The organism is Methylobacterium sp. A49B, assembly GCF_053346215.1.
Map to the genome: position 1 here is coordinate 1 of NZ_JBKFBO010000128.1, position 55,120 is coordinate 55,120.

Genomic DNA, 55,120 nt, shown 5'->3' on the forward strand with positions numbered 1-55,120 from the left:
ATGGGCAAGGAAAAGTTCTCCCGCACCAAGCCGCACTGCAACATCGGCACGATTGGGCACGTTGACCACGGCAAGACGTCGCTGACGGCGGCGATCACGAAGGTTCTGGCGGAGACGGGCGGGGCGACGTTCACGGCCTACGACCAGATCGACAAGGCGCCGGAGGAGAAGGCGCGCGGGATCACGATCTCGACGGCGCACGTGGAGTACGAGACCTCGAACCGGCACTACGCGCACGTGGACTGCCCCGGCCACGCCGACTACGTGAAGAACATGATCACGGGCGCGGCGCAGATGGACGGCGCGATCCTGGTGGTGTCGGCGGCCGACGGCCCGATGCCGCAGACGCGCGAGCACATCCTGCTGGCGCGTCAGGTCGGCGTTCCGGCTCTGGTGGTGTTCCTCAACAAGGTCGACATGGTCGACGACGAGGAGCTGCTGGAGCTGGTGGAGCTTGAGGTGCGCGAGCTTCTCTCGAAGTACGACTTCCCGGGCGACGACATCCCGATCACCAAGGGCTCGGCGCTGATGGCGCTGGAGGACAAGGAGCCCAAGATCGGCAAGGAGGCGGTGCTGGCGCTGATGGCGACGGTGGACAGCTACATCCCGCAGCCGGAGCGCCCGATCGACATGCCGTTCCTGATGCCGATCGAGGACGTGTTCTCGATCTCGGGCCGCGGCACGGTGGTGACGGGCCGCGTCGAGCGCGGCATCGTGAAGGTGGGCGAGGAAGTCGAGATCGTCGGCATCCGGGCGACCACGAAGACGACGGTCACGGGCGTGGAGATGTTCCGCAAGCTGCTCGACCAGGGCCAGGCGGGCGACAACGTCGGCGTTCTCCTGCGCGGCACGAAGCGCGAGGACGTGGAGCGCGGCCAGGTGGTGTGCAAGCCGGGTTCGGTGAAGCCGCACGCGAAGTTCAAGGCCGAGGCGTACATCCTGACCAAGGAGGAGGGCGGGCGCCACACGCCGTTCTTCACGAACTACCGGCCGCAGTTCTACTTCCGCACGACGGACGTGACCGGGATCTGCACGCTGCCGGAGGGCACCGAGATGGTGATGCCGGGCGACAACGTGACCATGGACGTGGCGCTGATCGTGCCGGTGGCCATGGAGGAGAAGCTGCGCTTCGCCATCCGCGAGGGCGGCCGCACCGTCGGCGCCGGCGTCGTCGCCGCCATCAACGACTGAGCTCGAGCAAGCATCCTTAGCAGGGCGCGGCGGGGCGAGAGCCTCGCGTACCCCGCCGTCCCTCTCAAGGTTCCAGGATCATGAACGGTCAGAACATCCGTATCCGCCTGAAGGCGTTCGATCACCGCATCCTCGATGCGTCGACCAAGGAGATCGTCTCCACGGCCCGGCGCACCGGCGCGACCATCCGGGGTCCGATCCCGCTCCCGACGCATATTGAGAAGTTCACCGTGAACCGCTCGCCGCACATCGACAAGAAGTCGCGCGAGCAGTTCGAGATGCGCACGCACAAGCGGGTGCTCGATATCGTCGATCCGACGCCGCAGACCGTGGACGCGCTGATGAAGCTCGACCTCGCCGCGGGCGTGGACGTGGAGATCAAGCTCTGAGTCCGCTGAGGACTTAGGGCTTACCGTTTCATCGCGCGAGGGAGAGAACCTATGCGCTCAGGCGTCATCGCACAGAAGGTCGGCATGACCCGCGTCTTTACGGACGCGGGGGAGCATGTCCCCGTCACGGTGCTCAAGATCGATCAGTGCCAGGTGGTGGCCCACCGCACCGTCGAGAAGAACGGCTACGTCGCGCTGCAGGTCGGCGTCGGCAAGGCCAAGGTCAAGAACGTCTCGGCCGCCGAGCGGGGCCGCTTCGCGGTCGCCAAGGTCGAGCCGAAGAAGAAGCTCGCCGAGTTCCGCGTGTCCGAGGACGCGCTGATCCCGGTCGGCGCCGAGATCACCGCGGATCACTTCATCCCCGGCCAGTTCGTGGATGTCACCGGCACCACGACCGGTAAGGGTTTCGCCGGCGGCATCAAGCGCTGGAACTTCGGCGGCCTGCGCGCCACGCACGGCGTGTCGATCTCGCACCGTTCGATCGGTTCGACCGGCGGCCGTCAGGACCCGGGCAAGACCTTCAAGAACAAGAAGATGCCGGGTCACCTCGGCGTCGAGCGGGTCACCACTCAGAACCTGCGCGTCGTGCGCACCGATCCCGAGCGCGGCCTGATCCTGGTCGAGGGCGCGGTGCCGGGCGTTGCCGGCGGCTGGATCCAGATCCGCGACGCGGTGAAGCGCAAGCTCCCCGCCGATGTTCCGCTGCCGGGCAAGTTCCGCGAGAACGGCGCCTCCGCTCCGGCGACCGAGGCCCCTGCGGCTGAGGAGACCGCGTGATGAAGCTCGATGTGAGAACCCTCGACGGCGCCGGTGCCGGCTCTGTCGAACTGAACGAAGAGATCTTCGGCCTGGAGCCCCGCGCTGACCTGCTGCAGCGCATGGTCCGCTGGCAACTCGCCAAGCGCCGCGCCGGCACCCATGCCGTGCAGAACCGCTCGGACGTGAACCGGACCCGCAAGAAGCTCTACAAGCAGAAGGGCACCGGTAACGCCCGCCACGGCGCGGCCTCGGCGCCGCAGTTCCGCGGCGGCGGACGCGCCTTCGGCCCCGTGCCGCGCGACCACAGCCACGACCTGCCCAAGAAGGTCCGTGCGCTGGCCCTGCGCCACGCCCTGTCGGCCAAGGCCAAGGCCTCGACCCTGATCGTCGTCGACGACATCAAGATCGAGGATCACAAGACCAAGGGTCTCGTCGAGCGCTTCGGCAAGATGGGCCTCTCGAACGCGCTGATCATCGGCGGTGCCGAGGTCGACGTGAATTTCGGCCGGGCCGCCCGCGCCATCCCGCAGATCGACGTGCTGCCCGTGCAGGGCATCAACGTCTACGACATCCTGCGCCGCGACACGCTCGTCCTGACGAAGGCTGCCGTCGACGCGCTGGAGGAGCGTTTCAAATGAGTGCCGATCCGCGCCACTACGACATCGTCGTCTCCCCGGTGATCACCGAGAAGGCGACGAACCTGACCGAACAGAACAAGGTCGTCTTCCGCGTCGCCCCCAAGGCGACCAAGCCTCAGATCAAGGAGGCCGTCGAGAAGCTGTTCGACGTGAAGGTCACGGCCGTGAACACCCTTGTCACCAAGGGTAAGAAGAAGATTTTCCGCGGTCTCCGCGGACAGCGCTCCGACGTGAAGAAGGCGATCGTGACCCTGGCCGAGGGCCACTCGATCGACGTCACGACCGGGCTCTGAGGACGGGATTTAGGGATCCAAGCCGATGGCCTTGAAGACATTCAAACCGGTCACGCCGAGCCTGCGCCAGCTCGTGCTCGTCGACCGCCGTGAGCTCTACAAGGGCAAGCCGGTGAAGGCGCTGACGGAGGGCAAGTCGTCCTCCGGCGGCCGGAACAACCTCGGCCGCATCACCGTCCGCTTCCGCGGCGGCGGCCACAAGCGCGTGCTGCGCAACGTCGACTTCAAGCGTCGCGAGCAGCTCGGCGTCGCCGCCACGGTGGAGCGGATCGAGTACGATCCGAACCGCACGGCGTTCATCGCGCTGATCAACTTCCCCGACGGGAAGCAGAGCTACATCCTGGCCCCCCAGCGCCTGCAGCCGGGCGACAAGGTGGTGGCCGGCGAGAGCGTCGACATCAAGCCGGGCAACGCCGCTCCGGTCGGCTCGATGCCGGTGGGCACGATCGTCCACAATGTCGAGCTGAAGATCGGCAAGGGCGGCGCGATCGCCCGCTCGGCCGGCAACTACGCGCAGATCGTCGGCCGCGACCAGGGCTACGTGACGCTGCGCCTCAACTCGGGCGAGCAGCGCCTGGTCCACGGCCAGTGCTTCGCCAGCGTCGGCGCGGTCTCGAACCCGGACCACATGAACATCTCGCTCGGCAAGGCCGGGCGCAACCGTTGGCTCGGCAAGCGCCCGCACAACCGCGGCGTGGCGATGAACCCGGTCGACCATCCGCACGGCGGCGGCGAGGGTCGCACCTCGGGCGGCCGCAACCCGGTCACGCCCTGGGGCGTGCCCACCAAGGGGAAGAAGACCCGGTCCAACAAGCGGACCGACGTGTTCATCCTGTCCAGCCGCCACAACCGCAAGAAGTAATCGCTATGGCACGCTCTCTCTGGAAGGGGCCGTTCGTCGACGGCTACCTCTTCAAGAAGGCCGAGGCGGCGCGGGGCTCCTCGCGCTCCGAGGTCATCAAGATCTGGAGCCGCCGCTCCACGATCCTCCCGCAGTTCGTCGGGCTCACCTTCGGTGTGCACAACGGGCAGAAGCACATCCCGGTCTACGTCACCGAGGAGATGGTCGGGCACAAGTTCGGCGAGTTCTCGCCGACCCGCACCTTCCCCGGCCACGCGGCCGACAAGAAGGCGAAGAGGCGCTGAGATGGGCAAGCAAGCCACCCCCCGCGCGCTCCCCGAGAACGAGGCCAAGGCCGTCGCGCGCATGCTGCGCGTCAGCCCGCAGAAGCTCAACCTCGTGGCGCAGATGATCCGCGGCAAGAAGGTCGACACGGCGCTCGCCGAGCTGCAGTTCTCGCGCAAGCGGATCTCCACCGAGGTCAAGAAGTGCCTCGAGAGCGCCATCGCCAACGCCGAGAACAACCACGACCTGGACGTCGACGACCTCGTCGTCTCCCAGGCCTTCGTGGGCAAGGCGCTGGTTCTCAAGCGTTTCCACGCCCGCGCCCGCGGCCGCGGCGCGCGCATCCTGAAGCCCTTCTCGAACCTCACCATCGTGGTTCGCGAAGTCCGCCAAGCCGAAGCGGCTTGAGGAGGATCTGATGGGTCAGAAAGTCAACCCGATCGGTCTCCGGCTCGGCATCAACCGGACCTGGGATTCCCGCTGGTTCGCCAACAAGGGCGACTACGCGAAGCTCATGCACGAGGACGTCGCGATCCGCGCCGCCCTCATGAAGCAGCTCAAGCAGGCGGCGGTCTCCAAGATCGTCATCGAGCGCCCGCACCGGAAGTGCCGCGTCACCATCCACTCGGGCCGTCCGGGCGTGGTGATCGGCAAGAAGGGCGCGGACATCGAGAAGCTGCGCAAGCTCGTCGGCACGATGACCAAGGCCGACGTGACCATCAACATCGTCGAGGTGCGCAAGCCCGAGATCGACGCCACCCTGGTGGCCGACTCGATCGCCCAGCAGCTCGAGCGCCGCGTCGCCTTCCGGCGCGCCATGAAGCGGGCCGTGCAGTCGGCCATGCGTCTGGGCGCCGAGGGCATCCGGATCAACTGCTCGGGCCGCCTCGGCGGCGCCGAGATCGCCCGGCAGGAATGGTACCGCGAGGGGCGCGTCCCGCTGCACACGCTGCGCGCCGACGTCGACTACGGCACCGCGACGGCGTTCACGACCTATGGCACCTGCGGCATCAAGGTGTGGGTGTTCAAGGGCGAGATCCTTGAGCACGACCCGATGGCCCAGGACAAGAAGGCCCAGGAAGAGGGCGGCCGTTCCGGCGGACGCCGTGAGCGCGATGGCGAGGGCGGCCGCGAGCGCGGACGCCGCGAGCGCGAGCACGCATAAGGTAGGACGCCATGCTGCAACCGAAAAAGACCCGCTTCCGCAAGCAGTTCAAGGGCCGCATCCACGGTGCGGCCAAGGGCGGCTTCGAGCTGAACTTCGGCCAGTTCGGCCTGAAGGCGGTGGAGCCTGAGCGCGTCACCGCCCGCCAGATCGAGGCGGCCCGCCGCGCGATCACCCGCGAGATGAAGCGCCAGGGCCGCGTCTGGATCCGGGTGTTCCCGGACGTGCCGGTTTCGTCGAAGCCGACCGAGGTCCGCATGGGCTCCGGTAAGGGCGCCCCGGATTACTGGGCGGCCCGGGTCCATCCCGGCCGGATCATGTTCGAGGTCGACGGCGTTGCCGACAACATCGCCAAGGAGGCGCTCCGCCTCGGCGCCGCGAAGCTCCCGATCCGCACGCGGGTCGTCCAGCGCATCGCCGACTGAACGGAGGATATCGTGAAGTCGACCCAACGAGTGTCTGATCTGAAGGCGCTGTCGCCGGATCAGCTGAATGACGAGTTGATCAACCTCAAGAAGGAGCAGTTCAACCTGCGCTTCCAGGGGGCCACCGGCCAGCTCGAGAACGTCGCCCGCGTCCGCGAGGTCCGTCGCGACATCGCCCGTGTCCGGACTCTGCAGCGTGCCAAGACGCTGCAGCAGGCCAAGGGCTGAGGCGGGTTTTAGGAGACAACCATGCCGAAGCGCATCCTGCAGGGCACCGTCGTCAGCGACAAGGGTGAGAAGACCATCGTGGTGAAGGTGGAGCGCCGCTTCACGCACCCGGTGATGAAGAAGACCGTCCGCCGCTCCAAGAACTACCACGCGCACGACGAGGCGAATGTCGCCAAGGTCGGGCAGACGGTGTTCATCGAGGAGTGCCGGCCGTACTCGAAGACCAAGACCTGGAAGCTGGTCGAGGGCGAGGTTGCCCAGGCCGAGGCTGGCGAAGCCGCCTGATCCCGACCCGGCGGCGCAGCGGGATGGTGCCTGAAGCGGCGTCCATCCCGGGGGCGCCGTCTGAGCGGAACGACGAACGCCCGGACGCAATTCGACTCGCAAGAGCCGGATTCGTGCCGGGCGTCGTCGTTTTCGGTGCCTGCGGCCGGTGGGGTCCGGACGAGGGCCTGCGGCACGGTCCAGGATCGTACGCTGCGGTGCGTGATCGGGTGATCCCGTCCTCGACCTCATCCCGAGATGCCCGCGTGCGAGGGCGGCCGTCGAAAGCTCTAGGGATCTCGGGGCGATCTGGAGGGCGTCTTCGAGGCCTGCGCGGCCCCTCGCCGCTCCTCAGTATGAGTGCGTGGCTTGGATCGCCGATCTGAGGCTGTCCGATCTCGTGTCGCGTACCGTGCGCCCGCGAATCGCGCCCTCCCCGGCTGAGCCTCCGGACGGGTTGCTGTCGTCGCTGCTTTATCCGAGACGCACGCAGAATTTCGCGGCCAGCCGGCGGCCGAGCAGCCCTACAGCCCTTGCCGATAGAGAACAAAACAGGTACATAGAGGCCGTGGCGACGCGCGTTGTGAACTGCGTCCAACCCCTTCATAAGGAGCCCGCCAGATGGCCCAGCCCGCATTGAAAGTGGTCGACATGCCCCCGGTGGACAAGGACAAGTCCAAGGCCATTGACGCCGCCCTGTCTCAGATCGAGCGCGCCTTCGGCAAGGGCTCGATCATGCGGCTCGGGAAGTCCGACAAGGTGCAGGAGGTCGAGACTGTCTCGACCGGCTCTCTGGGTCTCGACATCGCGCTCGGCGTCGGTGGCCTGCCGCGCGGCCGCGTCATCGAGATCTACGGCCCCGAATCGTCCGGCAAGACGACGCTGGCGCTGCACACCATTGCGGAGGCCCAGAAGAAGGGCGGCGTCTGCGCCTTCGTGGATGCCGAGCACGCCCTCGACCCGGTCTATGCCCGCAAGCTCGGCGTCAATCTCGATGACCTGCTGATCTCCCAGCCTGACACGGGCGAGCAGGCCCTCGAAATCACCGACACGCTGGTGCGCTCCGGCGCCATCGACGTGCTGGTGGTCGACTCGGTGGCCGCGCTGACACCGCGGGCCGAGATCGAGGGCGAGATGGGCGAGAGCCAGCCCGGTCTCCAGGCCCGCCTGATGAGTCAGGCCCTGCGCAAGCTGACCGGCTCGATCTCGCGCTCGAACTGCATGGTCATCTTCATCAACCAGATCCGGATGAAGATCGGTGTCATGTACGGCAGCCCCGAGACGACCACGGGCGGCAACGCCCTGAAGTTCTACGCCTCGGTGCGCCTGGATATCCGCCGTATCTCGACCCTCAAGGACCGGGACGAGGCGATCGGCAATCAGGTTCGCGTCAAGGTGGTGAAGAACAAGGTCGCGCCGCCCTTCAAGCAGGTCGAATTCGACATCATGTTCGGCGAGGGCGTGTCGAAGGTCGGCGAGCTGATCGACCTCGGCGTGAAGGCCGGGATCGTCGAGAAGTCCGGCGCCTGGTTCTCGTATAACAGCCAGCGCCTCGGCCAGGGCCGCGAGAACTCGAAGGGCTTCCTGCGCGACAACCCGAAGATCGCCGCGGAGATCGAGGGCTCGATCCGGCAGAATTCCGGTCTGGTCGCCGAGAAGATCCTGGAGAACGCCGCCCCGACGGCGGACGACCTCGACGAGGGCGAGGCGTAAGACGCGCCGCCGCGGGCCTGAGAGGGCGCGCGGCGCATTGATCGACGCTTGAGTTTTGGCGGCCTCGGAGTCTCTCCGGGGCCGCTTCCCGTTCCGGGGTAGGACACGGCCGCGTCGCGGCTGCGCGCGTGCTGTGCGCCGTCATCACGAGCGCAGCGAAGGTGAACCCAGGGCGGCGCGAGGCTGGCCGTCGTTGTGCGGCCGGATCGCTTCGCTCCGCTCGCAAAGACGCCGGCGCTCGCCATGGAACGGACACGGCGAGAACCCGGGCATGCCGCCCGGGAGAGCCCGGGCGCTGGCGCGCGGCCCCGCCTCAATCCACCATCGTCTTCTTCACGGTCTCCACGAGCTGCTTCAGGCTGAAGGGCTTGGGCAGGAAGTTGAAGGTCTCGCCCTCCGGCAGGTTCTTGCGGAAGGCGTCCTCGGCGTAGCCGGAGACGAAGATCACCTTCAGGTCGGGCTGGTGCTTGCGCACCTCTCGGAGCAGGGTCGGGCCGTCCATCTCGGGCATGACGACGTCGGAGACCACGAGGTCGATGGGCTGCAGGCCCTCGCGGACGATGGCCAGGGCCTCAAGGCCCGAGGCGGCCTCCAGCACCGTGTAGCCGCGGGCCGAGAGCGCCCGGCTGTTGACCGCGCGCACCGGATCTTCGTCCTCCACGAGCAGGATGGTGCCCTGCCCCGTATGGTCGGCCGCGGGCTTGCGCGGCGCCGGCACCCCGGCCTTGCCCGGTGCGGCCTCGCCGGGCGGGGCGGGCTCGGACGGCTTGAGATCCGGCTTCGCGCCCTCCGCGGCATCCGGCTTCGGGAGCGCGCCCGGCTCCGCGCGCGGCAGGGCCGGCGTCGGCACCTCCTCCGGCTCGGCGACCGGCACGTGCCGCGGCAGGTAGATGCGGAAGGCCGTGCCCTCGCCCATCGTCGACTGGACGTCGATGGTGCCGCCGGACTGCTTGACGATGCCGAACACCGTCGAGAGGCCGAGGCCGGTGCCCTTGCCGATCTCCTTGGTGGTGAAGAACGGCTCGAAGATCTTCTCCATCAGCTCGGACGGGATGCCCTGGCCGGTGTCGCGGACCTCGATCAGCACGTGGTCGCCCGCCGGAGCTCCGCCTCGCCCTTCGGCGCCGGCGGTGGTCCCCGGATCGGTGACGTTCTCGGTGCGGATCATCAGCTTGCCGCCGTCCGGCATGGCGTCGCGGGCATTGACCGCGAGATTGACGATCACCTGCTCGAACTGGTTCACGTCCGCCTTCACGGGCCACACCTCGCGGCCGTGCTTCAGCTCCAGGGCGACGCGCTCGCCGAGGAGCCGCTTGAGGAGGAGCGTGAGTTCGGAGAGGGCCTCCCCGACATTCATCACCTCCGGCCGCAGGGTCTGCCGGCGGGAGAACGCCAGGAGCTGGCGGACGAGGCCCGCCGCCCGGTTGGCGTTCTGCTTGATCTGCATGATGTCCTGGAAGGCCGGATCGGTCGGCCGGTGGCTCGCCAGCAGAAGGTCCGAGTAGCCGATGATCGCCTGCAGCACGTTGTTGAAGTCGTGCGCGATGCCGCCCGCGAGCTGGCCGACGGCGTTCATCTTCTGGGCCTGGGCGACCTGCTGCTCCAGCTGCCGCTGGGCCGTGGTGTCGAGGGCGTAGAGGATGACGCGCTCGGCCTCGTCGGTCTGCTGCCCCGGATCGCCGCCGTCGGCCGGGCTGAGCCAGACCCGCGCCGAGCGGCCGCCCGGACCGTTCAGCTGCACCTCGATGGGCTCTGGGTCGGTGAGCCCGCTCGCCGCCCGGGCGAGCCCGGCCTCGAGGCTGGTGCGGTCGGCCACCGAATCGGCGACGTTGGGCTCGACCCGCGGGGCGGCCTCGCCGTCGATCTCGCCGTCATCCGCCTGGCGCGGCACCGTGCCGAACAGTCGGGTGAAGGAGGCGTTCGCCCGGGCGATCCGGCCGGCCCGGTCCAGCGTCGCGATGGCGATGGGCGAGTTGTTGAGGAAGCGGGCGAGGCGCACCTCGGCGGCGCGCTGGGGCTCGTCGGTCTCGGCCCCGGCGGAGCGATTGATCACGAAGGTCCGCGAGGAGCCGGGCTTGCCGTCCTTGCCGAAGGCGACCCGGTGGTAGAGCCGAACCGGCAGGGTGTGGCCGTTGCGCCGCCGCAGGTCGAGGTCGAACCGGTCGGTGCGCACCTCCCCCGGCAGGCCGGCCGTGCGCACGAGGACGTCCGCCTCCGGGGCGATCTCGGTCAGGTGCGGGCCGCCGGGGCCGACGCTGGCGAGGTCGTAGCCGAGCCACGCCGCGAGCGTCGCGTTCATGTAGACGATGGCGCCGGCGGGATCGATCGACAGGAACCCCGCCGGGGCGTGGTCGAGATAGTCGATCGCGTGCTGGAGCTCCTGGAAGACGTTCTCCTGCCGCTCGCGCTCGGCGGTGATGTCGGCCACGGTCCAGAGCGAGGCCGCCCGGCGCGGGCGCGCGAGCGGGCGCACCGAGACCCGGTACCAGCCGAAGCCGCGCTCGCCGGCCACGGGGCCGAGCGGCGGCGACATCCGGACCTCCTCGGTGTGCGCCCTGGCATCCCGCGAGGCCTGCGACAGGCGGTAGACCGCCTCCGACACCTCCGGCGAGCCGACCAGGATGCGCTCCACCGGCACGAGGTTGGAGAAGGTGTCGCCGCTGGCGATCCGCAGGTAGGCCTCGTTGGCGTAGATCAGCCGGCCGCCCTCCTCGACCACCAGCTGCCCGTCGGGCGAGGCGTCGACGATGCCCTTCGTGATGTCGTCGCGGGCGGCGCTGCCGCTGAGCTGGAGCGCTCCGATCGCCAGGGCGAACAGGAAGAACACGCCCGCCATGGCCAGCAGGGCGAGCAGCCAGACGATCAGCGACTGGGCCTGCTCGTTGGCCACGAAGGACAGACCGATCGCGGCGCCGACCAGGAGCCCGGCGAGCACGAGCAGCAGCCCGACCCGGCCCGGCTGCTCCGAGCGGTCGATCGAGCCCGTCCCCTGCGGGGCGGCCGACGACGCGGCCGACGAACCGACCGGCGGCGCGACCGGCACCTGCGCACCGGAGACCGGCAGCGCCGCATTCGGCGGGCCCTCGGCGGGCGCCGGAGGTCCAGTGACGTCGGCCATCAGCTTCATTCCAGAACAGTCACCCGGTTGGGCCCATCGGCCATATCAGTACACGGGCAGGCCGGCACTACGCGCGTCGCGCCAAGCCTCGACACAGCCTCGCGAAAAAAGGTGGAGGAAGCGTGGCTTTCCCACGTCCCGCGCTCGGCGAGGCCCGGCATGGCGGGCCTACGCGGCCCTTCGGCGCAGGCGCAGCACGAACCCGATGACCTCCGCCACGGCGCGGTAATGCTCGGCCGGGATCTCGCGGTCGATCTCCACGGTGGCGTGGAGCGCCCGGGCGAGGGGCGGGTTCTCGATCACCGCGACGCCGTGCTCGGCCGCCACCGCGCGGATCCGCAGGGCGAGCGCATCGACGCCCTTGGCGACGCAGATCGGCGCGGCCATGCCGGCCTCGTAGCGGAGCGCCACCGCGTAGTGGGTCGGATTCGTCACCACCACGGTGGCCTTGGGCACGGCGGCCATCATGCGCTTCTTCACCCGCGCCATGCGCAGCTGCTTCAGGCGGCCCTTCACCTCCGGGTTGCCGTCCGACTCCTTCATCTCCTGCTTCAGCTCTTCCTTCGACATGCGGTGTCGCTTGCGCCAGCGGAACCGCGCGTAGAGCGCATCGCCCAGCGTGATCGCGAGGTGCATGCACAGCATGCCGGCGAGCAGCCGCAGGCAGAGGGACAGGATCGCCGGCAGGGACGCGACGGGATCGAGCTGGGCGAACACTTCCAGCCGGTCGCGGTCGTTCCACAGGAGCACGCCGCCGACGACGCCCACGGTGATGATCTTGGCGAGCCCCTTGCCGAACTGGAACCAGGCCTCGATCCCGACGAGCCGCTTCACGCCGGCCATCGGCGAGAGGCGCTCGAACTTCGGCATCAGCGCGTCGGGGCTGAACACCAGCGGGTGCTGCAGGAGCCCTGCCGCGAGGCCCGCGGCCGCCGCCAGCCCCACCGGGACGGCCACCGCCTGCACCCATAGCCAGAGGCCGTGGGTCAAAGCCTGCCGCATGGCGGTGGCGTCGTCCGGCAGGGTGTGGGCGTTCGCCAGATAGGCCTTGAGCCCCAGGACGAGGTTCTGGGCGATGCTCGGGCTCGCGAGCATCAGCGCGAGGGTGAAGGCGCCCAGGATCGCGAAGGTGTTGACCTCCGTGCTGGTCGCGACGTCGCCGCGCTCGATCGCCTGATCGAGCCGCCTCTGCGACGGCTCCTCGGTCTTGTCCTCGTCGTCCACGCCCTCGGCCATCGCTCACCGGCCTCGGCGCGCGCTGGGATGCGGGACCGCGGTCGGCCCGCTCAGGGGCCGACCGGTTCGGCGAGATACCGGCCGATATCGTCCAGGAAGACGCCCATCATGACGCCGAGGCAGCCGATCAGGATCAGCATGCCCACCAGCACCGAGGCCGGCACCGCCAGGAAGAACACCTGAAGCTGCGGCATCAGCCGCGACAGCACGCCGAGCCCGAGGTTGAACAGGATCCCGAAGGCGATGAACGGCCCGGAGATCTGCACCGCCAGCGTGAAGCCGCGGGCAAGCGCCCGGGTCGCCAGCATCAGCGCGTCCGAGAAGGCCGGGACGCCGTCGGGCGGCAGCACCTCGTAGCTCCGGGCCAGGCCCCGGATGGCGAGATGGTGCAGGTCGGCGGCGAAGATCAGCGTGATCCCGAGGAGCGACAGGAAGTTGCCGACCGCGACCTGCTGGCCGCCCTGGCTCGGATCCACCGTCATGGCGTAGGACAGGCCGAGCTGCGCCGAGATGATCATCCCGGCGGTCTGCAGGGCGGCCAGAACCATCCGCACCGTCAGGCCGAGGACCAGCCCGATGATCGTCTCGCCGAACAGGAGCCCGATCAGCCGGGGACCGGCCAGCCCGTCGGTGCCGCCGAGCAGCGGGCGCACGGTGGGGAACAGCACCAGGCTCACGAGCAGCGCGAAGGCCAGCCGCAGGCGCGGCGCCACCGTCTGCTCGCCGATCCCCGGCATCAGCATGATCAGCGTGCCGACGCGGGCGAAGACGATCAGGTAGGCCGAGGCGATCCCGGGCAGGAGCAGGTTCATCGCCGCCCCTATGACACGCGGATCGTGCCCCTGTCGTGGCCGGACCGGGCATCACCCGCCCGCCGCGATGCGGGCGGCGATCCGGGTCATGTAGCCGGCCATGGCGTCGCCGATGAAGGGCAGCATCAGCAGGAGCGCGGCGAACACCGACACGATCTTGGGCACGTAGATCAGGGTCTGCTCCTGGACCTGGGTCAGGGCCTGGACCAGCGAGACGGCGAGACCCACCGCGAGGGAGACGAGCATCAGCGGTCCGGCGATCTTCAGGAACACGAAGATGCCGTCGCGGGCGACGTCGAGGATGGCGAGGCCGGTCATTGGGGGTGCCGTTGTGTGCCAGGATTGCGGAACGGGACGGCTGGAGCGCTGTCCGTGCCGGTGGAAGGTCTGTCCAACCCTAACCCCTCATCCTGAGGTGACCGCGAAGCGGGCCTCGAAGGAGGGCCCCAGGGATCGCGCGGCTGCCTGGAGGGCTCCTTCGAGGCCTGCGCCGCGCTCCGGCACCCCAGGGTGAGGAGGGTGGATGGGATGATCCGGCTGCTGATCGCGAGCGGTGGACGACCCATCGTCAGATCTGCATCCGCATGATCTCCTCGTAGGCGGAGATCATGCGGTCGCGCACCGCGACCATCGTCTGGAGGGCGGTCTCGCTCTCGGCCACCGCGGTGACCACGTCGACCACGTTGGCCTTGCCGGCGGCGGCCGAGACGGCCTGCGCGTCGGCCCGGCGCCCGGCGTCGCCGACGCTGTCGAGTGTCTGCCCGAGGAACTGCATGAAGTCGCCGCCCGCTCCGGCGGCCGGCTGCACCCGGGGGGTGGGCTGGCCGGAGGCGAGGCCCTGGACGGCGGCGTAGGCGCCCGCCGCGAAGTTGCTCGAAGCCATGGCTATGCGTCCCCGGCCGTCACTTCAGGATCGCCAGCGTCTGCGCCAGCATCTTGCGCGTGGCGGTGACCATGTTGAGGTTCGCCTCGTAGGAGCGCTGGGCCTCGCGCAGGTCCATGTTCTCGATCAGCGCGTTGACGTTGGGCATCTGCACCTCGCCCCGCGCGTTGGCCGCGGGGTTGCCGGGCTCGAACTTCGTGCGGAAGGCCGATTGGTCGCGCCGGACGCGCCCCGCCTCGACGAGCCGGGCGCCGGTCTCGTCGTCGAGGTGGCTCGTGAAGGTCGGGATCTTGCGCCGGTAGGGCTGGGTCCCCGCCGAGGCCGGCGCGGAATCAGCGTTGGCGATGTTCTCGGCGATGATCCGCATCCGGCCCGACTGGGCCTTGAGACCGGCGGCTGCCACCGCGAGCGATTTGGTGAATTCCATGGCTCAGGGCCCTCCTGCCGCGACGGATGTCCGGCCTGCCGCCTCGTCGACGCCCGATCAGCTCCTGATCAGCTCTTGCCGACGGCGATCTTCAGGGTGGTCAGGCTGTGCTGGTAGAGCGAGGCGGCGAGCTGGTAGTCCGACTGGTTCTCGCCGGCCTTCATCATCTCGTCCTCAAGATTGACGCCGTTGCCGCTCGGGCGGATCTCGAACCCCTTGGCGCGCTTGGAATCGGTCCCGACGCCCTGCCCGGCCGGCGCGATGTGCGCCGGACTCGTCAGCGCCAGCGTGGTGGAGGCATTGACGGCCGCACCGGTCGCCCGGTCGAACCGCGGCGCGACGAGGTCGCGGGGCCTGAAGCCCGGCATGTCGGCATTGGCGACGTTCTCGGCGATCAGGCCCTGGCGCGCCTGGGCCCATTGCATCCGGGTCCGGAGCATGCCGAGCACGGGCAGGTCGGTGAGGGCCACGGTCGCCTCCGGTCTGATGTCGCCGCGCCGGATCGAGCGGGCTCGGCAAAAACTGCCGTGCGCATGGTTAACGGCCCGTTAAGCCATCGCCCGGCCCGTGACCCGTGGCCCGACTGCCGCGATCCAGCGCAAGACGCAGCGTCCCGAGCCGGCGTGCAGGGCGTCGAACGAAGTATCCGATTGCCGGACGGCCCGTGCCCGGAGACGTCGGGATGCTCGAGGGCGCGCCCTCGGGCGTCGTGCGCCGACGACGCGGCGCGAGAGGTCCACCTGCATGTGCGCCCATCTTGATGCAGGTCGTCCCGCGACCGTCGCGGGACCGCGACGGCACGTCGGATGTCCGATTTGGAGGGGGGCGAAGCCTTTTTCACAACCTATTGTCTTGATAGCGTTAATTTAAAAGGTCTGTTAACGAACACTTAACGGCGTTTGCCTTGCGACCCGTCCGGCGTGATATGGACAAGCCCATGCCGGGCGCGCACCCGCCGCGGCCGGAACGTGCGAGTGCGTAACCTTGCGATGGCTGCAATCCGTGTTCGGCTCTGACGGCTCCCCCATCGTCCAGTATGTCGTGATCTTCGCCGTCATCTTCGCGGCGCTGGCGGCCATCGTGTTCACTGTCCGGCGGCTCACCGGCCGCAGCCTCGCGCTGCCGGGACGTGCGGGCAGCCGCGGGCGCCAGCCCCGGCTCGGAATCGTCGACGTCTACGAACTCGATCGGGCCCGCCAGCTGATCCTGCTGCGCCGGGACAATGTCGAGCACCTGCTCCTCGTGGGCGGGCCCAACGACGTCGTGGTCGAGCGCAACATCCAGCGCACGCAGCGCCCCCTGACCGATGCGGCCCTGCGGCCCGACCTGGCTCCAGACGCCCTCGACGAGCCGCTCCCGGATCCGCTGGTGCAGGGTGGCCGTCTGCCCGAGCCGGCGCTGGCCCTTCCCGATATGCCGGGGCGGCGCGCCGATCCCCTGTTTGATCCGGGCTTCGCGATGCCCGTGGTGGTGCCGCCTCCGGTCCCGCGCTCCGCGGCGGCCCCCGCGGCGGTGACGCTGCCGCTCGACGTTGCCCTCCTCGGCGGCGACGAGCCCGGCCAGGATGTGTCCGCGCCCCTGTCGGCTCCGCCCCTGTCACCCTCACCGGCGTCACCCTCGCCGGCGTCACCTCCGCCGGTCGCGGCGCCCGCCGTGGCGCCCGCGCCCGCCCGCGAGCCCATCAACCCCCGCCGGATCCTGAGCCGGACGGCACCGCCCTTGGCCGAGGCGCGGCCCGGGCCGGCCTCCGAACGTCTGGTCGAGGCCGCCGGAGAGCCGCCACCGGCCCCGAGCCTCACCGTCCCGTCCGATCGCCGCACCGTCGATCCGGCGGTGCTCTCCGACATGGCCCGGCAGCTCCAGGCCGCTCTGTCGCGTCCCTCCTCCGCGGTGACGCCGGCCCCCGCGCCTGCGGCGTCCGCTCCGGCGACCGAGGGGGTCGATCCGGTCGCCGCCGCGATGGCGTCGGCTCCGCCTGCGCCTGAGGCCCCGCCCGCGCAGCCCCGTCCGCCTGCTGTTTCGCCCCCGGTCGAGAAGGCCGCCGGTCAGCCCGCGCCGCCGGCCGCGCCCTCCGCCAGCCCCCCCGTGCCGGTTCCTCCCGTGCCGGTTCCTCCCGTGCCGGCTCCTCCCGTGCCTGCGCCGGTCTCGAGGCCCGTTCCGCCCCCGCCTCCCCCGCCGCAGCCGGCCATGCCGAAGGCCGCACCGGCATTCCCGGACGCTCCGCCGCAGAAGCCGGCTGCACCGGCTGCGCCACCGCCCCCGGCTCCGACCGAGCGGCCCGACCAGAAATCGGCTGGAAACCCCTTCTCCGTGGAGGAGATCGAGGCCGAGTTCGCCCGCCTGCTGGGCCGCCCCCTGGACAAGCGGAGCTGAGCCGGGCTGCGCTACCCGGATCGCGGGTGACCGGCTGCCGAGGCCGCACCGGGCCTGTCCGGCGCCGTTAACGATCGGTTAACCGATCTCGGGAACCCTCGGCGCGGAGGAGGGCCCGATGCTCGCACTGACCGCTGAGACCGCGCGCCGAAGCCGCGCCTACCGGGCGTTCAAGCTCGACCGTGCCGGTCGCATCTCTTCGGCCGAGATCGTGGCCGCCGAGGACGACATCCAGGCCCGCCGGCAGGTCCGGGCGATGGCGGAGCGCAACGTGGTCGAGCTGTGGGAACGGACCCGGTTCCTGGGACGGTTCGAGCCGGCTTCCCCCCGGCGCGCCTAGCGCCGACCGGTGCCGGCGAGGCCCGTGCCCGGCGGCAGGTCGAAGGCGCCGGATTCTCCGGCCGGCCGGGGGCGAGAGGGCGTGCGCGGGATACGGGTGCGCCGATCGGGGATGCTCGCGATGCGGCGCACATGCCTGGCCCTGCTGGTCCTCTGGCCGACGGCCGGCTCCTGCGAGACGCCGGCGCTCTGTGCGGATGCGCCGAACCAGGCGGACGGAACCCTCTGCGCGCGCCGCAAGCTGCAGGCGGCCGAGGCCGATCTGTCACGCGCCGAGGCGGCCCTGCGGGACAGGCTCGATCCCGTCGGCCGCCGCAACCTGGAGCGAGCCCAGCAGGCGTGGCGGCTGTTCCGCGACTGCGAGTGCGATCTGGAGACGGGCCATGACGCCGATCATCCCGGGTCCGGCGGGACGATCATGCCGATGCTCCTCGGCGAATGCGCGGTCACGCTGACGGCACGGCGGACCCGCGACCTGATGGATCAGCGCGCCTGCCCCGGCGGTGACCTGTCGTGCGAGCGGTGAAGCGGCCTTCATCCGCGCCTGTCGGATCCGCCGGCCGAGCCGGGCGATACAAAACGTTACGTCGGAGGCGGACCTGAAAAACAGGCGCAAATCCGCGCCGCGATGGTGCGTGGGTGGCGCCGCCGAACCCGTCCGCGCGGTCGTCCCGCAGGAGTGATCCGATGAAGAAGCCCGTGCTCGCCGTGATCGGCCTCGTCGCGTTCGCGGCCGCCCTCAGTTCCGCAACCGCGCCCGCGTCCGCGCTCGGCGCCTGCGGCCCCAACGGCCACCGCAATGCCTGGGGCCGCTGCGTGTGGGGCGGTCAGAACCAGGCTTGGTGTCTGCGCCATCGCGGCCGCGTGGCCGGCTACGGCCCCTACGGCACCCGGTGGTGCCGCTGAGCCGGAGGTTGCCCCGAGGGGGAGCCCGTCCGACGTAAGGCTCCCACGGGCAGCTTCGGCCCGCGCTGCGGTGGAGCCGCTCAGGCCGGATCCGCGATCTCCGGATACGCCATGAGCCGTGCCGGACGCCTCCGCCGCCCCTACCTCACCGGCGGCAAGCGCCGATGCCACTCGGTCGCCTGCTGGTAGGCCTGCCCGATCCGCAGGGCCATGGCCTCATCGTAGCCCCGGCAGACGATCTGTAGCGAGAGCGGCAGCCCGGCGGCGGTGAACCCGTCCGGCAGCGACAGGGCGCAGAGATCGAGCAGGTTGCCGAACCGGGTGAAGCGCGACGGCAGATGCGCCTCGTCGACCTCGGACAGTGCCACCGCCGCGCATTCCGTGGTCGGCGTCAGCAGGGCGTCGATCCCCTCCAGGGCGGCCGCGTATTGCAGCTTCATGGCGGCGCGGCGGTGGAGCGTGCCGAGGTACTCCTGGGCCGAGACCTTGGCGCCGGCCAGGATCCGCGCCCGCACGGCGTCGCCGAGCTGGGCGGCCGGATCCTCCGCCAGCGCGCCGTTGACGAAGTAGGCCTCCGCGTTGGTGATCCCGCTCATCGCCACGCAGTCGCTGAACCGGAACGGCAGGGCGACGTCGACGATCTCGGCCCCGAGCCCGGCCAGGACGTCGAGGGCCGCGTCGTAGGCGGCCAGCATGTCGGGCGCGACGCCGTCCCGCTCCGTCGCCGGCATGCGCCCGAGCCGCAGGCCGCGCACGCCGCGGTTGAGCGCCGACCAGGGGGCGTCCGGCTGGATTCCGCGGGTCGTCGGGTCGAGGGGGTCGGGGCCGGAGATCGCCTCGTAGAGGAGCGCGGCGTCCTCCACCGTGCGGGCGAGCGGGCCGGGGGTGTCCAGCGTGGTCGAGAGCGGCACGATCCCCCAGGTCGAGACCCGCCCGACCGTCACCTTGAGCCCGGTCAGGCCGCAGAAGGCGGCGGGCAGGCGCACCGATCCGCCGGTATCGGTGCCGATGCCCCAGGGCGCCATGCGGGCCGCCACCGCCACGCCGGTGCCGCTGCTCGACCCGCCGGGCGTGCGCGGCGTCTCAAGATCCCAGGGATTCCAGGGCGTGCCGAGGTGCTGGTTGGTGCCCCACCCGCCATAGGCGAACTCCACCGTGTGGGTCTTGCCCAGCACGATCATCCCCTGCGCGATCAGGCGCCGCGCGATCGTGGCCGTCCGTTCGGCCCGGCGGGCGCGGTGGGCGGCCGAGCCGCCCATGGTGATCCGGCCCTCCAGGTCGATCAGGTCCTTGAGCACCACCGGGACGCCGTGGAGCGGCCCCACCGCGTGGCCCGACCGGATCGCCCGGTCGGCGCCCTCGGCGGCGAGGCGCGCATCCGCGTGGAAGACGTCCGTGAAGGCCTGGAGCTTCGGCTCCAGCCGGTCGACGCGGCCGAGCAGCGCGTCGACCGCGTCGACCGGCGAGAGCTTGCGGGTGCGGATCGCCTGGCCGAGTTCGGCTGCCGAGGCGTGGACGGGATCGAGTTCGGACATCGGGGTCACTGCACGCTGACGAGGGTGAGATCGACGAACCAGGATTGCGGCGAGACGAAGCCGTGGATCTTCTTGGACATCCCGCGCGGGTTGAGGTCGTGGACGACGAACAGCCAGGGCGGATTGTCCACCAGCCGCTCGTGGGCGATCTTGGTCTGCGCGTCGATCACCTTGGCGTCGGTGGTCTCGGCGAGTGCCTTGAGAGCCGCATCGAACGCATCGTCCTTCCAGTTGGGGAAGTTGAAGCCGGCCGGCGGGAACCGGTCGCCCGCGAAGTAGCGCGCCATCACGGCGGCGTCCGAGGAGGGCGAGGAGACGTTGAGCGCCAGCGAGCCCTGGAGGCTCGGCGTGTCCGGAAGGAGCCGGCTCGCGTTCAGCAGCACCTGCCACTCGACCACGTTGAAGCTGAGATCGACGCCGCAGGCCTGTTTCAGGTTCTCTTGGAGATACTCGTTCATCGGCATCGGCAGCATCTGGCCGGAGCCCGAGGACGAGATCATCACCTTGAGGGCGAGCGGCTTCCTGTCGGTGTAGCCGGCCTCGGCGAGCAGCGCCTTCCCCTTGGCGGCGTCGAACGTGTAGCGGTTCTGCGGAGCGCCGAAATTCGGGTCCTTGTCGTTGAGCCACCCGGAGGCCGGCTCGGCCGTGCCGTTGAGCAGTTCGACGATGCCGGCCCGGTCGATGCAGTAGTTGAGCGCCTGCCGGACGCGGACATCCTTCAGCGGGCTGTCCTTGGCGCCCATGTTGTAGATGTAGGGCCAGACATGCGGGTACGAGCCCGTGGTGATGGTGAAGCCCGCCTGCTTGAGCGACGGGATCGCGTCGGGCGCCGGCACCTCGATCCAGTCGACCTGGCCGGCCCGCAGCGCCGCAACCCGGGCATTCGCCTCCGGGATCGGCAGCAGCCGGACCCTGTCGACCTTGGCCTTCCGGTTCGGGTCCCAGTAGCCGTCGTTCCGGGCGAGGTCGACCGCCTCCCGCGGGGCCACGCGGGTGATCTTGAACGGCCCGGTCCCGGCTGCCGGCAGCGCCGCGACCTTCGCCCAGTCGCGCCCCGCCTTCTCGAACGAGGCCGGCGACGTGAACAGCAGGTACACCGCCATGTAGGGGAAGTACGAGGCCACCTGCGTGGTGGTGATCTGGACCGTCGCGTCGTCGATCTTCCTGTAGGAGCCGACCAGCGGCGCCCGCGCCCGGGAGATGCCGGCGCCCTGCGGCTCGAATTGCGGGCTGTCGTTCTTGAAGTACCGGTCGAGGTTCCAGATCACCGCGTCGGCGTTGAACGGCGTCCCGTCATGGAATGTCACGCCCTGGCGCAGGTGGAAGGTCCAGACGGTCTTGTCGGCCGGATCCTGCTCCCAGCGCTCGGCGAGCGCCGGGACGATGCCGGCGAGCTTGGTCGTGCTCGTCAGGTCCCACTGCACTAGGCCCTCGAAGATCGGGTAGCCGAGGAAGCGCATGCCCTCGAAGCCGTTATTGGGCATGCCCGTGGTCGTCGGGATGTCGGTGGCGGTCATGGCGATGCGCAGCACGCTCTCCGCGCGGGCCGCACCCGTCAGGGCCACGGAACCCGCCAGGGCGGCGGCAATCAGGCGGCGAACTCTCATTGGGCTCCACTCGTCGTAGGTGCGGTGCGCCCACCGCGAATCCCATGCCATCCCCCGGCATAGTCCCCGCGTCGGGCGAAGAGGAGGTGTCAGGCCTCGCCCCTTGCGCGCCGCGCCGGCTGCGCCACGATAATAAAAAATGCGAGTCGTCGGCCAGCGGGGCCGGACGTGAGGGAGCCGCCTGTGACCGATGGAACGCCGAGCACCATGAACGGGGCCGAGAGCCTGGTCCGGACCCTCGTCGACGGCGGGGTCGAGGTCTGCTTCACCAATCCCGGAACCTCGGAGATGCACTTCGTGGCTGCCCTCGACCGCGTCGAGGGCATGCGCTGCGTTCTCTTCCTGTTTGAGGGCGGCGCCACGGGCGCGGCCGACGGCTACGCCCGCATGGCCGACAAGCCGGCCTCGACCCTGCTCCACCTCGGGCCGGGTCTGGCCAACGGCCTCGCCAACCTCCACAACGCCAAGAAGGCGCGCACCCCCGTCGTCAACATCGTCGGCGAGCACGCGACCTACCACCGGGAGTACAACGCGCCGCTGACCTCGGACATCGAGGGGCTGGCCCATCCGATGTCGTCCTGGGTGCGGACCGGGATGAGCGCGGCCGAGATCGGCACCGATGGCGCCGCCGCCATCGCGGCTGCCCGCACCAGTCCCGGGCAGGTCGCGACCCTGATCCTGCCGGCCAACACCGCCTGGGATCCCGGCGCGGGGCCCGCCGCCGTGCCGCCCATCCCCGAGCGGGCGAAGGTCGGTGAGGACGCGATCACGGCCGCCCTGCGGGCGCTGACCAGCGGCGAGCCGGTGCTGCTGCATCTCGGCGACCGGGCGGTGCGGAACGAGGGCCGGATCCTCGCCGACCGGATCGCCCGCAAGACCGGCGCGCAGCTGATGGCGATGACGTCGAACGCGCGGATCGACCGCGGCGCCGGCACCGTGCCGATCGAGCGCCTGCCCTACCCGATCGACCAGGGCATCGACGCCCTGAAGGGGTTCCGCCACATCATCCTGATCGGCGCGACCCCGCCGGTGGGCTTCTTCGCCTATCCGGGCAAGCCGAGCCTGCTCGCCCCCGAGGGAAGCACGACCATCACGCTCGCCACGCCCGAGGAGGACCAGATCGACGCGCTGGAACGGCTGGTCGAAGCCGTCGGCGCCCCGCCCGCCGAGCCGATCGCCGCCGCGCCCCGGCCGAACCTTCCGACCTCCGGCCCCCTCGACCAGGACACGATCGGGCAGGTGCTCGGCGCGCTGATTCCGGAGGGCGCGGTGATCTGCGACGAGTCGATCACCACGGGGCGCAACTTCTTCGCGCTGACCCGGGACGCCGCGCCCCACACGTGGCTCCAGCTCAGCGGCGGCTCAATCGGGCTGGGCATTCCGATGGCCACCGGCGCGGCTTTGGCCTGCCCCGACCGCAAGGTGATCAACCTCCAGGCGGACGGCAGCGGTCTCTACACGGTGCAGGCGCTCTGGACCCAGGCGCGCGAGCGCCTCGACGTGGTGACGCTGGTCTGGTCCAACCGGTCCTACGCGATCCTGCGGGCGGAACTCGCCAATGTCGGCGCCCTCAACCCCGGCCCCAAGGCGCTCGGCATGCTGAGCCTCGACGAGCCGGCGGTGGATTGGGTGAGCCTCGCCAAGGGGTTCGGCGTCGAGGGCCGGCGCGTCGAGACGCTCCCCGATTTCATCGCGGCGTTCCGGGACGCCCTGGCCAACAGGGGGCCGCACCTCATCGAAGTGGCTCTGTGAGCGGGAACACCTACCCGCTCCCCGGGCTCGAAGGCCCGGTCGAGATCCGGCTCGACCGGTGGGGCCTGGCGCATATCCGCGCCGGGACCGCGCTGGACGCGTTCCGCGCGCAGGGCTTCAACGCCGCCCGCGATCGGCTCTGGCAGCTCGATCTCTGGCGCAAGCGCGGGCTCGGCCTGCTGGCGGCGGATTTCGGGCCCGGCTACCTCGCCCAGGACCGGGCCGCCCGGCTGTTCCTCTACCGGGGGGACATGGCGGCCGAGTGGGCCGCCTACGGGCCGCAGGACACGAAGGCCATCGTCACGGCCTTCGTGGACGGCCTCAACGCCTACGTGGCGCTCACCGAGGCGCGGCCCGCGCTGTTGCCTCCGGAATTCGCCCTGACGGACACGCGCCCGAGCCGATGGCAGCCGGAGGACGTGGTGCGGATCCGCAGCCACGGGCTGGTCCGCAACGTCCTGTCCGAGGTCGCCCGCGCCAGGGTGCTGGCCCGCGCCGGAAACCGGGCGGACGGGCTCGCGGCGGACGACCTGCGCAAGCGCATCAGCCCGCCGCACGCGCCGGTGATCCCGGAGCGCCTCGGAGCGGCGGATTGGCCGGACGATCTCCTGGACGAGTTCCGCCTCGCCACCGCGACGGTCGGGTTCTCGCGCGAGCGGATCGCCGCCACCCGCGACGAGGCCTGGGCCTGGAGCAAGGTCGACGCGCACGGCTCCGTCACCCGCGGGCCGCGCAGCACCCCGAAGGAGCCGGCCGAGGGCTCGAACAACTGGGTGGTCGGGCCGTCCCGCACCGCGACCGGCCGGCCGATCCTCGCGAGCGACCCGCACCGGGTCTACCTGCAGCCCTCGCTGCGCTACGCCGTCCACCTCACTGCGCCGGGCCTCGACGTGATCGGCGCCGGCGAGCCGGCGCTGCCCGGCATCTCCATCGGTCATAACGGCCACGCGGCCTTCAGCCTGACCATCGCCCCGATGGACCAGGAGGATCTTTTTGTCTGTGAGACCGACCCGGCCGATCCCGACCGCTATCGGTATGGCGAGGGCTGGGAGCCGATCGCGCGCAGCATCGAACGAATCCCGGTGCGCGGCGGGGCGGACGAGACCGTAATTCTCGGCTTCACCCGCCACGGGCCGGTGATCCGCGAGGCTGCGGGGCGCGCCTTCGCGCTGCGGACCGTCTGGTCCGAACCGGGCTCTGCCGCCTATCTCGCCAGCCTCGCCTATCTCGGCGCCAGCAGCCCGGAGGCTTTCGGTGAGGCCTTGCGCCACTGGTCGGCGCCCTCCGTCAACCAGCTCTACGCCGACGCGACCGGGCGGATCGCGTGGTTCATGGCCGGCAAGGCCCCCGTGCGGCCGGCCCATGACGGGCTGCTGCCGGTGCCGGGCGACGGCCGCTACGACTGGGCCGGCTTCCACGATCCCGGCGCCCTGCCCCGCAGCATCGACCCGGAGGCGGGCTGGCTCGCTACCGCCAACGAGATGAACCTGCCTCCGGAATTCCCCGTGGAGGATCGTAAGGTCGGGTTCGAGTGGGCCGAACCCTGGCGGGCCCGCCGCATCCGGGCGGTGCTCGGAAGCCAGAGCCGGCACGGCCTCGCCGACTCGCAGGCGCTCCAGGGCGATGTCGTCTCGGAGCCGGCCCGGCGCCTGGCTGACCTCGTCCGGGCGCTCCCGGCGGGGGCCGATCCGGATCTCGCGTCCGCCCAGGCGCTGCTCGCTTCGTTCGACGGCGCGCTGCACCGGGATTCCGCCGCGGCCGCCCTGATCGAGGTGTTCTGGGTGCATCATCTGCGCCCGGCCTTGCTCACGGCGCTGGTGCCCGATGCCGGGACCCGCCGCCTGCTGCCGCCCGGCGACACCCAGAGCCTGATCGAGCGGCTCGAGACCGGCCTCGATCCGGCGATGCGCGACGGGCTGCTGGCGGACGCGCTCGGCGCGGCGTTCCGGGACTGCCTGCAGCGGCTGGGGCCGGACCCCATGGGCAGGCTCGCACCGGACGCATCCGCATCACTCCCTCCCCCCTCTGCGGGGGAGGGTGGCCCTCGCGTCAGCGAGGGTCGGGAGAGGGGAGCGACGGTGCAGGAACGCGCACTGCCTGTCACGAAGGCCGCGCCCTTCTCGGAAGCCGGGTTCCCCTCTTGCGGGACTTCGTCCCGGCCCGACCCGCTTCGCGGTCCACCCTCCCCCGCAGAGGGGGGAGGGAGTGATGCGGGGCCGACCGCCCCCCACACCGGCTGGGCCTGGGGCCGCCTGCACCACGCCCTGTTCGCCCATCCCCTGACGGCCCTGAGGCCCGATCAGGCCTGGGACGTCGGCCCGCTGCCCGTCGGCGGGTCCGCGGCATCGGTCATGCACGCGGAGTACCGGACCGACACGTTCCGGCTCACCCACGGCGCCTCGTTCCGCATGGTCGTGGACGTGGGCGACTGGGACCGCTCGGTCTTCGTCAACGTGCCGGGTCAGTCCGGCGACCCGGCGAGCCCGCACTACGCCGACCTGGCCCCGGTCTGGGGGCGCCAGGACCACGTGCCGATGCTCTACGGCCGCGCGGCCGTGGACGCGGCCACCGAGACGATCATCACCTTGAGCCCCGCCTGACCCGGCGGCCGGGACGGAGTGGGACTAAGACCTTGAAGATCTTCATCGCGGGCCTCGCCACCGAGACCAACACGTTCGCGCCGCTGCCCACCGGGCGCGCCGCCTTCCTGGCCGACTACGCCCGCCGGGACGGCAGCCGGAACCCGCCGAGCCTCAGCAATATCGGCCTCAAGGCGTGGCGCGAACTGGCCGAGGCGGACGGGCACACGGTGGTCGAGAGCCTCTCGACCTTCGCCCAGCCCGGCGGGATCACCCTGCGGGCCGTCTACGAGGAGCTGCGCGACGCCCTGCTCGACGACCTGAAGGCCGCCATGCCGGTCGACGCCGTGCTGCTGTTCATGCACGGCGCCATGGTGGCGGAGGGCACCGACGATTGCGAGGGCGACACTCTGGAGCGGGTCCGCGCGATCGTCGGGCCGGACGCCACGATCGGCGTCGAGCTCGACCTCCACTGCCATCTCACCGAGACGATGCGGACCAGTGCCGACGTCATCGTGATCTACAAGGAGTACCCGCACACCGACATCGTCGACCGCGCCCGCGACCTCTACCCGCTCGTGGTGCGGACGGTGGAGAAGGACATCCGGCCGGTCATGGCCTATGCCGACTGCCGGATCGTCAACATGTGGCGCACGAGCCGCGAGCCGGTCGCCGGCTTCGTGCGCCGGATGGAGTCCCTCGAGGGGCGCGACGGCATCCTGTCGGTCTCCTTCGGGCACGGCTTTCCCTGGGGCGACGTGGCGGATGTCGGCGCCAAGATGCTCGTCGTGGCGGATGGCGATGCGGCGAAGGCGCAGGCGCTCGCCGACGAACTCGCCGCCGCGGTCTGGGCGATGCGCGAGGCGGCGGCGAGCCGGTGCGACACGATCGACGCCGCCATCGACCTCGGCCTCGCCTCCGGCGATCCGCGTCCGATGGTGCTCGCCGACTTCGCCGACAATGCCGGCGCGGGCGCACCCTCGGACAACACGGCGATCCTCGCGCGCCTCGCCGCGCGCGGCGTGCGGGACGTGGCCCTGGGCCTGGTCTGGGATCCCGGCGCGGTCGGCATCTGCCACGAGGCCGGCCTCGGCGCGACCTTCACCCTCCGGATCGGCGGCAAGTGCGGCGTCACCTCGGGTGATCCCGTGGATTTGCGGGTCACCGTGCGCGGCCTGTCGGACGATCACAGCCAGACGGGGCTCAGCGGCGGCCGGGCGCAGCTCGGCCCCGCCGCCTGGGTCGAGGCCGACGGGCTCCACGTGGTCCTGACCCACAGGCGCCAGCAGGCCTTCGCGCCCGACGCGTTCACGGGGCTCGGGCTGACCCTCGACGACAAACGCATCGTCGTGGTGAAGTCGATGCAGCACTTCTACGCTGCCTTCGCGCCCATCGCGAGCGAGGTCCGCTACGTGGCGGCCCCCGGGGCGGTGCCGCCGGATTACGGGGCCATCCCCTACACCAAGCGGTCGGGCGCCTACTGGCCGCGCGTCCCCGATCCTTTCGCCGAGGAGAACGCCCGATGATCCCGGACCTGAGCTTCGACGCGGGCGAGATCCTCGCGACCCTGCGCCCCTGGGTCGCGTGCGAGAGCCCCACCTACGACGCGGCGGCGGTCAACAGGATGATGGGCGTGGCCGCCCGCGACCTCGCCCTCGCGGGCGCGACGGTCGAGACGATCCCCGGCCGGATGGACCTGAGCGACTGCGTCCGCGCCCGCTTCCCGCATCCGCGGCGGGATGTGCCGGGCATCCTGGTGCTCGGCCATCTCGACACGGTCCATCCGGTGGGGACGCTCAGCGCCCTGCCCTGGCGGATCGAGGGGAACCGCGCCTACGGGCCCGGCATCCTCGACATGAAGGGCGGCAACGTGATCGCCCTGGCGGCGATCCGCGCGCTGGCGGCGGCCGGCGTCGCGACGCCGCTGCCCGTGACCGTCCTGTTCACCGGCGACGAGGAGGTGGGCAGCCCCTCGACCCGCGACCTGATCGAGGCCGAGGCCGCCCGCCACGCCTTCGTGCTGGTGCCCGAGCCCGGCCAGCCCGGGAACGGCGTGGTCACCGGCCGCTACGCCATCGCGCGCTTCGCGCTGGAGGCCCTGGGCCGGCCGAGCCACGCCGGAGCCTCGCCGCACGAGGGGCGCTCGGCGATCCGCGCGATGGCGCGCAAGATCCTCGCCATTGACGCGATGTCGGATGCCGACTGCACCTTCTCCACCGGCATCGTCTCCGGCGGGCAGTGGGTGAACTGCGTCCCGACCCTGTGCCGCGGGCAGGCGCTCAGCATGGCCAAGCGCCAGGCCGACCTCGACCGCGGCGTCGAGCGGATGCTGGCCCTGTCGGACGAGGAGGACGGCGTCCGCTTCACCGTGACCCGGGGCGTGACCCGGCCGGTCTGGGAGCCGGATGCCGGCTGCCTGGCCCTCTACGAGCGGGCGCGCGCGCTCAGCGAGGCCCTGGGCCAGCCCCTGCCCCATCGCAGCGCCGGCGGCGGCTCGGACGGCAATTTCACGGGCGCCAACGGCATCCCGACCCTCGACGGGCTCGGGCCCCTCGGCCAGGGCTACCACACCCTGGAGGAACACGTGCTGATCGACACGCTGCCCCAGCGCGCGCGGCTGTTCGCGGCGCTGCTGGCGAGCCTGGGTGCGGAGGCGCAGGGGTGAGCCCGACGCCGCCGGACAACCCCCGTCAGGCCGGATCCACCGGCATTTCCGGGACGCCGGCCGCCTCGATCGCGGCGCCCGCCGCGAGGCACAGATCCTCCCGGTAGCGCGCGGCGACCAACTGCACGCCGACCGGCGCCCGTCCGACGAGCCCGGTGGTGACGGTGAGCGCCGGGACGCCGATCGGCGCCAGCCCGACCTGCAGGAGGTTCGCCTCGAAGGCCCGGGCGATGCCGGCATCCCCGGTGCGGTCGAGCCCGTCCGGGAACGGCAGCTCGCCCGAGACCGGCACCAGCAGCACCGGGTGCTCCGCGAGGAACAGGGACCAGTCCCGGGCGAGCGTCGCCCGCCGGGTCAGCGCCTTCGCGATCGCGTCGGGCGGCATCGCCTCGGCGCGGGCGCGGAAACTCTCCAGGAGCCCGATCGCCGCCGGATCGCCCTCGCGCTCCGCCGCGTCGCGGACGGCCGCGTAGCCGTCGCCCAGCCAGAGCTGGAGCTGGATCTCGCTCGCCTCGCGGATCGGGGGCGTGTCGGCGATCTCCGTCACCGCCCAGCCGGCCTCCTGCAGACGCCGCGCGGCGTCCCGCAGGGCCGCCTCGACCTCGGGGACCACCGCGAGGCCGCCCGGCCGCACGCAGAGCGCGGCCCGGCGCGGCCGCTCCGGTCCCTCCAGCGGGGCCGGAACCCACCAGGGATCGCGCGGGTCGGGCGCGGCCATGACCTCCAGCCCGAGACGGACATCCGCGATGCTGCGGGCGAGCGGCCCCGACACCGCCATGAGCTGCGGCCCGATCCCCCGCTCGGGCGACGACGCGTTGAAGGCCGGGATGCGGCCGAGGCTCGGCCGGAGGCCGTGAACGCCGCAGGCATAAGCCGGGTAGCGCACGGAGCCCGCGATGTCGGTGCCGTGGGCGATCGCGCCGATTCCGGCGGCGACGGCCGCTCCGGCGCCGCCCGACGAGCCCCCCGGGGTCAGCGCCGGATCGCGCGGGTTCTTGGTGGCGCCGTGCAGCTGGTTGGTGGTGAACCAGCGCAGCGAGAAGGCCGGCGTGTTGGTCCGCCCGAGCAGCACCGCCCCGGCCCGGCGGAGATTGGCGACCACAGGGCTGTCCTGCGCGGCGACGAGGTCGCGCTGGAGGCGCAGCCCGTTCGTCGTCGCGAAGCCCTGCTGGTCGGCATTGACCTTCACGGTCACCGGCACGCCCGCCAGAGGCCCGAGGGCGTCGCCCCGACCGCGGGCGGCATCGACCGCGTCGGCCTGCGCCAGCGCGTCCTCCGGGCGGTGCTCGACCACGCCGTTGATCCGGCCGTTGACCGCGTCCAGACGACCGAGGGCGTCCTGCGCGACTTCCCGGGCCGAGACCTGACCGGAGCGGATCAAGGCCGCGAGGTCGGTCGCCGTCTGACGCCAGAGCTGCATGGGAGTTCCTTTCGCACGCCCGCAACGGGGCGAATCGGCCTGCCAATCGCGCCCTCCGGGCGGCACCCGGCAGGACGTCTCACCATATTCAAAATGCAAACGCGGGGCCGCATTTTTAAGCAGCTTCGGATCGCCAGTGCGGGCAACGGCTTGCCGCGCTGCAGCGGAAATACTTAAGCATTATTTCATCCGCGGGTCTTGCCACGTCGGAAGGCGTGGCTAACCTCGTTCTGGTTCGCGCGTTCGATCCGCCAATCCAACAAGAAGGGACGATCTCCTCAGACGAAGGCAGGCAACCTCAAGCACAGGGAGGGCTCCATGGCAGAGGTGATTCGCGTCAGACCGACCCACGATGGGACTTATACCGTGTATCGCGGCACACGCGCGCTGATCTGCGGTCTCACACGCCTCCAGGCCGAGCGCTACGAGGCAAGCCTCAGTCGCCAGCTTCGCTCAGACCTGCTCGCCGCGGGCCTCTGACCGATCGGCATGACGAACGACGCGCCGGCGCGACCCTAGAGACCGACGACGTGCCGGCCGGCTCCGTCAGGCGAGATCGAGAGGGCCGAGGTCGCACATGGCCCCGGCCGCATCGAGGCCCCGGCGCCGGGCGCTGATCGCGAAGCCGGCCGCCGCCGGAGCGATATCGTACAGAAGGTAGGAGGCCCGGCGCGACGCGGTCGCCCCGTGCCCGTCCGGCCGAGCCGAGGCCGAGGGGACCCCGACCACCGGGACGCTGCGCCCGTCCGGCCCCGGGATCGCGGCGCTGCTGATCACGTGGTTGTGGCCGTGCAGGATCAGCTCCGCGCCGGCCCGGGCGATCATCGCCGTGAAGGCCGCCGCATCCTTCAGCTCGCGGCCCGCCGCCGCTCCGCCGGGCTGCGGCGGATGATGGATCATGATGATGCGGAAGGGCCGGCCCGGTTCGGTGGCGAGCGCCCGCAGCAGGGTCTCGGCGGCGGCGAGCTGCGGGGCGCCGAGGCGTCCGGTGGCCACGAAGGGCTTGGTGGGGATCGCGCTGGAGAGGCCGATCAGGGCGAGGGGGCCGCGCCGCCGCAGGTAGGGGAAGCGTCCCGACGATCCCGAATCGTCGCCGGTGTAGCGGCCGCAGGCGGCGAGCAGCCCCTCCAGGGAGCCGCGGACATAGGCGTCGTGATTGCCCGGGACGAAGCTCACCGTCTCGGGTGTGCCGAGGGCCTCCAGGAACGTGCGCGCCGTCTCCCACTCGCTCGGCAGGCCGATGTTGCACAGGTCCCCGGTGCAGGCGACGTGCCCGGCGCCCTGCCCCTTCAGGTCGGAGACCAGGGCCTCCAGCACGGTCATGTCGTGACTGCGCGAGCGGCCGCGCCGCCAGTTGGCGTATCCGGTGGCGCGCTTGCCGAGGAGCTGGTGCAGGCGCACCCGGCCCAGGGGGCCGACATGGGGATCGCTGAGATGGGCGAGGCGGAAGGTCAACGCCGGGGTCACGCTCGAGACGGCCAGGAAAGCCCGCACCGCATCGCGGGCACGGGCCCCGGCGTCAAGCGCTTCCGATGAGCATTCCCGTGGCCAGCACCAGGGCGCCGCCGAGCATCACCTGCAGGGCCGCCCGCCAGAACGGCGTGGCCATGAAGCGCGTGCGGATCGCCGCGATGGCGACCAGCTCGACGACCACCACAAGGACGGCGAGGCTTGTCGCCAGGACGAAGGGGTTGGGCCAGCCCGGGGGAAGCGAGTCGGGGATCGCGTAGGGCAGCGTGTGTCCGAGCCCGCCGAGCGTGGTCATGACCCCGCAGACGAGGCCGCGGAGCCACGGGTCGCCGCGCCCGGTCACGCTGCCGTCGTCCGACAGCGCCTCCGTGAAGCCCATGCTGATGCCGGCACCCACCGACGCCGCGAGCCCCACCAAGAAGGTCGCGCCATTGTGACCCGTCGCGAAGGCGGCGGCGAAGATCGGTGCCAGCGTCGAGACCGAGCCGTCGATCAGCCCGGCCAGGCCCGGCTGCACGTAGCGCAGGACGAAGGTGCGACGGGCCTCCCAGGCCCCATCGGAGATGCCGCCGAGCATGGCTGCCATCATGAAACTCCTCGATTAGATCTATTCCAATCTACAGTCTGGAATAGATCTAAACAAGCCCGGCCGCCCCGTTTTCGCCGCGCGGCGGGAGCATCCGCAGGGTCGGAACGGCCGGCAGCCCGGGCGACCCTAAACGTCTGGTTGAGGACGAGGCCGATTGTTTCGTCTCAGGCACGGGGGCTAGAGCATGCGCGGTCCGATTCGATCCGGAACCGATCGGGCGTTGGCGGTCGAGCCGCCTCAGGCGTGACATGAGTCTCGGCAAGCGTTTCCTTCGTCGTCCTACCGTGCAGCGCGTCCTCGGCCGCTTGGCGGCGGCCTATCTGGGGCTCGTGCGGGCGACCAACCGGTTTCAAGTCCACGCGGCCGGGGCGAATCCCGGCGGGGCCGATGCGTGGCTGGATGCGCGGCTGCCGGTCATCGCCGGCATGTGGCACGGGCAGCACATCATGATGCCGTTCATGCGCCGGCCAGGCGATCGGGTGGCCACGATCATCTCGAAGAACCCGGACGGCAACATCAACACCATCGCGCTCGAGCGGCTCGGCGTGCGGGTGATCCGGGCCTCCGGTGCCCGGGGCAGGAACCGCGCCAGCGACACCCGCGCCAAGGGCGGCGCGGAGGGGTTCCGGGCGATGCTGCGGGCCCTGAAGGCCGGCGAGTCGGTGGCCTTCAGCGCGGACGTGCCGAAGGTCTCGCGCCGGTGCGACGCCGGGATCCTGACGCTGGCGCGCTTCTCCGGCCGGCCGATCGTCCCGGCGGCCGTCGTGACGAGCCGCCATCTGCGCTTCAAGTCCTGGGATCGCGCCTGCCTGGGCCTGCCCTTCGGTCGCGGCGCGATCGTGCTCGGCGATCCGATCTTCGTCCCGCGCGACTGCGCGGACGATGCCTTCGAGGCGCTCCGGCGCTTCGTCGAGGCCGAGATGAACCGGGTCCATGCCCGGGCCTACGCCCTGGTCGGGCGCGCCGACCGGGCCGCGCTCTACCGCGAGGCGGCGCCGCTGGCCGCGCCCGCGACCGTGGGGGACGCGGCGTGAGGCGCCCCTCCGTGACCCTGCCGCTTCAGGCCTACCGGGCCGGCCTGCGGATCGGCGAGCCGGCGCTGACCGGGCTGCTCGCGTGGCGGGCGCAGCGCGGCAAGGAGGACCCGCTGCGGCTTCCCGAACGGCGCGGCCTGCCCGGCCGGGCCCGCCCGGTGGGGTCCCTGGCCTGGATGCACGGGGCGAGCGTCGGCGAGGCGCTGTCGCTGATCGGCCTCGTGGAGGGCATGATCGCCCGCGGCTTCTCGGTGCTGGTGACCACGGGCACGCGGGCGGCCGCCGACCTGATCGGCGCCCGCCTGCCGGTCGGGGCGGTGCACCAGTACATGCCCCTCGACGCGCCGCGCTGGGTGGCGCGGTTCCTCGACCACTGGCAGCCGGATCTCGCGGTGATCGCCGAATCCGAGATCTGGCCGAACACGATCCTGGAGCTCGACGAGCGCGAGATCCCCCTCATCCTGGTCAACGGGCGCATGTCGGAGCGCTCGTTCAGAGGCTGGGAGCGCTGCCCGCGCACCGCCAAGGCGCTGCTGTCGCGCATCGCCATCTGCCTCAGCCAGACCCAGGAGGACGGCGCCCGCTTCGCCAAGCTCGGCGCGCCGCGGGTGAGCATCGCGGGGAACCTGAAATTCGACGCGCCGGTGCCGCCGGCCGACCCGCAGCAGCTCACCTATCTGGGGTCCATGATCGCCGACCGGCCGGTCTGGGTCGCGGCCAGCACGCACCCGGGCGAGGAGGCCATGGTCGCCTACGCGCACGCGATGCTGAAGGCGGAGTTCCCGCGGCTCCTCACCATCATCGCCCCGCGGCACCCGGCCCGGGCGCCGGAGGTGGTCGCGTGCGCCGACGCGGTGGGCCTGCGCAGCGCCCGGCGCTCCACCGGAGGACGACCCCACCCTTCCGTGGAGGTCTACGTCGCCGACACGATCGGCGAACTGGGGCTGTTCTATCGGCTCAGCCCCCTGGTCTTCCTCGGCGGTTCCCTGGTCCCGCGGGGCGGCCAGAACCCCATCGAGCCGGTGCGCCTCGACACGGCGGTGCTGCACGGGCCGCACACGGAGAATTTCGACGCGATTTATCAAGCCCTCGACCGGGCCGGCGGGACCCTCGCGGTGCGCGACGGCGTGGAGCTCGCCGCCCTCGCCGGGGAACTCCTGCGGGATCCCGCGCGCCTCGCCGGCATGGCGCAGGCGGGTCAGGGCGCGCTCCTGCCCTTCGAGGGCGCGGTGGCGCGCACCCTCGCGGTGCTCGACCCGTTCGTCGCGCAGATGAAGCTCCAGCGCCTCGACCGGGGCGATGGCGTGCGCCCGCTCGCGCGGGCCTGATGCGGCCGCCGGGCTTCTGGGCGGCGGGGGCCGACCACCCGGCCGCGCGCTGCCTCGCGCCCCTCGGCGCCGCCTACGGGGCGCTGGTGTCCCGGCGCATGGACCGCCCCGGCGTCGCGGCGGGCTGTCCGGTCGTGTGCCTGGGCAACTTCACCCTCGGCGGCGCGGGCAAGACGCCGGCCGCCCTGGCGGTCGCGGCCCTGCTCGCCGACCTTGGCCGCGCGCCCGCCTTCCTGTCCCGCGGCTATGGCGGCCGGATGGTCGGACCGGTGCAGGTCGATCCGGAGCGCCACACCGCCACCGAGGTGGGCGACGAGCCGCTGCTCCTCGCCCGCCGGGCGCCGGCCGTCGTGTCCCGCGACCGTCCGGCCGGAGCGGCCCTGTGCCGGAGCCTCGGCGCGGACGCCGTGGTGATGGATGACGGGCTGCAGAACCCGATCCTCGCGAAGGATCTCAGCCTCGCCGTGGTCGACGGCCCCGCCGGCCTCGGCAACGGCCTGCCGTTCCCGGCCGGGCCGCTGCGCGCGCCGCTGGCGCGGCAATGGCCGCACGTCTCCGGGCTGATCGTCGTCGGCGACGGGGCGGCGGGGGACGTCCTCGCCCGGGAGGCGGAGCGTCGCGGCTTGCCGGTCTACCGGGCGCGCCTGGTCCGGGACGGCGACGCTCTCGCGGGCCGGCGCTGCCTCGCCTTCGCGGGGATCGGTCGGCCGGAAAAGTTCTTCGCCACCCTGGCGGAGGCGGGGGCGGAGGTCGCCGGCACCCGCGCCTTCCCGGATCACCATCCCTATCGGGAGAGGGACCTCGCCGCCCTGGCCGCCGAGGCGCGGCGGCTCGGGGCGGATCTCGTCACCACCGAGAAGGATGCGGTCCGCCTGCCCCCTGACCGGGCGGCGGGCATTCGCGTGCTGCGCGTGCGCCTCGTCCTCGACGACGCGGAGGCCCTGCGCCGTCAGCTCCGGCGCGCGCTCGGCGGTGGGCCGTGACCGGTCAGGGCCGGCCGGTGTCCTTCAGACGCTTCAGGATCGCCTCGGGGGAGGCGTAGGCCTCCTGCCGGGCCGCGCTCCAGTAGCGCAGGGCGTCGAGCGGGATCGGCTCTCCGGTCACCGCGCAGCGCACGAAGCTGCCGGGCTTGACCACCCGCATGGTGCCGTCGCCGTACTCGACCACCGCCTCGCCGTTGTTCGCGCGCTCGTAACGACCCAGCACGTCCGCCTCCTGCTCGTTGGTCCCTTCTACACGATCCGCACCGCTCGCGGTGCCCCGCGGGGATCAGGCCAGCATCGACCGGGTCGCATCGCGCGCCAGCAGGGCCCGCGCCGCCTCCGCGTCGACGTGCATCCGCGCGACCAGCGCGTCGGCGCTGGCGAACCGCTCCTCGCCGCGGATGTGGCCGACGAACTCCACGGCGATCTCCCGACCGTACAGATCGCCCGTGAAGTCGAACAGGTAAGTCTCGAGCAGCGGCGCGCCGTCGTCGAAGGTCGGCCGGCGGCCGTAGCTCGCCACGCCGTCGCGGAACTGGCCGGGTCCGAGGCGGGCCCGCACCGCGTAGATGCCGTGCGCCAGCCCGCAATCGGGCAGCCGCATGTTGGCGGTGGGGAAGCCGAGCTGCCGCCCGCGCTTGTCGCCGTGACGGACCGGGCCCAGCACGAACCATCGGTAGCCGAGCAGGCTGTTGGCGCGGGCGACGTCGCCGGCGGCCAGTGCGGCGCGGATCGCGCTCGACGAGACCGGTTCCGCCTCGTCCCCGAGGGCGACCGGATCGACGATCCGGCAGCTCAGACCCGTTTCGCGGCAGAGTGCGGCCAGGACGGCCGGCGTGCCCTCGCGGCCACGGCCGAAATGAAAATCGTGGCCGACCACCACTCCGGACAGGCCGAGGGAGGCCTTCAGGAACTCGTGCACGAAGGCGCTGGCCCCCGTGGCGGCCAGCGCGCCGTCGAACCGGCGGACGATCAGCCCGTCGAGCCCGAGGCTGGCGAACACGATCTCCTTGGCGGCGAGGCCTGTGAGGCGGAACATGGGCGCCTCGGGCGTGAAGTAGGCGCGCGGATGCGGCTCGAAGGTCAGGATCGCCGCCGGCCGGCCGGTCTCCCGCGCCGCCGCGCGGACATTCTCCACGAGCCTCCGGTGGCCGAGATGAACGCCGTCGAAGTTGCCGATCGCCGCCACGGCCCCTGCCAGGGATTGCGGCACCGGCATGTCCGGCCCGCAGATCGTGAAGGGCCGCGCGGCCGTCTCGTCGCCTGAGACCATCGGTTGGGGGCTGGATGCTCGGAAGGGTCGGAAGGGGTCGCCTGACATGTCCGCGAGGGGCCCGACGCCACCGGACCCTGCCGAAAGCCGTCCGGAGGGTCAAGCGAGGCGGGACCGCGCGCCCGTGCCGATTAACGGCTTCGCAATGCGGGTGCCCTATTTAAAATGCCGAGCGTCGCAGCTAAAAAGCCGCGTTAGCGAAGCGTTAAACTATCCGGGAGCCGCCGCGGCTTCCCGCCGGGCAATACGGAGCACTTATTCGATGGCTCTCGACTTGAGAATGCCGATCCTCGTTGTCGACGATTACCAGACGATGGTCCGCATTATCCGCAATCTACTGAAGCAGCTTGGATTCGAAGAGGTCGATGACGCGTCCGACGGCACCGCGGCACTGGCGCGCCTCAAGGACCGCAAGTACGGGCTCGTGATCTCCGACTGGAACATGGAGCCGATGACCGGGTACGAGCTGCTGCGCCACGTGCGCGCCGACGAAAATCTTCGGACCACGCCGTTCATCATGGTCACGGCCGAATCGAAGACCGAGAACGTCATCGCCGCCAAGAAGGCCGGCGTGAACAACTACATCGTCAAGCCGTTCAACGCGGCCACGCTGAAGTCGAAGATCGAGGCGGTCTGCGGGAGCTGACCGGCCGCATGCAACGCCCCCGCGCCGTCCAGCCGGTCCGCCGAAGCGCCTGATGGCCAGCAGACGCGGCCCGGCCGGGGCGGGCGTCCATCGATCCGAGGAGGAAAGCATGTCGTCAGCCTTCGCGCGGCAGGCCGAAAGGCGGCTCCGTGAACCGCAGGCCGTGATCTCGGAGCTGATCGAGATCGCGGATTACATCGCGCATCTCCGCGAGGAGATCGGCGCGCTGCGGGCGAACGAGATGAGCCAAGACCGGATTCCGATGGCGCACGAGGAACTCGGCAGCGTCGTTGCGGCCACCGCGGGCGCCACCAACACGATCATGGAGGCCGCGGAGGCGATGCTCGGCCTGCCCGACGGGCCGGGCTACCGGGATGCCGTCGAGGAACGGATCAACACGATCTTCGAGGCCTGCGCGTTCCAGGACATCACCGGCCAGCGGATCGCCAAGGTGGTGGAATCGCTGCGCCTGTTCGAGCAGCGCCTCGCCCGGTTCGTCGGCGCCGTGAAGGCCCGCGACACCGCCTCGCTGGACCCCGCCGAGCGCGCCCGCCGGGCCCGGGCCGAGGACCTGATGCTCAACGGCCCCCAGGCCGCGGACACCATGCCGTCCCAGGACGACATCGACGCGCTGTTCGCCTGAGGCCGTCCCGTCCCGGCCCGTCGACTCCGCCCGGGCAGGCCGGTTAGATCGTCCTCCGAGAGCCGCGACCCGGCGGCGGAGGGAGGCCAGGGCGGATATGGCGGTGCGGCTCTGGTCCGATCTCACGACGGGCGACTTCTCCGGCCGCGACATGCGGCAGGTGATCGCGGTGCTGCCGGTGGCCGCCGTCGAGCAGCACGGCCCGCACCTGCCGCTCTCCACCGACTGCGACATCGCCGAGGGTTATCTCGCCCGGGTGCGCGCGCTCGCGCCGTCCGAAGGCCCCCCGGATCCCGACGTGCTGCTGCTGCCTGTTCAGGCCGTGGGCAAGTCCGACGAGCACGACGCCTTCCCCGGCACCCTGTCGCTGGACACCGGAACGGCGCTCGCCGCCTGGACGGGGATCGGCGCGGCGGTCCACCGCGCCGGATGCCGCAAGCTGGTGATCGTCTCGAGCCACGGTGGCAACAGCGCGCTCATCGACCTCGTGGCGGCGGAGCTGCGCGCCCGCTTCGGGATGGTGGCGGTGACGACGGCCTGGGCGCGGTTCGGCTACCCGGACGGCCTGTTCCCGGACGCCGAGATCGCGCACGGGATCCACGCCGGCGGGATCGAGACCGCGCTGATGCTGGCGCTGCGGCCGGACCTCGTGCGGACCGACCGGATCGCCGATTTCCCGCCGCGGACCCTGGCGATGGCCCGGACCTTCACGCACCTGCGCGCCGGCCGCCCCGCCGCCTTCGCCTGGAAGGCCGGCGACCTGCATCCCTCCGGCGCCATGGGGGACGCGCGCCTCGGCACGGCCGAGGCCGGGCGCGCGGCGCTGGACCACGGGGCCCGCGCCTTCCTGGCCCTGCTGCGCGACGTGGACGCCTTCGAACTCGACGGGTCCGGTCCGGCGTAACCGCCGCGGCTGCCGCGCCGAAGGAGCCGGTACGCCGGGCATGATCCGGCGCCGGAGCCCCGGCCATGCGCCCTGCCCTCTTGATCTCGGCCGCCCTCCTCGGTGCGGCACTCCGCCCGGCCGTGGCGGCGGACCGTCCCGTCGTCGTCGAGCTGTTCACCTCGCAGAGCTGCTCGTCCTGCCCGCCCGCGGAGGCGCTGATCGGGCGGCTCGCGCACGAGGGCCCCGATGTCCTGCCGCTCGCCTTCCACGTGACCTACTGGAACCATCTGAACTGGCGCGATCCCTACAGCCTGCCGGCCGCCACCGCCCGCCAGGAGGCCTACGCCGCCCGTCTCGGCGGCCCCAGCTACACGCCGCAGGCGGTGATCGACGGGCGGGTCGGGCTGGTCGGCTCCGACGAGACCGGCCTGCGCGCCGCGATCGCCCGGGCCCGGACGGCCAGCGACGGCATCCCCGTCACGGTCGCGCGCGACGGAGACCGTGTCGTCGCGCGGGTCGGCGCCGGAAGCGGTTCCGCCCGCGTCCTGCTTGTGGGCTTCGACCCGAGCCACACCACGCGGGTTCTGCGCGGCGAGAATGCCGGACGCACCATCGAGCAGGCCAACATCGTCCGGTCCCTGCAGGACCTCGGCCCCTGGTCCGGCACGGCCGCGACCTTCACGGCGGCGCGGCCCGAGGGGGAGGCCGCGGCCCTGCTGCTGCAGGCGCCGGACGGACGGATCCTGGGGGCGGCCCGGCTCGACCCGCCCGCTCCCGCCCGGGAGGCTTTGCGATGATCCTCGCGATGGCGGGGGGCGGCGGCTGGGCCCTGGCGCCGGGATCCGATCGCAGGGTAGATTCGGCCCGTGCCGGGGAACGGAACGGCGGCGGAGCCCGGATGGTGCTCGAAGAGGAACTCGCGGCCCTGATGGCGGCCGCGCAGGGGGGCGACGCGGCCGCGTACCGCGCCCTGCTCAAGGCCTGCCTGCCGGTCGTGTCGGCGATCGCGCGGGGGCAGGGCGTGCGCGGCGAGGCGGTGGACGACGTGGTGCAGGACACCCTGATGACCGTCCACCGCGCCCGGGCGAGCTACGATCCCGCGCGCCCGTTCCTGCCGTGGCTGCGGGCGATCACGCAGCGGCGGGCGATCGACCGCCTGCGCCGGGCCGGACGCCGGCCCCACGAGGTCAACGATCCCCTCGCCTACGAGGCCGAGGTGGATCCCGGCCCCGCCCCCGGGCAGGGACTGGAGGCGCGGGATCGCGCCGCCGCCTTGGCCCGCGCCGTGGCGGCGCTGCCGGACGGGCAGCGGCAGGCGGTGGAGCATCTCGGCCTGCGCGAACTGTCCCTCGACGAGACCGCGGCGCTCACCGGCCGCAGCAAGGGGGCGCTCAAGGTGAACCTGCACCGGGCGCTGAAGGCGCTCCGGGCCAGCCTGACGCAGGAGAGGGAGTGATGTCCGGGGAGGGGAGCCGCGCCGGCTGCGCACTGACCCGTCACGAGCGGCTCGTGGAGGACCTCGCGGGCCGCCTCGACCCGGTGCGGCCGCTGCCCTCGCCGGTGGCCCGCGCGGCCCTGTGGCTCGGTGCGTCCCTACTGATCGGCCTCGGCCTCGCGGCCTGGGCCGGGACGGGGGGCTTCATGCTGCGCATGCGCGTGCCCGATCTCGCCCTGGCGGCGATCGGCGCGGTGCTGACGGCGGCCTTCGCGGCCTTCGCGGCCTTTGCCACCAGCGTTCCCGGTCGGTCCGCCGGCTGGGCGCTGCTGCCCCTGCCGCCGCTGGCCCTCTGGATCGGCGCGAGCGGCTTCGGCTGCCTGCGCGAGTGGATCGCCCCGGGGACCGACGTCCCCGGCGCCCACACGGTGATGGGCTGCTTCAGCTTCCTCGTCTGCGTCTCGGTGCCGCTCTCGGCGATCATCGTCGTGATGCTGCGCCGCGCCTGCCCGCTGCGGCCGAACCTCACGGCCGCCCTCGGGGGTCTCGCGGTCGCCGCCACGGCTGCGGCGCTGCTGATGCCGGTCCACCCGCACGACGCCACCGCGACGGATCTCCTGATGCACGCGGCCGCGGTCGCGATCATCATCGCGGTGAACGGGCTGGCCGGCGGACGGCTGCTCGGCGGGCAGGATCGCTGAGACAGAGAGGGCGCGGCTTTCTCCGCCCCGCAGGGAGAGGCAGGAGCGTCGCGTCGGGTTCGGATCGGGTCCTTCCGACCGGGGTGGCCCGCCCTGATGGGGGCGCCCTACCCCGCGTAGGGATCGCGCCCCGGCCAGTCCACGATGCGGTCGGGCAGCTCGTCCTCGGAAAACTCCTCCTCGTTGCCGGCGAGCCGGCCGCGGACGGAGATCCCGGCCTCGTGAACGCTCGACGCCCGGCCGGAGATCAGGGGGTGCCACGGGTGGAGCGGCTCCCCGTCCCGCACGAGGCGGTAGGCGCAGGTCGGCGGCAGCCAGGAGATGCTCCGCACCGCCTCGGGCGTCAGCCGGACGCAGTCGGGCACGCGCTTCTGGCGCCGGGCGTAGTCGCGGCAGCGGCAGGTGAGGCCGTCCAGCAGCGTGCAGCCGATATCGGTGTGGTGGACCTCGCCGGTATCCTCGTCCTCGAGCTTCATCAGGCAGCACCGGCCGCACCCGTCGCACAGGCTCTCCCACTCGGACGGGGTCATGGCCTCGAGCGTCTTGGTCCGCCAGAACGGGTCGACGGCCCCGCGGCTCGCCGCCTCGGGCTTGGGCATGGTTGAAGTCTCTCGGACGGGGATGCGCCTCTCTGCCCGAGCCGCGGGACCGGTGCAAGCGTCGCCGGTGCAAGCGTCGCCGACGGAAGCGTCGCCGGCGAAGCCCCGATGCGACCGGATCGCGTCCGGCGCGTTATGCCCAAGCTCGCCCGCGGCGATCCGCTAGACTGCGCAGAGCCTCGCCGACGAGTCCGGTTCCTGTTATGGACGGGGGCGTCCCGTGGCGGCGCGGGCACGGGGATCGTGTCCGCGGCACGGGCGCTCGCCAAGCCGGGTCCGACATCGTGCGCCTGCCGACGTTCACCGAGATCAAGATCCGCCTCGAACGCGCCGCGCTCGCGTTCGACGCCTGGGTCAACGCGTCCCTGTACGACGGCGGCCAGTCCACCGGCCAGGCCTACGAGCGCTTCCAGCGCGTCATGAGCCGTTTCGCGGTGCGCGGCTGGAAGCGCGTCGCCCTGGATCTCACCAGCGAGGGCGTCACCATCGGGACCGGCGGCGCCGTGCTGATGCTGGCGCTGGCCCAGCCCGCCTTCCAGCTCACCAGCGAGAACTGGCTCAAGCAGCAGGACCTCGCCGTCACCTTCCTCGACCGGTACGGCACCGAGGTCGGCCGGCGCGGCATCAAGCACGACGACTCGCTCAAGCTCGACGAGTTTCCCGACATCATGATCAAGGCGCTGGTCTCCACGGAGGACCGGCGCTTCTACGAGCACTGGGGCATCGACCCGATCGGCACCCTGCGGGCGCTGGTGAACAACTCGAAGGGCGGCAGCGGCACGCAGGGCGGCTCCTCGATCACCCAGCAGCTCGCCAAGAATCTGTTTCTCACCAACGAGCGGTCACTGGAGCGCAAGGTCAACGAGGCCTTCCTGGCGCTGTGGCTGGAGAGCCACCTCACCAAGAACGAGATCCTGAAGCTCTACCTCGACCGCGCCTACATGGGCGGCGGCACCTTCGGCGCGGTGGCGGCGGCGGATTACTATTTCGGCAAGCCGCTCAAGGACATCAGCCTGGCCGAGGCCGCCATGCTGGCGGGCCTGTTCAAGGCGCCGACCAAGTACGCCCCGCACGTGAACCTGCCGGCGGCCCGCGCCCGGGCGGCGGACGTGCTGCACAACATGGTGGAGGCGGGCTTCGTCACCGAAGGCCAGATCCAGACGGCGCTCCGCAACCCGGCGACGCCGGTGACCCGCACCCGCGACATCACCGCCGACTACTACCTCGACTGGGCGTTCGGCGAGATCAAGGGCATGGCCGACGCGGGCAAGCTCCGCAACGACCGCGTGCTGACCGTCAAGACGCCGCTGGACCTCGCCATCCAGAAGCGGGCCGACGAGGTGGTGGCCGACATCCTGCGCAAGTCCGGCGACGCCATGGACGTCGACGAGGCCGCCATGGTGATCCTCGATCCCGACGGGGCGCTGCGCGCCATGGTGGGCGGCGCCGATTACGGCGAGAGCCAGTTCAACCGCGCGACCGACGCGCTGCGCCAGCCCGGCTCCTCGTTCAAGCCGTACGTCTACTCGGCCGCCCTCGCCTCGGGCCTGTTCAAGCCCGAGACCGTGGTCGTCGACAGCCCGGTCTGCATCGGCAACTGGTGCCCGCAGAATTACGGCCGCTCCTATGCCGGGCGGGTGCCCATGTGGCTCGCGGTGGCGAAGTCGATCAACACGATCCCGATCAAGATCTCCATCGCGCTGGGCAAGGCGATGGGCATCACCCACGAGGCCAAGGCCGCCAAGGCCGGCCGCGCCAAGATCACCGACCTCGCCCACAAGATGGGCATCACCTCGAACCTGATCGACACGGTGTCGATGCCGATCGGCTCCGACGAGGTGACGGTGATCGACCAGGCGGCGGGCTACGCGGTGTTCGCCAACGGCGGCTTCCGCGCCAAGCCCTACGCCGCCATGGAGGTGAAGAACTCCTCCGGCGAGGTGATCTACCGCCACGCCGACGAGGCGCCCGAGCGGGTGCTCCCGCCCCAGGTCGTGGCCGACATGAACTTCATGCTCAACAAGGTGGTCGAGGAGGGCACCGGAAAGCGAGCCCAGCTCGAGGGCGTGAAGGTCGCCGGCAAGTCCGGCACCACGAACGCCTACCGGGACGCGTGGTTCGTCGGCTACACGGGCAATTACGTCGGCGCCGTCTGGTTCGGCAACGACGACCACACCTCGACCAACAAGCTGACCGGGGGCTCCCTCCCAGCCCAGACATGGCACGACGTGATGGAGCCGGCCCACCAGGGCATCGAGATCAAGGGCCTGCCCGGTCTGAAGGACAGCCCGCGCGCCGCTCAGCAGCAGGCCTCCGGCGGGCCGACCGCCCCGACCGATCCCAATGCCAGCGCCTACGGCAAGCTCTCGCGCCGGTCCTTCGAGGTGATCAGCGGGCTGAACGGCCTGTTCCGCACGGTCGAGCGCGCGCCGGCCTCGGAGGCCGGGTCCGCGGGCGAGCCGCGCAAGGCCGAGAAGAAGCCCGGTGACCGGGCCGCGGCGGGTGCGCCGCGGGAGATCGCCGAAGGCGCCCGCTCGGTCGGCGGCTTCATCGAGGTGCGGTGAGCGCATGAAGCTCACGCTGTCTCAGGGACTCGGTCGCCCGTCCGCGGCCGACGGAGTCCGGCGCAGCCGCGCCGTCAGGCTCGTCGCCCGCCTGTGGCGCAAGAGCTCGGTGGCCGGCCTGGCGATCTACACCCTGGCGCTCGGCGGCGTGCTCGGCCTCGCCAGCGCGGACTGGGCGACGAGCGGCGGCTACCCGTTCGGGGGTGTGCAGGTCGGCGCCTGGACGGCCTGGCCCCGGGCCGGCGCCGCGAATGCCGACCCGTACACGCGCGCGGTCAACGCCCGCCGGGGCGAGATCCCGCTGGCGGTGGGCGAGGGCCTCCTGCTGACCGCGGCTGCGGACGACGAGGGTCAGGCGCTCGACGCCACCTGCACCTACCGGATCGGCGGCGGCACCCCGCCTGCCCGTGCCTGGACCCTCACGGTGGCGGGACGGGGCCCGCGGGATCCCGGCCGCGCGCCGGTGCGCGAGGGCTTCACCTCGACGGAGGTGCTCCGGTCGGCCGACGGACGGTTCGTAGTGGTCCTCGGACCCGATGTCGAACCCGGGAACTGGCTGCCGAGCCCCCGGGCGAGCGGACCGGTGCGGCTGGCGCTGCGCCTCTACGATACGCCCGTCGCCGCCAGCGTCGGCTCCCTCGACCGGAGCACCGTGCCGGCCATCACGCGTCTGGGATGCGCCCCGTGAGCCTGCGCTTCGTCTACGCCACGCTGGTCGGCCTGGTGCTGGCCGGGATCGTCCACATCGCGGCGGTCCTGGCGATCCCGGTCCTGTCGGAGAAGGACGCCGTCTCCCGTGCCCGCACCAGCGAGGGCCTGGACCACCCGCAATCGATCTACACGGTGGCGACCGGCGACGACCCCTCCCCGCCCGAGGCTTGGCTGCCGATCCCGGATCCGGCGGTGGCGGTGGGCGTCTGCGCCTACGACCTCGCGGACGGCCCCATGCGCGTCTCGGCGCGCACGGGCCCGCTGTCCCTGTCGCTCGCCGCGCATGCGCGGCGCGGCGCCTTCTACGCGGTCACCGATCAGGCCGCCGTTCGCGGCGCCCTCGACCTCGTGATCCTCACCCGCGCCCAGTACGACGAGGCGCTCGCCGACGACGACGAGAACGACCCGAGCCGGGACGTGCGCATCGTCGCGCCGGACACGCGCGGCTTCGTGGTGGTCCGGGTGATCGCCGGGCTGCCGAGCCAGCGGCCGGCGGCCAACGCTGCCGTGCAGGCGGTCTCGTGCACCACCGACACGGCGACCGACGAGTCGTCCGCCAAGGGAGCCGGGCGGTAGGTCTCGATCCGCCGCGTGTCACTGCACGGGCGCGGAGTGTCTGTACGCCGACGCGAATACCTGTCTGGTCCGGGGTGTCGCGGTGCCGAATGCAGCACATCCAAAGCTGGGTGCGGGCGGTGCTTTGAGAAAGCGGTCGTGATACAGTAATCGCTCTAAAATCGCGCGGGAGGACGCAGTCTTGGACCGGGCCGTCGAGCGCCGCCTCGCCGCGATCCTGCTGACGGATGTGGTCGGCTACAGCCGGATGATCTCGGAGGACGAGACCGGCACCCTGCGCCGGCTGAAGGCACTCCGCCGGACCGTGATCGAACCGCAGGTCGCCGCCGCGCACGGGCGGATCGTGAAATCGACCGGCGACGGCGTCCTGGTCGAGTTCCACAGCTCCGTCTGCGCCGTCGCCTGCGCCGTCGCCATCCAGCGCGCGGCTTCCTCGCTCAATGCCGACCTGCCCGCCGACAGGGCGATGCGCATGCGCATCGGCATCAATCTCGGCGACGTTCTCGCCGAGCCAGACGGCGACCTCTACGGCGACGGCGTGAACGTGGCCGCGCGCCTGGAACCGCTGGCGGAGCCTGGCGGCCTGTGTGTCTCCCGCTCGATCCACGATCAGGTTCGGGACAAGCTGCCCTACCGGTTCGAGGATCGCGGCAAGGTCGAACTCAAGAACATCACCCGGCCGATCGGCGTCTTCGCACTCTCCGCCGAAACGATCGCGGCGTGCACGGATCTGCCCGAGGATGAACTGGATCAGGTCCCACGGGCTGCCGCGTCTGGCCGCCGTGTCAGGGCCGCCGCAATCTCGGCCACGGCCGGGCTCGCCGCGCTGGGCTTCGGCTGGTGGTTCTGGCCCGCCAAGGCGCCCACGGCCGATCACACGCTCGCGGTCCAGACCGGCCTTCCGCCCAAGGCGATGCCGCCGCTGTCATTGGTGGTGCTGCCCTTCGTGAACCTCAGCAGCGATCCCGAACAGGCCTTCTTCGCCGACGGTCTGACCGAGGATCTGACCACCGACCTGTCCCACCTCGCCGGCAGCTTCGTCATCGCCCGCAACACCGCCTTCACCTACAAGGGCAAGGCCGTCGACGTGAAGCAACTCGGGCGCGATCTCGGCGTCCGCTACGCCCTCGAAGGCAGCGTGCGCCGCACCGGCGATCAGGTCGTGCTGAACGCGCAGCTCATCTCGACGGAGACCGGGGCCCACGTGTGGGCGGACCGCTTCGAGGGCGAGCGCAGCCGCCTCGGCGACCTGCAGGTCGAATTCGTGGCCCGCCTCGCCCGCTCCCTCGACGTGCAGCTGACGCAGGCGGAAAGCCTGCGCATGCTCCGCGAGCGGCCGGACAATCCGGATTCGGCCGATCTCGCCATGCGCGGATGGGCCGCGCTCAATCGACGTCCGAGCCCTGCGCACCTTCAAGACGCCCTCGGCCTCTTCGAGCGCGCCCTCCAGCAGGATCGGACCCTCGTCTCGGCCCTGGTGGGCAAGGCGCGAACGCTGTCGTACCTCGTCTGGCTCCGCTGGAGCACGAAGCCCGCGGACGATCTGGCCGCCGCGGACGAGGCCATCACGCCGGTTCTCTTGGATTCGCCCGAGCACGCGATGGCTCATTTCGTGAAGGCCGAGATCCTGAAAGCACAGAGGAAGCACGATCTCGCGGTCCCCGAGTTCGAAACCGCGATCCGGAACGACCGCAACCTCGCGGTCGCCTATGAGGAGCTTGGCCACACGAAGATCCTGCTCGGCCGTTCGACCGAAGCCTTGCCGCTCATCGAGAAGGCCCTGCGTCTCAGCCCGACCGACCCGGCGCTGAATTTCTGGCTGTTCCACATGTGCCACGCCTACACCCATCTCGGCCGCGACGCGGAGGCCATCGACTGGTGCCGCAAATCGGTCGCGGCGGGGCCGCTCTGGCTGGCCTATGTCGATCTGTCCGCTGCCTATGGCTGGACCGGGCAGAAGGCCGAAGCGCAGGATGCGGTCGCGGAACTCCTGAAGCTGATGCCGGGCTACACCGTCAGGAAGTGGGCAACGGCAGGGTTCTCGGACAATCCGGCGTTTCTGATCGAATATCAGCGAATCGTCGAGGGCCTGCGGAAGGCGGGCTTGCCCGAAGGATGAAGCCCCGCCTCCGGACGGAGAATGCCGGTGGCGTGCGTCTGCTCAATCCTTCACCACCAGCGGCCCGGCCTGCGCGACCGGCAGCGGGAGGGGTTCGAGGCCGCACCGCGCTGCCGCGTCGGGCGGCAGCAGCGGGCCGAGCAGGTTTCGACGGGCGGCCAGCATCGTCAGGGAGCGCTCGGCCGAGACGGCTTCCGGGGCCGGCGCCGCCGCGAAGAGGTGCTCCAGGGCGAAGCGGTAGCGCGCGAGGCGCAGGCCGGCTTCGAGCCTGACCCAGGCGATGAGACAGCGGTTCTCGGCAACCCGCTGGGCGGCCAGCCGCACGTCGATATCGTTGAGGGTCTTGGCGAAGGGCAAGCTGCGGAGGCGCGCGGCATCCGCGTCGATCACGCGGGCGGCGAGCGCGGCGAAGAGCGGGATCAGCCGGGCATCCGCCGTGGCGTCGTCGCCGAGCTGCCGGTAGCGGGATACCGGCGAGCGGGACGGCTCGGCGGTCAGCACATCGTAGTAGGCGCCGATCTCGTCCACACGCCAGGTCGGGGGCATCGCGTGCGCGCTCGCGAGGCCGTACGCGGCGTCCTGGAAGGCCGCGAACGTGCTGGTCGGCTGGACGAAGCGCCATGCGCGATCGCGCAGGGCCTGCTCGTCGTCGGTCAAGCCTGAATCGAGGAGCAGCCGCCCGCGGTCATGGGTGCTGAAGCTGCCTGTGGTGTCGATGAGGCCGTTCCAGACGCCGGTGCGCGGCCGGCCGAAATCGCCGTTCTGCGTGCAGGCGGCCAGCAGCGCCAGCGCCGCGAAGACTGGAAAGAGGCCCGTTACCGTTCGAGAACGGCCGGGCCGCGGGCGATCCGGGACTGGCATGGGCAATCCCCGGGCAGGCTCAGGAAGCGAGGCGCTCGTAGCGCACGCCGAGGAACAGGAGAATCTCGCCCCGCTGCTCGTCCGAGCGCGGGATGCGGCGCGTCCGGCGCGCTTCGGCGCCGGGAAACGCGATGACGGCCGCCGTCGCGGTCGGGTCCGGCTCGCGCCTGGGATCGGCTGCCTGCAGGGATTGAGGCGCCGTGCCCGACGCCTGCGGCTTGATGACGGTCATGATCTCCGGCTCCTGTCGGCAATCCGAGCTTCTGGCCCGGGCCCGGGACGGGCGTCGGCAAGGGCTACGTGGGCAATGCAGCACGACGTGGTTAACGGACTCTTTCCGGCCCTCGGCCCGCGCCGTCGCCCGCTGCTCGGCCCACCCCTCAAGCCTTTCTCCGGCCGGCTCCCGGCACTGGCCGGCGGGCGGTTGGCGCGCGATTTGCGACGCGGTTCCCGCCCATGGCGGGCGTTTCCTCCCTTCGACTTGAGGCCCTGTCCGAACGCGGGCGGGGCCTTTTTCTCCGCCTGGAGCCTGTCCTGCGACCCGCGCGCCACAGTGCGGCGAAGCGTTGCCGTCGCCACTCCGCTTGGAACCGCCGCGGACCCGCGGCGCTTGCCTACCGCCCGGCACGACCGATATGCCGGATGCGGGTGGATGGGGGGACCGTCGCGTCGGTTCTCCGCCCGAACGAGATTTGAGGACACCGCTGAATGCGACTGGTTCCGGAACGATCCCTGCGCTCCTTCCGCCGCCGCGGGCTGGCCACGGCGGCGCTGGCGCTGTTCGCCCTCACCGCTGGCCCGGCTTACGCCCAACGCGAGGATCAGGGGCTGCAGCTCGGCTGCGCGAACGACTATTTCCGCCTCTGCGCTGGCGTCGACCCGAACAGCCAGGACGCGGACCGCTGCATGATGCGCAACCGCAAGCGCCTGTCGCCCGAGTGCCGTGCGGCGATCGGCGATTACGACAAGCGCACGGGCAGCAAGTCGCTGTCCGACGAGTGAGTCGGCCTCCGGTCGCGATACCCGCCGCTGGCGAGGGGCGTTTTCGATGAGCCTGACCGTCGCGGTCCAGATGGACCCGATCCAGAACATCCGGATCGCGGGGGACACCACGTTCGCTCTGTTGCTGGAAGCCCGGCGGCGGGGGCACACGCTCGTGTACTACACGCCGGACCGGCTCTCGATGCAGGGCCGGCGCGTCACCGCGCGGGTCGAGGGGCTGACCGTGCAGGACGTGGAGGGCGCGCACTTCACTCTGACGCCGCCGGAGCGGATCGACCTCGCCGAGGCGGACGTGGTGCTGATGCGCCAGGACCCGCCCTTCGACATGGCCTACATCACGGCCACCCACATGCTGGAGCGGATCCATCCAGAGACGCTCGTGGTCAACGACCCGTTCGAGGTGCGCAACGCCCCCGAGAAGCTGTTCGTCCTCGACTTCCCCGAACTGATGCCGCCGACTTTGATCAGCCGCGACAAGGCGGAGATCGAGGCCTTCCAGCTGGAGCATGGCACCGTGGCGATGAAGCCACTCCACGGGCATGGCGGCGCGGCCGTCTTCAAGGTCACCGAGAAGGACCCGAACTTCGGTTCGATGTTCGACCTGTTCGCCACGACCTTCCGGGAGGCCTGGGTGGTGCAGCGCTACCTCGACCGGGTCACCGAGGGCGACAAGCGCATCATCCTGGTCGACGGCGTGGCCATGGGCGCGGTCAACCGCGTGCCGGCAGCGAACGACATCCGCTCCAACATGGTCCGCGGCGGCGCGGCTTCCGCGTCGGAGCTGACTGAGCGCGAGCGCGAGATCTGCGCGACGATCGGCCCGGAACTGGCGCGTCGGGGCCTGATCCTGGTGGGGATCGACGTCATCGACGGGCATCTGACAGAGATCAACGTCACCTCTCCCACGGGCATCCGGGCGATCAAGCGGCTCGGCGGACCCGACCTGTCGGTGGCGGTCTGGGATGCGATCGAGGCGCGGGTCGCCGCCCGCAAGGGTGTGTGACTGTGCTCTGCCTTGCCGCTGAAGCGCTTCGCGCGGCCCGTAGAAGCCCCAGCTGGAAACGCCCCCTCACGTCTCCGCCTTCGGCGTGGCGCTGAGCTCGGCCCAGTCAAACTCCTCTTCCAACAGGTAATAGGCGTCGTCGCCGATCCGGCCGCGCCGGCGCAGGGATAGCACTGCGTCCCGGGCAGCCTCCACGGCCCGGCGCCGGGCGGCGTCCGCCGGCAGGCTCTCCGGCGCCAAACCCTCCTCGTGCTCCTCGGCCTCGGCCAGCGCCGCCTGGAACTCGGCGCGGATCGCCTCGGTCGCCGGCTCGTCCTCGGCCTCCGCGAGGCTGTCCAGAGCGGCCTTGTAGGCGGCGGCCCGGGCACGGCCGGTCTCGCGCCCGACCGGGTCGTCATCCTCCAGCTTCAGGTGCGCCAGCAGCGGGCGCAGGGTCAGGCCCTGGATGATCAGAGTGCCCAGCACGGTGCAGAAGGCGGTGACCACCACGAGGTCGCGATGGGGGAATTCTGCAGGCAGGGCCAGGGCGGCCGCCACCGTGACGATCCCGCGCATCCCGGCCCATGACAGAGCGATACCCGGCCCGAGCCGGGCCGGTGCGCCGGCCTGCCGGATGCCGATGCCGCGCATCCCGGTCGTCGGCAGCACCCAGGCGAGGCGGGTCACCACCACGGTGGCGAAGGTTGCGCCCGCGAGGATCAGCGCCTGCCATGCATCCGCGCCGGTCAGCCGCTCCCGGATCGGGTCGATCTGGATGCCGATCAGCACGAAGGCCAGGACGTTGAGGACGAACACCGCCGTGTCCCAGACCGCATAGGAGATCACCCGGGCCCGCGGCGCCGTCACGCCCGGCGCCCGGCGCGCCACCGTCACCGCGAAGGTGACGATGGTGAGCACCCCGGACAGCTCCAGCCGCTCCGCGGCGAGCCAGATCCCGAAGGCACCCACGAACTGCATCACGATCGCGCTCGCCGGGTCCGTGACGCGCCGCGTCAGGGCCACGAAGATCAGGCCCAGGACGGGGCCGACGACGAGGCTCCCCACGACGCCCAGGAGAAAGACCGGTGCAACCTCGGCGGGGTGGAAGGCGCCGGCCATTGCGGCCGTCACGCCGAGCCGGTAGATCAGCAGCGAGGCCGCGTCGTTGAGCAGGCTCTCGCCGCGCAGGATGGTGGCGAGCCGGTGCGGCATGGGCGCGTGCTTGAGTACCGCCAGCGCCGCCACCGCGTCGGGCGGCGCGACCACGGCACCGAGCACGATGCAGGCGGAGAGCGGCATGTCCGGCACGACGAGCCGGGCCACGACCGCGACGGCCAGCGTCGTCACCGCCACGGCGCCGACCGCGAGCCCCAGCACCGCGCGCCAGTTCTCCTTCATGTCCCGCACGGAGGCGTCGAAGCCGGCATCGAGCAGGACGGGGGCCAGGAACAGCGCGAGGGCGAGCTCGGGATCGAGCCGCAGGTTGGGGACGCCGGGCACGAAGGCGAGGCCGACTCCGCCCAACGCCAGGAAGGCCGGATACGGCGCGCCCAGCCGGCGCGCCAGGCCGGCCAGGAGGACGGCGCCGAACAGGACGCCGACAACCCACTCGAAGATCAACATGCTGCTGAAAGAGGCGGAGCGCCGTCACCGTTCCCGGCGCCGCCGTCGCAGGCCGGCTCAGTATTGCACGGTCGCGCGCAGGCCGAGCACCGCGGCGTTGCGCAGCCGGCGGCCGTCCGGCCCCGCGATGCCGGCGCCGGGATGAATGACGTATTGCGCGTCCGGCTGAATGGTGAAGCCCGGCACGACCACGGCCTGATAGGTCGCCTCGATCACCGCCTCGGCCCTGCGGCGGGGCATGGGCTGGCCCGAGTAGAGGATCGTGTCCCGGTCGGCCCGCTGGGCCTCGTCGCTGATGCGGGCGAAGGCGACGCTCACGCCCACCGTGTCGTCGTCCCGGCCCTCGAACAGGCCCTTGTAGGCCAGGCCGGTATCCACGTAGGCGTCGATCAGGCTGGATCGGGTGGGCGACCACGCGGCGCGCACGAAGAAGCCGAGGCCCTCGTCGTCCTTGCCGGATTCCCGGTAGAGCGTCTGGTCGTAGATCGCGTAGAGCCCGGCATTGCCCCGCACAGGCCGGCCGATGCCGGAGGCGTTCGGGTCGGCGAGCGGCACGCCGGTGATGTCGAAGCGCAGGCTGTCGAACCGGCCGAAATGCTGCCAGCCGCCCAGGGTGATGTCGCCCGGCAGGCCCTTGGAGCCGGGCGCGATGTTGTACGCGTAGGTCGCCTCCGCGACGATCAGGGCCGGGTCGTTGACGCGGAAATTGGTGCCCGTCCGATTTAGGCGCTGCGCCTCGGGATCCTGGCCGGGGCGGTTCGCCCCGGCCGGGTCGCCGTCGTAGAGCCCGACCTGCAGGGAGAATCCATTGCCCGGGACGTACTTCGCCCGGATCGCCGGGGCCGCGAGCGGGTAGGCCGGGCCGCCGCTCGGCAGGTCGAGCCCGGTGATCGCCGGCTAGCCGAAGGTGGAGTTCACGAACAGCGTCGCGGTCTGGCTGACGAAGAACTCGGTGTCGGCCGCCTGCTGGCCGATGCGGATCCCGAGCTGTCCGTCCATCAGGGTCTGGTCGAACCAGAGCACGTAGAGGCGCGTCGAGGGCAGCGCCTCGATCACGCTCGTGGTCAGCAGGTTGCCGACATAGTAGCGCGACAGGCCGGTGCCGTGGATGAAATAGGCGTTGGCGTGAACCGTCGCGCCCTGCCAGCCCGCCAACCGGTCGAGGTCGAGGTTAAGCCGCAGGTTGAGGCGGTCCTCGACGATCGCGCCCTGCCGGATCCCGCCGACCGGATTGCCCAGGACGTCGGCGATGTAGGTCAGGCTGTACTCGATCCCGCGTTCCTTCAGCAGCGGGCGGATGCCGAGGGGATCACCGAGCGGGCCGAGATACGGTTCCACCGAGCGGACGTAGCCGCCGGATGCCTGGCTGGTGGTTTCCGGCTGGGAGACCGAGATGCGCGGATCGGCGCCCGCGCCTTCGAAGACCGTCCGGGTCTGCTGCTGGGCCTCGGCCGGCGCGACCACTAGGCCGAGCCCGATCGCGACACGGGGTGTGAGCCTGCGGATGATGCTCCGGTTGCCGCTGGGAGCGACCAAACACGATAATCCGGCCCACGCCCTCATCCTGAGGTGCCGGAGCGTAGCGGAGGCCTCGAAGGAGCCCTCCAGAGATCGCGGAGGCTCTTGACCCCCCCCTTCGAGGCCGCTTCGCGGCACCTCAGGATGAGGGGGCGTGTTGGAGGGCCCGGCACCTCTTACTCCGCTACGGGGCAACGGTGCCACAGCGTAGCATACTGCATCGGTTGAGGGCCCCCACCCTTTGCAGGATCCACACGCTCGCCTAACCCTGCGTCCGGAACACGACAGGATCGCCGATGCCCGAGACCCCCGTCTTCACGTCAGCCGCCGTGGCCGCGCCTCACAGCCTCGCCGCGCAGGCCGGCCAGACCGTCCTCGCGCAGGGTGGCAACGCCATCGAGGCGATGGTCGCGATGGCCGCCTCGATCGCGGTGGTCTACCCGCACATGAACGGCATCGGCGGCGACGGCTTCTGGCTGGTTCGCGAGCGGGGCGGCCGGGTGCGCGGCATCGAGGCCTGCGGACCGGCCGGGCGCCTCGCCACGATTCCGCGCTACCGCGAGAAGGGCTACGACGCGATCCCCGCGCGCGGCCCCGACGCGATGGTCACGGTCGCCGGCGCGGTGGGCGGCTGGCGCCTCGCCCTGGAGCTCTCCCGGGCGCTCGGCGGGCGCCTGCCCCTGGAGACGCTGCTCGCCGACGCGATCGCGCAGGCGCGCGCCGGCGTCCCGGTCTCGCCCTCGGAGGCGCGCTACGTGCCCCAGGAGCTCGACACGCTCCACGACGCCCCGAATTTTTCGAAAACCTTCCTGAAGGACGGCAAGCCCTATCCGGCGGGCGAGACCCGCGCCCTGCCGCTGCTCGCCGCCACCCTGGAGCAGCTCGCCCACGCGGGCCTCGCCGACTTCTACCGCGGCGATATCGGCCGGGAGATCGCCGCCGATCTCGAACGCCTCGGGGCACCGGTGACCCGGGCGGACCTCGAGGCCTTCACGGCGGCCGAGCGGGCGCCGCTCTCGATCCGGCGGCGGGACGCGACGCTCTACAACTTCCCGCCCCCGACCCAGGGGCTCGCCGCGCTGCTGATCCTCGGCATCTTCGACCGGCTCAACATCGCCGAGCCGGAGGGGACGGCCCACTATCACGGCCTGATCGAGGCGACGAAGCGGGCCTTCGCGATCCGCGACCGGGTGGTCACCGATTTCGGCCGGCTGCGGCACGACCCGGCCGCCTTCCTGACCCCGGAGCGCCTCACCCGGGAGGCGGCGCTGGTCGATATGGGCCGCGCCGCCCGCGTGCCGCTGCCCGATCCGGGCCACGGCGACACGGTCTGGATGGGGGCGATCGACAAGGACGGCCTCGCGGTCTCCTACATCCAGTCGGTCTACTGGGAATACGGATCCGGCACGGTGCTGCCGGCGACCGGAATCTGCTGGCAGAACCGGGGTATGTCGTTCTCCCTCGACCCGAAGGCCGTGAACCCGCTGGAGCCAGGCCGGCGCCCGTTCCACACGCTGATCCCCGCCATCGCCGCCTTCGACGACGGCCGGGTGATGAGCTACGGCAGCATGGGCGGCGACGGGCAGCCGCAGTTCCAGGCCCAGATCTTCACCCGCTACGCCGACTACGGGATGGCGGTGGCGGACGCCGTCGATGCCCCGCGCCTCCTCTACGGCCGGACCTGGGGGGCGCCCTCGCTCAGCGTGAAGGTGGAGGACCGGTTCGATCCGGCCT

General features: G+C 71.5%; 55 protein-coding genes and 2 pseudogenes (1 of these 57 cut by a window edge). 38 read left to right on the forward strand and 19 right to left on the reverse strand.

Going from position 1 to position 55,120, the window contains the following annotated elements; all coding sequences use genetic code 11:
• The 13 genes from tuf (at window position 1) to recA (ending at window position 8,191) form a co-directional block, all read left to right on the forward strand.
• Window positions 1-1,191 carry an elongation factor Tu gene (gene tuf / locus ACLBX9_RS26340; protein WP_010686902.1) on the forward strand — a complete coding sequence of 397 codons (1,191 nt, stop codon included), beginning with the start codon at window positions 1-3 and terminating at the stop codon, window positions 1,189-1,191.
• Window positions 1,192-1,271: 80 nt separating this feature from the next.
• Complete coding sequence (gene rpsJ / locus ACLBX9_RS26345) at window positions 1,272-1,580, forward strand: 30S ribosomal protein S10 (protein WP_043351245.1); 309 nt, start codon at window positions 1,272-1,274, stop codon at window positions 1,578-1,580.
• Window positions 1,581-1,631: 51 nt separating this feature from the next.
• Window positions 1,632-2,357: a 50S ribosomal protein L3 gene (rplC, locus tag ACLBX9_RS26350; protein WP_020094259.1), complete on the forward strand. Its 726-nt coding sequence runs from the start codon at window positions 1,632-1,634 to the stop codon at window positions 2,355-2,357.
• Complete coding sequence (gene rplD, locus ACLBX9_RS26355) at window positions 2,357-2,977, forward strand: 50S ribosomal protein L4 (protein WP_158169170.1); 621 nt, start codon at window positions 2,357-2,359, stop codon at window positions 2,975-2,977. The genes rplC and rplD overlap by 1 nt, the downstream gene beginning before the upstream one ends.
• The gene (locus tag ACLBX9_RS26360; protein ID WP_020094257.1) at window positions 2,974-3,270 is read left to right on the forward strand and encodes a 50S ribosomal protein L23; all 297 of its coding nucleotides are present in this window, start codon (window positions 2,974-2,976) and stop codon (window positions 3,268-3,270) included. Before rplD ends, ACLBX9_RS26360 begins: the two co-directional genes overlap by 4 nt.
• A gap of 25 nt (window positions 3,271-3,295) precedes the next feature.
• Window positions 3,296-4,132, forward strand: a complete 837-nt coding sequence (gene rplB / locus ACLBX9_RS26365) for a 50S ribosomal protein L2 (protein ID WP_020094256.1) — start codon at window positions 3,296-3,298, stop codon at window positions 4,130-4,132.
• A gap of 5 nt (window positions 4,133-4,137) precedes the next feature.
• The gene (gene rpsS / locus ACLBX9_RS26370; RefSeq protein WP_012319190.1) at window positions 4,138-4,416 is read left to right on the forward strand and encodes a 30S ribosomal protein S19; all 279 of its coding nucleotides are present in this window, start codon (window positions 4,138-4,140) and stop codon (window positions 4,414-4,416) included.
• A gap of 1 nt (window position 4,417) precedes the next feature.
• The gene (gene rplV / locus ACLBX9_RS26375; RefSeq protein ID WP_012319191.1) at window positions 4,418-4,804 is read left to right on the forward strand and encodes a 50S ribosomal protein L22; all 387 of its coding nucleotides are present in this window, start codon (window positions 4,418-4,420) and stop codon (window positions 4,802-4,804) included.
• Window positions 4,805-4,814: 10 nt separating this feature from the next.
• The gene (gene rpsC / locus ACLBX9_RS26380) at window positions 4,815-5,561 is read left to right on the forward strand and encodes a 30S ribosomal protein S3 (RefSeq protein ID WP_012319192.1); all 747 of its coding nucleotides are present in this window, start codon (window positions 4,815-4,817) and stop codon (window positions 5,559-5,561) included.
• A gap of 11 nt (window positions 5,562-5,572) precedes the next feature.
• Entirely contained in the window at window positions 5,573-5,986 is a 414-nt protein-coding gene (rplP, locus tag ACLBX9_RS26385; RefSeq protein ID WP_158169166.1) for a 50S ribosomal protein L16, read from the forward strand.
• A gap of 12 nt (window positions 5,987-5,998) precedes the next feature.
• A complete protein-coding gene (gene rpmC, locus ACLBX9_RS26390) occupies window positions 5,999-6,214 on the forward strand; it encodes a 50S ribosomal protein L29 (RefSeq protein WP_158169164.1) in 216 nt (71 codons plus the stop codon).
• 21 nt (window positions 6,215-6,235) lie between these two features.
• Window positions 6,236-6,499 carry a 30S ribosomal protein S17 gene (rpsQ, locus tag ACLBX9_RS26395; RefSeq protein ID WP_158169162.1) on the forward strand — a complete coding sequence of 88 codons (264 nt, stop codon included), beginning with the start codon at window positions 6,236-6,238 and terminating at the stop codon, window positions 6,497-6,499.
• Window positions 6,500-7,129: 630 nt separating this feature from the next.
• Entirely contained in the window at window positions 7,130-8,191 is a 1,062-nt protein-coding gene (gene recA, locus ACLBX9_RS26400) for a recombinase RecA (RefSeq protein WP_373866322.1), read from the forward strand.
• Between the two features lie 313 nt (window positions 8,192-8,504).
• Here recA and cckA read toward each other — a convergent pair whose 3' ends face one another.
• From cckA to flgB, 7 genes are all read right to left on the reverse strand, one after another.
• Entirely contained in the window at window positions 8,505-11,309 is a 2,805-nt protein-coding gene (gene cckA, locus ACLBX9_RS26405; RefSeq protein WP_244625538.1) for a cell cycle histidine kinase CckA, read from the reverse strand.
• 168 nt (window positions 11,310-11,477) lie between these two features.
• Window positions 11,478-12,545 carry a flagellar biosynthesis protein FlhB gene (gene flhB / locus ACLBX9_RS26410; protein ID WP_447720984.1) on the reverse strand — a complete coding sequence of 356 codons (1,068 nt, stop codon included), beginning with the start codon at window positions 12,543-12,545 and terminating at the stop codon, window positions 11,478-11,480.
• Window positions 12,546-12,595: 50 nt separating this feature from the next.
• Entirely contained in the window at window positions 12,596-13,357 is a 762-nt protein-coding gene (gene fliR / locus ACLBX9_RS26415; RefSeq protein WP_158169158.1) for a flagellar biosynthetic protein FliR, read from the reverse strand.
• 51 nt (window positions 13,358-13,408) lie between these two features.
• Complete coding sequence (locus ACLBX9_RS26420; protein ID WP_158169156.1) at window positions 13,409-13,675, reverse strand: flagellar biosynthetic protein FliQ; 267 nt, start codon at window positions 13,673-13,675, stop codon at window positions 13,409-13,411.
• 250 nt (window positions 13,676-13,925) lie between these two features.
• Window positions 13,926-14,240, reverse strand: a complete 315-nt coding sequence (gene fliE, locus ACLBX9_RS26425) for a flagellar hook-basal body complex protein FliE (protein WP_158169154.1) — start codon at window positions 14,238-14,240, stop codon at window positions 13,926-13,928.
• A gap of 19 nt (window positions 14,241-14,259) precedes the next feature.
• Window positions 14,260-14,667: a flagellar basal body rod protein FlgC gene (flgC, locus tag ACLBX9_RS26430; RefSeq protein WP_447720985.1), complete on the reverse strand. Its 408-nt coding sequence runs from the start codon at window positions 14,665-14,667 to the stop codon at window positions 14,260-14,262.
• 68 nt (window positions 14,668-14,735) lie between these two features.
• Window positions 14,736-15,137, reverse strand: coding sequence for a flagellar basal body rod protein FlgB (flgB, locus tag ACLBX9_RS26435; protein ID WP_158169150.1), 402 nt, complete (start codon window positions 15,135-15,137; stop codon window positions 14,736-14,738).
• A gap of 532 nt (window positions 15,138-15,669) precedes the next feature.
• On the opposite strand from flgB, the gene ACLBX9_RS26440 reads away from it, so the two are divergent.
• From ACLBX9_RS26440 to ACLBX9_RS26455, 4 genes are all read left to right on the forward strand, one after another.
• Window positions 15,670-17,040, forward strand: a complete 1,371-nt coding sequence (locus ACLBX9_RS26440; protein ID WP_447720986.1) for a hypothetical protein — start codon at window positions 15,670-15,672, stop codon at window positions 17,038-17,040.
• A gap of 118 nt (window positions 17,041-17,158) precedes the next feature.
• Window positions 17,159-17,380: a hypothetical protein gene (locus ACLBX9_RS26445; RefSeq protein ID WP_447720987.1), complete on the forward strand. Its 222-nt coding sequence runs from the start codon at window positions 17,159-17,161 to the stop codon at window positions 17,378-17,380.
• Between the two features lie 120 nt (window positions 17,381-17,500).
• Complete coding sequence (locus ACLBX9_RS26450; RefSeq protein ID WP_447720988.1) at window positions 17,501-17,905, forward strand: lysozyme inhibitor LprI family protein; 405 nt, start codon at window positions 17,501-17,503, stop codon at window positions 17,903-17,905.
• 161 nt (window positions 17,906-18,066) lie between these two features.
• A complete protein-coding gene (locus ACLBX9_RS26455) occupies window positions 18,067-18,285 on the forward strand; it encodes a GCG_CRPN prefix-to-repeats domain-containing protein (RefSeq protein ID WP_158169145.1) in 219 nt (72 codons plus the stop codon).
• 140 nt (window positions 18,286-18,425) lie between these two features.
• Here ACLBX9_RS26455 and ACLBX9_RS26460 read toward each other — a convergent pair whose 3' ends face one another.
• Both ACLBX9_RS26460 and ACLBX9_RS26465 read right to left on the reverse strand, forming a co-directional pair.
• Window positions 18,426-19,820, reverse strand: coding sequence for an amidase (locus ACLBX9_RS26460; protein ID WP_158169143.1), 1,395 nt, complete (start codon window positions 19,818-19,820; stop codon window positions 18,426-18,428).
• Between the two features lie 5 nt (window positions 19,821-19,825).
• Window positions 19,826-21,427, reverse strand: coding sequence for an ABC transporter substrate-binding protein (locus ACLBX9_RS26465; protein ID WP_447720989.1), 1,602 nt, complete (start codon window positions 21,425-21,427; stop codon window positions 19,826-19,828).
• Window positions 21,428-21,634: 207 nt separating this feature from the next.
• Here ACLBX9_RS26465 and ACLBX9_RS26470 point away from each other — a divergent pair, with 207 nt between their 5' ends.
• Genes ACLBX9_RS26470 through ACLBX9_RS26485 form a run of 4 tightly spaced genes read left to right on the forward strand, consistent with a single transcriptional unit; the run spans window position 21,635 to window position 28,423 of the window.
• On the forward strand, window positions 21,635-23,179 hold the full coding sequence (locus ACLBX9_RS26470; protein ID WP_158169430.1) for an acetolactate synthase large subunit: 1,545 nt from the start codon (window positions 21,635-21,637) through the stop codon (window positions 23,177-23,179).
• The gene (locus tag ACLBX9_RS26475; RefSeq protein ID WP_447720990.1) at window positions 23,176-25,779 is read left to right on the forward strand and encodes a penicillin acylase family protein; all 2,604 of its coding nucleotides are present in this window, start codon (window positions 23,176-23,178) and stop codon (window positions 25,777-25,779) included. The genes ACLBX9_RS26470 and ACLBX9_RS26475 overlap by 4 nt, the downstream gene beginning before the upstream one ends.
• A 32-nt stretch (window positions 25,780-25,811) precedes the next feature.
• Entirely contained in the window at window positions 25,812-27,284 is a 1,473-nt protein-coding gene (locus tag ACLBX9_RS26480) for a M81 family metallopeptidase (protein ID WP_447720991.1), read from the forward strand.
• Window positions 27,281-28,423, forward strand: coding sequence for a M20/M25/M40 family metallo-hydrolase (locus ACLBX9_RS26485; protein ID WP_010685358.1), 1,143 nt, complete (start codon window positions 27,281-27,283; stop codon window positions 28,421-28,423). Before ACLBX9_RS26480 ends, ACLBX9_RS26485 begins: the two co-directional genes overlap by 4 nt.
• 25 nt (window positions 28,424-28,448) lie before the next feature.
• Here the strand turns inward: ACLBX9_RS26485 and ACLBX9_RS26490 are convergent, their stop codons facing one another.
• Window positions 28,449-29,843: an amidase family protein gene (locus ACLBX9_RS26490; protein WP_447720992.1), complete on the reverse strand. Its 1,395-nt coding sequence runs from the start codon at window positions 29,841-29,843 to the stop codon at window positions 28,449-28,451.
• A gap of 318 nt (window positions 29,844-30,161) precedes the next feature.
• Here ACLBX9_RS26490 and ACLBX9_RS26495 point away from each other — a divergent pair, with 318 nt between their 5' ends.
• Window positions 30,162-30,323, forward strand: coding sequence for a hypothetical protein (locus tag ACLBX9_RS26495; RefSeq protein WP_010685360.1), 162 nt, complete (start codon window positions 30,162-30,164; stop codon window positions 30,321-30,323).
• A gap of 66 nt (window positions 30,324-30,389) precedes the next feature.
• Here ACLBX9_RS26495 and ACLBX9_RS26500 read toward each other — a convergent pair whose 3' ends face one another.
• Both ACLBX9_RS26500 and ACLBX9_RS26505 read right to left on the reverse strand, forming a co-directional pair.
• Window positions 30,390-31,298 carry a metallophosphoesterase family protein gene (locus ACLBX9_RS26500; RefSeq protein ID WP_447720993.1) on the reverse strand — a complete coding sequence of 303 codons (909 nt, stop codon included), beginning with the start codon at window positions 31,296-31,298 and terminating at the stop codon, window positions 30,390-30,392.
• A gap of 64 nt (window positions 31,299-31,362) precedes the next feature.
• A pseudogene (locus tag ACLBX9_RS26505) lies at window positions 31,363-31,854 on the reverse strand (VIT1/CCC1 transporter family protein); the annotation flags it as partial.
• A gap of 296 nt (window positions 31,855-32,150) precedes the next feature.
• On the opposite strand from ACLBX9_RS26505, the gene ACLBX9_RS26510 reads away from it, so the two are divergent.
• The 3 genes from ACLBX9_RS26510 to lpxK are packed head-to-tail and all read left to right on the forward strand — an operon-like array spanning window position 32,151 to window position 35,247.
• Window positions 32,151-32,936: a lysophospholipid acyltransferase family protein gene (locus ACLBX9_RS26510; protein ID WP_447720994.1), complete on the forward strand. Its 786-nt coding sequence runs from the start codon at window positions 32,151-32,153 to the stop codon at window positions 32,934-32,936.
• On the forward strand, window positions 32,933-34,264 hold the full coding sequence (locus tag ACLBX9_RS26515; protein WP_447720995.1) for a 3-deoxy-D-manno-octulosonic acid transferase: 1,332 nt from the start codon (window positions 32,933-32,935) through the stop codon (window positions 34,262-34,264). Before ACLBX9_RS26510 ends, ACLBX9_RS26515 begins: the two co-directional genes overlap by 4 nt.
• Window positions 34,264-35,247: a tetraacyldisaccharide 4'-kinase gene (lpxK, locus tag ACLBX9_RS26520; protein ID WP_447720996.1), complete on the forward strand. Its 984-nt coding sequence runs from the start codon at window positions 34,264-34,266 to the stop codon at window positions 35,245-35,247. Before ACLBX9_RS26515 ends, lpxK begins: the two co-directional genes overlap by 1 nt.
• Before the next feature lie 4 nt (window positions 35,248-35,251).
• Here lpxK and ACLBX9_RS26525 read toward each other — a convergent pair whose 3' ends face one another.
• Entirely contained in the window at window positions 35,252-35,470 is a 219-nt protein-coding gene (locus tag ACLBX9_RS26525) for a DUF2093 domain-containing protein (protein ID WP_010685366.1), read from the reverse strand.
• A 63-nt stretch (window positions 35,471-35,533) separates the two neighbouring features.
• Window positions 35,534-36,520, reverse strand: a complete 987-nt coding sequence (locus ACLBX9_RS26530) for a bifunctional riboflavin kinase/FAD synthetase (RefSeq protein ID WP_010685367.1) — start codon at window positions 36,518-36,520, stop codon at window positions 35,534-35,536.
• Window positions 36,521-36,782: 262 nt separating this feature from the next.
• Between ACLBX9_RS26530 and ACLBX9_RS26535 the strand changes: the two genes are divergently transcribed.
• From ACLBX9_RS26535 to ACLBX9_RS26560, 6 genes are all read left to right on the forward strand, one after another.
• The gene (locus ACLBX9_RS26535) at window positions 36,783-37,166 is read left to right on the forward strand and encodes a response regulator (protein WP_447720997.1); all 384 of its coding nucleotides are present in this window, start codon (window positions 36,783-36,785) and stop codon (window positions 37,164-37,166) included.
• 109 nt (window positions 37,167-37,275) lie between these two features.
• A complete protein-coding gene (locus ACLBX9_RS26540; RefSeq protein WP_010685369.1) occupies window positions 37,276-37,809 on the forward strand; it encodes a protein phosphatase CheZ in 534 nt (177 codons plus the stop codon).
• Between the two features lie 97 nt (window positions 37,810-37,906).
• Entirely contained in the window at window positions 37,907-38,713 is an 807-nt protein-coding gene (locus ACLBX9_RS26545) for a creatininase family protein (RefSeq protein ID WP_447720998.1), read from the forward strand.
• Window positions 38,714-38,778: 65 nt separating this feature from the next.
• Entirely contained in the window at window positions 38,779-39,492 is a 714-nt protein-coding gene (locus ACLBX9_RS26550; protein WP_010685371.1) for a DUF1223 domain-containing protein, read from the forward strand.
• Window positions 39,493-39,593: 101 nt separating this feature from the next.
• Window positions 39,594-40,151, forward strand: a complete 558-nt coding sequence (locus ACLBX9_RS26555; protein WP_039894005.1) for an RNA polymerase sigma factor — start codon at window positions 39,594-39,596, stop codon at window positions 40,149-40,151.
• Window positions 40,151-40,831, forward strand: coding sequence for an NrsF family protein (locus ACLBX9_RS26560; protein WP_447720999.1), 681 nt, complete (start codon window positions 40,151-40,153; stop codon window positions 40,829-40,831). The genes ACLBX9_RS26555 and ACLBX9_RS26560 overlap by 1 nt, the downstream gene beginning before the upstream one ends.
• Window positions 40,832-40,938: 107 nt before the next feature.
• Here the strand turns inward: ACLBX9_RS26560 and ACLBX9_RS26565 are convergent, their stop codons facing one another.
• On the reverse strand, window positions 40,939-41,430 hold the full coding sequence (locus tag ACLBX9_RS26565) for a YcgN family cysteine cluster protein (protein ID WP_010685374.1): 492 nt from the start codon (window positions 41,428-41,430) through the stop codon (window positions 40,939-40,941).
• A gap of 284 nt (window positions 41,431-41,714) precedes the next feature.
• On the opposite strand from ACLBX9_RS26565, the gene ACLBX9_RS26570 reads away from it, so the two are divergent.
• From ACLBX9_RS26570 to ACLBX9_RS26585, 4 genes are all read left to right on the forward strand, one after another.
• Window positions 41,715-43,994 (forward strand): transglycosylase domain-containing protein, encoded by a 2,280-nt coding sequence (locus tag ACLBX9_RS26570; protein WP_447721000.1) that lies wholly within the window; start codon window positions 41,715-41,717, stop codon window positions 43,992-43,994.
• Between the two features lie 4 nt (window positions 43,995-43,998).
• Complete coding sequence (locus tag ACLBX9_RS26575) at window positions 43,999-44,682, forward strand: DUF1214 domain-containing protein (RefSeq protein ID WP_447721001.1); 684 nt, start codon at window positions 43,999-44,001, stop codon at window positions 44,680-44,682.
• Window positions 44,670-45,281 (forward strand): DUF1254 domain-containing protein, encoded by a 612-nt coding sequence (locus tag ACLBX9_RS26580; protein WP_447721002.1) that lies wholly within the window; start codon window positions 44,670-44,672, stop codon window positions 45,279-45,281. Before ACLBX9_RS26575 ends, ACLBX9_RS26580 begins: the two co-directional genes overlap by 13 nt.
• Before the next feature lie 181 nt (window positions 45,282-45,462).
• Window positions 45,463-47,400 carry an adenylate/guanylate cyclase domain-containing protein gene (locus tag ACLBX9_RS26585; protein WP_447721003.1) on the forward strand — a complete coding sequence of 646 codons (1,938 nt, stop codon included), beginning with the start codon at window positions 45,463-45,465 and terminating at the stop codon, window positions 47,398-47,400.
• A 42-nt stretch (window positions 47,401-47,442) separates the two neighbouring features.
• Here the strand turns inward: ACLBX9_RS26585 and ACLBX9_RS26590 are convergent, their stop codons facing one another.
• Both ACLBX9_RS26590 and ACLBX9_RS26595 read right to left on the reverse strand, forming a co-directional pair.
• Window positions 47,443-48,261: a hypothetical protein gene (locus ACLBX9_RS26590; RefSeq protein WP_447721004.1), complete on the reverse strand. Its 819-nt coding sequence runs from the start codon at window positions 48,259-48,261 to the stop codon at window positions 47,443-47,445.
• A gap of 19 nt (window positions 48,262-48,280) precedes the next feature.
• On the reverse strand, window positions 48,281-48,493 hold the full coding sequence (locus ACLBX9_RS26595) for a hypothetical protein (RefSeq protein WP_010685380.1): 213 nt from the start codon (window positions 48,491-48,493) through the stop codon (window positions 48,281-48,283).
• 476 nt (window positions 48,494-48,969) lie between these two features.
• On the opposite strand from ACLBX9_RS26595, the gene ACLBX9_RS26600 reads away from it, so the two are divergent.
• Together ACLBX9_RS26600 and gshB are read left to right on the forward strand one after the other, a co-directional pair.
• A complete protein-coding gene (locus tag ACLBX9_RS26600) occupies window positions 48,970-49,263 on the forward strand; it encodes a hypothetical protein (protein WP_010685381.1) in 294 nt (97 codons plus the stop codon).
• Between the two features lie 46 nt (window positions 49,264-49,309).
• Window positions 49,310-50,266, forward strand: coding sequence for a glutathione synthase (gene gshB / locus ACLBX9_RS26605; RefSeq protein WP_447721005.1), 957 nt, complete (start codon window positions 49,310-49,312; stop codon window positions 50,264-50,266).
• A 66-nt stretch (window positions 50,267-50,332) separates the two neighbouring features.
• Here gshB and ACLBX9_RS26610 read toward each other — a convergent pair whose 3' ends face one another.
• Together ACLBX9_RS26610 and ACLBX9_RS26615 are read right to left on the reverse strand one after the other, a co-directional pair.
• A complete protein-coding gene (locus ACLBX9_RS26610; protein WP_010685383.1) occupies window positions 50,333-51,868 on the reverse strand; it encodes a cation:proton antiporter in 1,536 nt (511 codons plus the stop codon).
• A gap of 57 nt (window positions 51,869-51,925) precedes the next feature.
• A pseudogene (locus tag ACLBX9_RS26615) lies at window positions 51,926-53,431 on the reverse strand (carbohydrate porin).
• Between the two features lie 251 nt (window positions 53,432-53,682).
• Between ACLBX9_RS26615 and ACLBX9_RS26620 the strand changes: the two are divergent.
• On the forward strand, window positions 53,683-55,120 hold the 5' portion of the coding sequence (locus tag ACLBX9_RS26620) for a gamma-glutamyltransferase family protein (RefSeq protein WP_447721006.1). The gene runs 161 nt beyond the window's last position; only the first 1,438 of its 1,599 coding nucleotides appear in the window; it begins with the start codon at window positions 53,683-53,685; the stop codon falls past the right edge of the window.

Excerpts from the sequence above, each read along its gene's own strand:
- tuf (WP_010686902.1), top strand. The coding sequence starts at position 1 with ATGGGCAAGGAAAAGTTCTCCCGCACCAAGCCGCACTGCAACATCGGC.
- rpsJ (WP_043351245.1), top strand. The coding sequence starts at position 1,272 with ATGAACGGTCAGAACATCCGTATCCGCCTGAAGGCGTTCGATCACCGC.
- rplC (WP_020094259.1), top strand. The coding sequence starts at position 1,632 with ATGCGCTCAGGCGTCATCGCACAGAAGGTCGGCATGACCCGCGTCTTT.
- rplD (WP_158169170.1), top strand. The coding sequence starts at position 2,357 with ATGAAGCTCGATGTGAGAACCCTCGACGGCGCCGGTGCCGGCTCTGTC.
- ACLBX9_RS26360 (WP_020094257.1), top strand. The coding sequence starts at position 2,974 with ATGAGTGCCGATCCGCGCCACTACGACATCGTCGTCTCCCCGGTGATC.
- rplB (WP_020094256.1), top strand. The coding sequence starts at position 3,296 with ATGGCCTTGAAGACATTCAAACCGGTCACGCCGAGCCTGCGCCAGCTC.
- rpsS (WP_012319190.1), top strand. The coding sequence starts at position 4,138 with ATGGCACGCTCTCTCTGGAAGGGGCCGTTCGTCGACGGCTACCTCTTC.
- rplV (WP_012319191.1), top strand. The coding sequence starts at position 4,418 with ATGGGCAAGCAAGCCACCCCCCGCGCGCTCCCCGAGAACGAGGCCAAG.
- rpsC (WP_012319192.1), top strand. The coding sequence starts at position 4,815 with ATGGGTCAGAAAGTCAACCCGATCGGTCTCCGGCTCGGCATCAACCGG.
- rplP (WP_158169166.1), top strand. The coding sequence starts at position 5,573 with ATGCTGCAACCGAAAAAGACCCGCTTCCGCAAGCAGTTCAAGGGCCGC.
- rpsQ (WP_158169162.1), top strand. The coding sequence starts at position 6,236 with ATGCCGAAGCGCATCCTGCAGGGCACCGTCGTCAGCGACAAGGGTGAG.
- recA (WP_373866322.1), top strand. The coding sequence starts at position 7,130 with ATGCCCCCGGTGGACAAGGACAAGTCCAAGGCCATTGACGCCGCCCTG.
- cckA (WP_244625538.1), bottom strand. The coding sequence starts at position 11,309 with ATGGCCGACGTCACTGGACCTCCGGCGCCCGCCGAGGGCCCGCCGAAT.
- flhB (WP_447720984.1), bottom strand. The coding sequence starts at position 12,545 with ATGGCCGAGGGCGTGGACGACGAGGACAAGACCGAGGAGCCGTCGCAG.
- fliR (WP_158169158.1), bottom strand. The coding sequence starts at position 13,357 with ATGAACCTGCTCCTGCCCGGGATCGCCTCGGCCTACCTGATCGTCTTC.
- ACLBX9_RS26420 (WP_158169156.1), bottom strand. The coding sequence starts at position 13,675 with ATGACCGGCCTCGCCATCCTCGACGTCGCCCGCGACGGCATCTTCGTG.
- fliE (WP_158169154.1), bottom strand. The coding sequence starts at position 14,240 with ATGGCTTCGAGCAACTTCGCGGCGGGCGCCTACGCCGCCGTCCAGGGC.
- flgC (WP_447720985.1), bottom strand. The coding sequence starts at position 14,667 with ATGGAATTCACCAAATCGCTCGCGGTGGCAGCCGCCGGTCTCAAGGCC.
- ACLBX9_RS26445 (WP_447720987.1), top strand. The coding sequence starts at position 17,159 with ATGCTCGCACTGACCGCTGAGACCGCGCGCCGAAGCCGCGCCTACCGG.
- ACLBX9_RS26450 (WP_447720988.1), top strand. The coding sequence starts at position 17,501 with ATGCGGCGCACATGCCTGGCCCTGCTGGTCCTCTGGCCGACGGCCGGC.
- ACLBX9_RS26455 (WP_158169145.1), top strand. The coding sequence starts at position 18,067 with ATGAAGAAGCCCGTGCTCGCCGTGATCGGCCTCGTCGCGTTCGCGGCC.
- ACLBX9_RS26460 (WP_158169143.1), bottom strand. The coding sequence starts at position 19,820 with ATGTCCGAACTCGATCCCGTCCACGCCTCGGCAGCCGAACTCGGCCAG.
- ACLBX9_RS26465 (WP_447720989.1), bottom strand. The coding sequence starts at position 21,427 with ATGAGAGTTCGCCGCCTGATTGCCGCCGCCCTGGCGGGTTCCGTGGCC.
- ACLBX9_RS26470 (WP_158169430.1), top strand. The coding sequence starts at position 21,635 with ATGAACGGGGCCGAGAGCCTGGTCCGGACCCTCGTCGACGGCGGGGTC.
- ACLBX9_RS26485 (WP_010685358.1), top strand. The coding sequence starts at position 27,281 with ATGATCCCGGACCTGAGCTTCGACGCGGGCGAGATCCTCGCGACCCTG.
- ACLBX9_RS26490 (WP_447720992.1), bottom strand. The coding sequence starts at position 29,843 with ATGCAGCTCTGGCGTCAGACGGCGACCGACCTCGCGGCCTTGATCCGC.
- ACLBX9_RS26495 (WP_010685360.1), top strand. The coding sequence starts at position 30,162 with ATGGCAGAGGTGATTCGCGTCAGACCGACCCACGATGGGACTTATACC.
- ACLBX9_RS26510 (WP_447720994.1), top strand. The coding sequence starts at position 32,151 with ATGAGTCTCGGCAAGCGTTTCCTTCGTCGTCCTACCGTGCAGCGCGTC.
- lpxK (WP_447720996.1), top strand. The coding sequence starts at position 34,264 with ATGCGGCCGCCGGGCTTCTGGGCGGCGGGGGCCGACCACCCGGCCGCG.
- ACLBX9_RS26530 (WP_010685367.1), bottom strand. The coding sequence starts at position 36,520 with ATGGTCTCAGGCGACGAGACGGCCGCGCGGCCCTTCACGATCTGCGGG.
- ACLBX9_RS26535 (WP_447720997.1), top strand. The coding sequence starts at position 36,783 with ATGGCTCTCGACTTGAGAATGCCGATCCTCGTTGTCGACGATTACCAG.
- ACLBX9_RS26540 (WP_010685369.1), top strand. The coding sequence starts at position 37,276 with ATGTCGTCAGCCTTCGCGCGGCAGGCCGAAAGGCGGCTCCGTGAACCG.
- ACLBX9_RS26545 (WP_447720998.1), top strand. The coding sequence starts at position 37,907 with ATGGCGGTGCGGCTCTGGTCCGATCTCACGACGGGCGACTTCTCCGGC.
- ACLBX9_RS26550 (WP_010685371.1), top strand. The coding sequence starts at position 38,779 with ATGCGCCCTGCCCTCTTGATCTCGGCCGCCCTCCTCGGTGCGGCACTC.
- ACLBX9_RS26555 (WP_039894005.1), top strand. The coding sequence starts at position 39,594 with ATGGTGCTCGAAGAGGAACTCGCGGCCCTGATGGCGGCCGCGCAGGGG.
- ACLBX9_RS26560 (WP_447720999.1), top strand. The coding sequence starts at position 40,151 with ATGTCCGGGGAGGGGAGCCGCGCCGGCTGCGCACTGACCCGTCACGAG.
- ACLBX9_RS26565 (WP_010685374.1), bottom strand. The coding sequence starts at position 41,430 with ATGCCCAAGCCCGAGGCGGCGAGCCGCGGGGCCGTCGACCCGTTCTGG.
- ACLBX9_RS26575 (WP_447721001.1), top strand. The coding sequence starts at position 43,999 with ATGAAGCTCACGCTGTCTCAGGGACTCGGTCGCCCGTCCGCGGCCGAC.
- ACLBX9_RS26580 (WP_447721002.1), top strand. The coding sequence starts at position 44,670 with ATGCGCCCCGTGAGCCTGCGCTTCGTCTACGCCACGCTGGTCGGCCTG.
- ACLBX9_RS26590 (WP_447721004.1), bottom strand. The coding sequence starts at position 48,261 with ATGCCAGTCCCGGATCGCCCGCGGCCCGGCCGTTCTCGAACGGTAACG.
- ACLBX9_RS26595 (WP_010685380.1), bottom strand. The coding sequence starts at position 48,493 with ATGACCGTCATCAAGCCGCAGGCGTCGGGCACGGCGCCTCAATCCCTG.
- ACLBX9_RS26600 (WP_010685381.1), top strand. The coding sequence starts at position 48,970 with ATGCGACTGGTTCCGGAACGATCCCTGCGCTCCTTCCGCCGCCGCGGG.
- gshB (WP_447721005.1), top strand. The coding sequence starts at position 49,310 with ATGAGCCTGACCGTCGCGGTCCAGATGGACCCGATCCAGAACATCCGG.
- ACLBX9_RS26610 (WP_010685383.1), bottom strand. The coding sequence starts at position 51,868 with ATGTTGATCTTCGAGTGGGTTGTCGGCGTCCTGTTCGGCGCCGTCCTC.